The sequence below is a fragment of the Pseudomonas sp. 1D4 genome (assembly GCF_001728925.1).
In the GTDB taxonomy this organism is placed as follows: Bacteria; Pseudomonadota; Gammaproteobacteria; order Pseudomonadales; family Pseudomonadaceae; genus Metapseudomonas; species Metapseudomonas otitidis.
The window spans coordinates 56,744-111,803 of sequence record NZ_LXJQ01000007.1 but is presented as its reverse complement, the minus strand read 5'-3'; the positions used below and the strand labels follow the sequence as shown (position 1 = coordinate 111,803).

General features: G+C 67.1%; 53 protein-coding genes and 1 tRNA gene (1 of these 54 only partly in view). 25 read left to right on the top strand and 29 right to left on the bottom strand.

What is annotated here, in order from left to right:
* The 7 genes from A7D27_RS05810 to bfr form a co-directional block, all read left to right on the top strand.
* Positions 1-185, top strand: the 3' portion of a protein-coding gene (locus tag A7D27_RS05810; protein ID WP_069564353.1) for an iron-containing alcohol dehydrogenase. 97 nt of this gene lie to the left of the window's left edge; the window shows 185 of its 282 coding nt (coding positions 98-282); its start codon lies beyond the left edge, outside the window; the stop codon is at positions 183-185.
* Between the two features lie 201 nt (positions 186-386).
* Positions 387-2,981, top strand: coding sequence for a glycosyltransferase (locus A7D27_RS05805; protein ID WP_069562128.1), 2,595 nt, complete (start codon positions 387-389; stop codon positions 2,979-2,981).
* 90 nt (positions 2,982-3,071) lie between these two features.
* A complete protein-coding gene (dapE, locus tag A7D27_RS05800; RefSeq protein ID WP_069562127.1) occupies positions 3,072-4,211 on the top strand; it encodes a succinyl-diaminopimelate desuccinylase in 1,140 nt (379 codons plus the stop codon).
* A 2-nt stretch (positions 4,212-4,213) separates the two neighbouring features.
* On the top strand, positions 4,214-5,017 hold the full coding sequence (locus A7D27_RS05795; RefSeq protein WP_069564352.1) for a putative RNA methyltransferase: 804 nt from the start codon (positions 4,214-4,216) through the stop codon (positions 5,015-5,017).
* A gap of 97 nt (positions 5,018-5,114) precedes the next feature.
* A complete protein-coding gene (locus tag A7D27_RS05790) occupies positions 5,115-5,486 on the top strand; it encodes a hypothetical protein (RefSeq protein ID WP_069564351.1) in 372 nt (123 codons plus the stop codon).
* 241 nt (positions 5,487-5,727) lie between these two features.
* Positions 5,728-5,946 carry a bacterioferritin-associated ferredoxin gene (locus A7D27_RS05785; RefSeq protein WP_069562124.1) on the top strand — a complete coding sequence of 73 codons (219 nt, stop codon included), beginning with the start codon at positions 5,728-5,730 and terminating at the stop codon, positions 5,944-5,946.
* A 195-nt stretch (positions 5,947-6,141) separates the two neighbouring features.
* Positions 6,142-6,612, top strand: coding sequence for a bacterioferritin (bfr, locus tag A7D27_RS05780; protein WP_044414420.1), 471 nt, complete (start codon positions 6,142-6,144; stop codon positions 6,610-6,612).
* A 57-nt stretch (positions 6,613-6,669) separates the two neighbouring features.
* Here bfr and grxD read toward each other — a convergent pair whose 3' ends face one another.
* From grxD to A7D27_RS05765, 3 genes are all read right to left on the bottom strand, one after another.
* On the bottom strand, positions 6,670-6,996 hold the full coding sequence (gene grxD / locus A7D27_RS05775) for a Grx4 family monothiol glutaredoxin (protein ID WP_044414422.1): 327 nt from the start codon (positions 6,994-6,996) through the stop codon (positions 6,670-6,672).
* A 96-nt stretch (positions 6,997-7,092) separates the two neighbouring features.
* On the bottom strand, positions 7,093-9,201 hold the full coding sequence (locus A7D27_RS05770) for a molybdopterin oxidoreductase family protein (protein WP_069564350.1): 2,109 nt from the start codon (positions 9,199-9,201) through the stop codon (positions 7,093-7,095).
* A gap of 139 nt (positions 9,202-9,340) precedes the next feature.
* Positions 9,341-9,775 carry a lipoprotein gene (locus A7D27_RS05765; protein WP_044414427.1) on the bottom strand — a complete coding sequence of 145 codons (435 nt, stop codon included), beginning with the start codon at positions 9,773-9,775 and terminating at the stop codon, positions 9,341-9,343.
* 331 nt (positions 9,776-10,106) lie between these two features.
* Between A7D27_RS05765 and argF the strand changes: the two genes are divergently transcribed.
* A complete protein-coding gene (argF, locus tag A7D27_RS05760) occupies positions 10,107-11,024 on the top strand; it encodes an ornithine carbamoyltransferase (protein ID WP_069564349.1) in 918 nt (305 codons plus the stop codon).
* Positions 11,021-12,130, top strand: a complete 1,110-nt coding sequence (locus A7D27_RS05755; protein WP_069564348.1) for an ABC transporter ATP-binding protein — start codon at positions 11,021-11,023, stop codon at positions 12,128-12,130. Before argF ends, A7D27_RS05755 begins: the two co-directional genes overlap by 4 nt.
* Positions 12,131-12,154: 24 nt before the next feature.
* Here the strand turns inward: A7D27_RS05755 and A7D27_RS05750 are convergent, their stop codons facing one another.
* From A7D27_RS05750 to ybaK, 3 genes are read right to left on the bottom strand one after another with little or no spacing between them, the layout of a single operon-like run.
* The gene (locus tag A7D27_RS05750; RefSeq protein ID WP_256557147.1) at positions 12,155-12,940 is read right to left on the bottom strand and encodes an ABC transporter substrate-binding protein; all 786 of its coding nucleotides are present in this window, start codon (positions 12,938-12,940) and stop codon (positions 12,155-12,157) included.
* 38 nt (positions 12,941-12,978) lie between these two features.
* On the bottom strand, positions 12,979-14,475 hold the full coding sequence (gene glpK / locus A7D27_RS05745; RefSeq protein ID WP_069564347.1) for a glycerol kinase GlpK: 1,497 nt from the start codon (positions 14,473-14,475) through the stop codon (positions 12,979-12,981).
* Between the two features lie 27 nt (positions 14,476-14,502).
* On the bottom strand, positions 14,503-14,973 hold the full coding sequence (gene ybaK / locus A7D27_RS05740; protein ID WP_069562117.1) for a Cys-tRNA(Pro) deacylase: 471 nt from the start codon (positions 14,971-14,973) through the stop codon (positions 14,503-14,505).
* Positions 14,974-15,078: 105 nt separating this feature from the next.
* On the opposite strand from ybaK, the gene A7D27_RS05735 reads away from it, so the two are divergent.
* Positions 15,079-15,837, top strand: a complete 759-nt coding sequence (locus A7D27_RS05735) for a DeoR/GlpR family DNA-binding transcription regulator (protein WP_069562116.1) — start codon at positions 15,079-15,081, stop codon at positions 15,835-15,837.
* Positions 15,838-15,964: 127 nt separating this feature from the next.
* Positions 15,965-17,491 (top strand): glycerol-3-phosphate dehydrogenase, encoded by a 1,527-nt coding sequence (glpD, locus tag A7D27_RS05730; RefSeq protein WP_069564346.1) that lies wholly within the window; start codon positions 15,965-15,967, stop codon positions 17,489-17,491.
* 879 nt (positions 17,492-18,370) lie between these two features.
* On the opposite strand, the gene A7D27_RS05725 is transcribed toward glpD, so the two are convergent.
* The 5 genes from A7D27_RS05725 to A7D27_RS05705 form a co-directional block, all read right to left on the bottom strand.
* The gene (locus A7D27_RS05725) at positions 18,371-19,366 is read right to left on the bottom strand and encodes an alpha/beta fold hydrolase (RefSeq protein WP_069562114.1); all 996 of its coding nucleotides are present in this window, start codon (positions 19,364-19,366) and stop codon (positions 18,371-18,373) included.
* 131 nt (positions 19,367-19,497) lie between these two features.
* The gene (gene metE / locus A7D27_RS05720; RefSeq protein WP_069564345.1) at positions 19,498-21,783 is read right to left on the bottom strand and encodes a 5-methyltetrahydropteroyltriglutamate--homocysteine S-methyltransferase; all 2,286 of its coding nucleotides are present in this window, start codon (positions 21,781-21,783) and stop codon (positions 19,498-19,500) included.
* A gap of 109 nt (positions 21,784-21,892) precedes the next feature.
* The gene (locus tag A7D27_RS05715; RefSeq protein ID WP_069564344.1) at positions 21,893-22,978 is read right to left on the bottom strand and encodes an extracellular solute-binding protein; all 1,086 of its coding nucleotides are present in this window, start codon (positions 22,976-22,978) and stop codon (positions 21,893-21,895) included.
* Positions 22,979-22,986: 8 nt separating this feature from the next.
* On the bottom strand, positions 22,987-24,096 hold the full coding sequence (gene aguA, locus A7D27_RS05710; protein WP_069564343.1) for an agmatine deiminase: 1,110 nt from the start codon (positions 24,094-24,096) through the stop codon (positions 22,987-22,989).
* A 95-nt stretch (positions 24,097-24,191) separates the two neighbouring features.
* Positions 24,192-25,079: a LysR substrate-binding domain-containing protein gene (locus A7D27_RS05705; RefSeq protein ID WP_069564342.1), complete on the bottom strand. Its 888-nt coding sequence runs from the start codon at positions 25,077-25,079 to the stop codon at positions 24,192-24,194.
* A gap of 147 nt (positions 25,080-25,226) precedes the next feature.
* On the opposite strand from A7D27_RS05705, the gene metR reads away from it, so the two are divergent.
* A complete protein-coding gene (gene metR / locus A7D27_RS05700; RefSeq protein ID WP_069562109.1) occupies positions 25,227-26,144 on the top strand; it encodes a transcriptional regulator MetR in 918 nt (305 codons plus the stop codon).
* A gap of 518 nt (positions 26,145-26,662) precedes the next feature.
* Here the strand turns inward: metR and A7D27_RS05695 are convergent.
* The 6 genes from A7D27_RS05695 to A7D27_RS05670 are packed head-to-tail and all read right to left on the bottom strand — an operon-like array spanning position 26,663 to position 33,492.
* Positions 26,663-27,919: an OprD family porin gene (locus A7D27_RS05695; RefSeq protein ID WP_069564341.1), complete on the bottom strand. Its 1,257-nt coding sequence runs from the start codon at positions 27,917-27,919 to the stop codon at positions 26,663-26,665.
* Between the two features lie 54 nt (positions 27,920-27,973).
* Positions 27,974-28,183: a hypothetical protein gene (locus A7D27_RS05690; RefSeq protein ID WP_069564340.1), complete on the bottom strand. Its 210-nt coding sequence runs from the start codon at positions 28,181-28,183 to the stop codon at positions 27,974-27,976.
* Positions 28,183-29,715 (bottom strand): 3-hydroxyacyl-CoA dehydrogenase, encoded by a 1,533-nt coding sequence (locus tag A7D27_RS05685; RefSeq protein WP_069564339.1) that lies wholly within the window; start codon positions 29,713-29,715, stop codon positions 28,183-28,185. Before A7D27_RS05685 ends, A7D27_RS05690 begins: the two co-directional genes overlap by 1 nt.
* Complete coding sequence (locus A7D27_RS05680; protein ID WP_069564338.1) at positions 29,712-30,509, bottom strand: enoyl-CoA hydratase-related protein; 798 nt, start codon at positions 30,507-30,509, stop codon at positions 29,712-29,714. Before A7D27_RS05680 ends, A7D27_RS05685 begins: the two co-directional genes overlap by 4 nt.
* Before the next feature lie 44 nt (positions 30,510-30,553).
* Complete coding sequence (locus A7D27_RS05675) at positions 30,554-31,750, bottom strand: CaiB/BaiF CoA-transferase family protein (protein ID WP_069564337.1); 1,197 nt, start codon at positions 31,748-31,750, stop codon at positions 30,554-30,556.
* A 17-nt stretch (positions 31,751-31,767) separates the two neighbouring features.
* Entirely contained in the window at positions 31,768-33,492 is a 1,725-nt protein-coding gene (locus A7D27_RS05670) for an acyl-CoA dehydrogenase family protein (protein WP_069564336.1), read from the bottom strand.
* A gap of 110 nt (positions 33,493-33,602) precedes the next feature.
* Between A7D27_RS05670 and A7D27_RS05665 the strand changes: the two genes are divergently transcribed.
* Positions 33,603-34,511: a LysR family transcriptional regulator gene (locus A7D27_RS05665; protein ID WP_069564335.1), complete on the top strand. Its 909-nt coding sequence runs from the start codon at positions 33,603-33,605 to the stop codon at positions 34,509-34,511.
* A 154-nt stretch (positions 34,512-34,665) separates the two neighbouring features.
* Complete coding sequence (locus A7D27_RS05660) at positions 34,666-36,054, top strand: MFS transporter (RefSeq protein ID WP_069564334.1); 1,389 nt, start codon at positions 34,666-34,668, stop codon at positions 36,052-36,054.
* A 618-nt stretch (positions 36,055-36,672) separates the two neighbouring features.
* On the opposite strand, the gene A7D27_RS05655 is transcribed toward A7D27_RS05660, so the two are convergent.
* The 4 genes from A7D27_RS05655 to pcsA all read right to left on the bottom strand — a co-directional run bounded on the left by A7D27_RS05655 (position 36,673) and on the right by pcsA (position 41,298).
* Positions 36,673-37,983: an FAD-binding oxidoreductase gene (locus tag A7D27_RS05655; protein ID WP_069564333.1), complete on the bottom strand. Its 1,311-nt coding sequence runs from the start codon at positions 37,981-37,983 to the stop codon at positions 36,673-36,675.
* Between the two features lie 74 nt (positions 37,984-38,057).
* Positions 38,058-39,422: a glutamine synthetase family protein gene (locus A7D27_RS05650; RefSeq protein ID WP_069564332.1), complete on the bottom strand. Its 1,365-nt coding sequence runs from the start codon at positions 39,420-39,422 to the stop codon at positions 38,058-38,060.
* Positions 39,423-39,890: 468 nt separating this feature from the next.
* Entirely contained in the window at positions 39,891-40,427 is a 537-nt protein-coding gene (locus tag A7D27_RS05645; RefSeq protein ID WP_069564331.1) for a hypothetical protein, read from the bottom strand.
* Positions 40,428-40,575: 148 nt separating this feature from the next.
* Positions 40,576-41,298 carry a phosphatidylcholine synthase gene (gene pcsA, locus A7D27_RS05640; protein ID WP_069563392.1) on the bottom strand — a complete coding sequence of 241 codons (723 nt, stop codon included), beginning with the start codon at positions 41,296-41,298 and terminating at the stop codon, positions 40,576-40,578.
* Between the two features lie 301 nt (positions 41,299-41,599).
* Between pcsA and A7D27_RS05635 the strand changes: the two genes are divergently transcribed.
* From A7D27_RS05635 to A7D27_RS05620, 4 genes are all read left to right on the top strand, one after another.
* Positions 41,600-41,806 (top strand): cysteine-rich CWC family protein, encoded by a 207-nt coding sequence (locus A7D27_RS05635; protein WP_069563391.1) that lies wholly within the window; start codon positions 41,600-41,602, stop codon positions 41,804-41,806.
* Entirely contained in the window at positions 41,806-42,498 is a 693-nt protein-coding gene (locus tag A7D27_RS05630; protein WP_069564330.1) for a 16S rRNA pseudouridine(516) synthase, read from the top strand. Before A7D27_RS05635 ends, A7D27_RS05630 begins: the two co-directional genes overlap by 1 nt.
* A 430-nt stretch (positions 42,499-42,928) precedes the next feature.
* Positions 42,929-43,813, top strand: coding sequence for an alpha/beta fold hydrolase (locus tag A7D27_RS05625; protein WP_069564329.1), 885 nt, complete (start codon positions 42,929-42,931; stop codon positions 43,811-43,813).
* A 121-nt stretch (positions 43,814-43,934) separates the two neighbouring features.
* Positions 43,935-44,008 (top strand) — tRNA-Gly (locus tag A7D27_RS05620).
* 90 nt (positions 44,009-44,098) lie between these two features.
* Here A7D27_RS05620 and A7D27_RS05615 read toward each other — a convergent pair.
* Both A7D27_RS05615 and A7D27_RS27660 read right to left on the bottom strand, forming a co-directional pair.
* Positions 44,099-44,302, bottom strand: coding sequence for a hypothetical protein (locus A7D27_RS05615; protein ID WP_044400124.1), 204 nt, complete (start codon positions 44,300-44,302; stop codon positions 44,099-44,101).
* A gap of 3 nt (positions 44,303-44,305) precedes the next feature.
* The gene (locus A7D27_RS27660) at positions 44,306-44,485 is read right to left on the bottom strand and encodes a hypothetical protein (protein WP_139134056.1); all 180 of its coding nucleotides are present in this window, start codon (positions 44,483-44,485) and stop codon (positions 44,306-44,308) included.
* A 271-nt stretch (positions 44,486-44,756) separates the two neighbouring features.
* On the opposite strand from A7D27_RS27660, the gene A7D27_RS05605 reads away from it, so the two are divergent.
* Entirely contained in the window at positions 44,757-45,014 is a 258-nt protein-coding gene (locus A7D27_RS05605) for a helix-turn-helix transcriptional regulator (protein WP_044400120.1), read from the top strand.
* Positions 45,015-45,186: 172 nt separating this feature from the next.
* Positions 45,187-45,441 carry a DNA-binding protein gene (locus tag A7D27_RS05600; protein ID WP_069564327.1) on the top strand — a complete coding sequence of 85 codons (255 nt, stop codon included), beginning with the start codon at positions 45,187-45,189 and terminating at the stop codon, positions 45,439-45,441.
* A 73-nt stretch (positions 45,442-45,514) separates the two neighbouring features.
* Here the strand turns inward: A7D27_RS05600 and A7D27_RS05595 are convergent, their stop codons facing one another.
* Positions 45,515-45,721, bottom strand: coding sequence for a hypothetical protein (locus tag A7D27_RS05595; protein WP_069564326.1), 207 nt, complete (start codon positions 45,719-45,721; stop codon positions 45,515-45,517).
* A 218-nt stretch (positions 45,722-45,939) separates the two neighbouring features.
* Between A7D27_RS05595 and A7D27_RS05590 the strand changes: the two genes are divergently transcribed.
* The gene (locus tag A7D27_RS05590; RefSeq protein WP_069564325.1) at positions 45,940-46,656 is read left to right on the top strand and encodes a hypothetical protein; all 717 of its coding nucleotides are present in this window, start codon (positions 45,940-45,942) and stop codon (positions 46,654-46,656) included.
* Between the two features lie 21 nt (positions 46,657-46,677).
* Positions 46,678-47,178, top strand: a complete 501-nt coding sequence (locus A7D27_RS27655) for a hypothetical protein (protein WP_139134055.1) — start codon at positions 46,678-46,680, stop codon at positions 47,176-47,178.
* A 376-nt stretch (positions 47,179-47,554) separates the two neighbouring features.
* Here the strand turns inward: A7D27_RS27655 and A7D27_RS05585 are convergent, their stop codons facing one another.
* Positions 47,555-47,845 carry a hypothetical protein gene (locus A7D27_RS05585; protein ID WP_069564324.1) on the bottom strand — a complete coding sequence of 97 codons (291 nt, stop codon included), beginning with the start codon at positions 47,843-47,845 and terminating at the stop codon, positions 47,555-47,557.
* A 183-nt stretch (positions 47,846-48,028) separates the two neighbouring features.
* Here A7D27_RS05585 and A7D27_RS05580 point away from each other — a divergent pair, with 183 nt between their 5' ends.
* The gene (locus tag A7D27_RS05580; protein WP_069564323.1) at positions 48,029-48,487 is read left to right on the top strand and encodes a hypothetical protein; all 459 of its coding nucleotides are present in this window, start codon (positions 48,029-48,031) and stop codon (positions 48,485-48,487) included.
* 18 nt (positions 48,488-48,505) lie between these two features.
* On the opposite strand, the gene A7D27_RS05575 is transcribed toward A7D27_RS05580, so the two are convergent.
* Entirely contained in the window at positions 48,506-49,150 is a 645-nt protein-coding gene (locus tag A7D27_RS05575) for a DUF6348 family protein (protein WP_069563370.1), read from the bottom strand.
* A 147-nt stretch (positions 49,151-49,297) separates the two neighbouring features.
* On the opposite strand from A7D27_RS05575, the gene A7D27_RS05570 reads away from it, so the two are divergent.
* Complete coding sequence (locus tag A7D27_RS05570) at positions 49,298-49,993, top strand: DUF4241 domain-containing protein (protein ID WP_205894828.1); 696 nt, start codon at positions 49,298-49,300, stop codon at positions 49,991-49,993.
* A 156-nt stretch (positions 49,994-50,149) separates the two neighbouring features.
* On the opposite strand, the gene A7D27_RS05565 is transcribed toward A7D27_RS05570, so the two are convergent.
* Positions 50,150-50,575 (bottom strand): MerR family transcriptional regulator, encoded by a 426-nt coding sequence (locus A7D27_RS05565; RefSeq protein WP_069564322.1) that lies wholly within the window; start codon positions 50,573-50,575, stop codon positions 50,150-50,152.
* Between the two features lie 100 nt (positions 50,576-50,675).
* Between A7D27_RS05565 and A7D27_RS05560 the strand changes: the two genes are divergently transcribed.
* Positions 50,676-51,914, top strand: coding sequence for an NADH:flavin oxidoreductase/NADH oxidase family protein (locus tag A7D27_RS05560; protein WP_069564321.1), 1,239 nt, complete (start codon positions 50,676-50,678; stop codon positions 51,912-51,914).
* 174 nt (positions 51,915-52,088) lie between these two features.
* On the opposite strand, the gene A7D27_RS05555 is transcribed toward A7D27_RS05560, so the two are convergent.
* The gene (locus A7D27_RS05555) at positions 52,089-52,676 is read right to left on the bottom strand and encodes a biliverdin-producing heme oxygenase (protein WP_069564320.1); all 588 of its coding nucleotides are present in this window, start codon (positions 52,674-52,676) and stop codon (positions 52,089-52,091) included.
* On the bottom strand, positions 52,673-55,060 hold the full coding sequence (locus A7D27_RS05550; RefSeq protein WP_069564319.1) for a response regulator: 2,388 nt from the start codon (positions 55,058-55,060) through the stop codon (positions 52,673-52,675). The genes A7D27_RS05555 and A7D27_RS05550 overlap by 4 nt, the downstream gene beginning before the upstream one ends.

Sequence of the window (55,060 nt, the reverse complement as noted above, 5' to 3'; positions counted from 1 at the left end):
TCCACGCCACCCGTGGCTTCTTCGAGCGCATGGGCGTGCCCACCCACCTGGCCGACCATGGCCTTGATGCCGATGCCGTTCCCCGTGTCCTGGCCCAACTGGAACGCCATGGCATGACCACCCTTGGCGAGCGTCGCAACCTGGACCTGGCAGCCAGCGAGCGCATCCTGCTGAAGGCGCTCTGACCCCCTTCCCAGCGGCTCCATGCGCATCGTTGCGAAACTTCCGCAGCCGCCGGAGGACAAAGGGTTTGTGCAGCGAAAGGGCGGTGTGTCTAACGTTCGTACACAATCTATACAGTCGCCGGACGCCGGAGTAGCATGCGCGCCGACCAGCGTTCGCTGGCCCTATCACCCCCGTTCCACGCTTCGGAACCCGAAACTCCTATGTCATCGCGTAAATTTGGTCTCAACCTGGTGGTCTTCGTGGCGGTCGCCGCGTTGTTCACCGGACTCTGGGCGCTGTACAACCGTCCGGTCAGCGCACCCGACTGGCCCGAGCAGATCTCCGGCTACTCCTATTCGCCGTTCCGGGTGGATCAGAATCCCCAGCAGAACCAGTACCCCACTGACGAACAGATCCGCGAGGACCTGGAGCTGCTGAGCAAGCAGACCGACAACATCCGTACCTACTCGGTGGACGGCAGCCTGGCCGACATCCCGCGCATCGCCGAAGAGTTCGGCCTGCGGGTGACCCTCGGCGTGTGGATCAGCCCCGATGAAGAGCGCAACGAGCGCGAAATCACCAAGGCCATCGAAATCGCCAACACCTCCCGCAGCGTGGTTCGCGTGGTGGTGGGGAACGAAGCGTTGTTCCGCCGCGAGATCAGCCGCAAGGACCTCTCCGTCTACCTCGACCGCGTACGCGCCGCCGTGAAAGTGCCGGTGACCACCTCCGAGCAATGGCACATCTGGCTGAAGTACCCGGAACTGGCCAAGCACGTCGACCTGATCGCCGCCCACGTACTGCCCTACTGGGAGTTCATCCCCATGCGGGACTCCACCCAGTTCGTGCTGGAGCGCGCCAAGGACCTGAAGAAGACCTTCCCGAAGAAGCCGCTGCTGCTGTCCGAAGTGGGCTGGCCGAGCAACGGCCGCATGCGTGGCGGCGCCGACGCTACCCAGGCCGACCAGGCCATCTACCTGCGCACCCTGGTCAACGCCCTCAACGCACAGGGCTACAACTACTTCGTGATCGAGGCCTTCGACCAGCCGTGGAAGGCCAGTGACGAAGGCTCCGTGGGCGCTTACTGGGGCGTCTACAACCTCGAGCGACAACCCAAGTTCAACTTCGAAGGCCCGGTCATCGCCATCCCGCAATGGCGCATGCTCGCCGTCGCCTCGGTGGTCATGGCCCTGCTGGCCCTGGCCCTGACCCTGATCGACGGCAGTGCCCTGCGCCAGCGCGGTCGCACCTTCCTCACCTTCGTCGCCTTCGCCGGCGGTTCCGCCCTGGTGTGGATCGCCTACGACTACAGCCAGCAGTACAGCACCTGGTTCAGCATGACCGTCGGCGTGCTGCTGGGCATCGGCGCCCTGGGCGTGTTCATCGTGTTGCTCACCGAGGCCCATGAGCTGGCCGAGGCCGTGTGGGTACGCGCCCGTCGCCGGCCGTTCATGCCGGTGCTGGCCGACAGCGCCTACCGTCCCAAGGTCTCCATCCACGTGCCGTGCTACAACGAGCCGCCGGAGATGGTGAAGCAGACCCTCGACGCCCTGGCCAACCTCGACTATCCGGACTTCGAAGTCCTGATCATCGACAACAACACCAAGGACCCGGCCGTGTGGGAGCCGGTGCAGGCCTATTGCGAACAGCTCGGCCCGCGCTTCCGCTTCTTCCACGTGGCGCCGCTCGCCGGCTTCAAGGGTGGCGCGCTGAACTACATCCTGCCGCACACGGCCCCGGACGCCGAGGTGGTCGCGGTGATCGACTCGGACTACTGCGTCAACCGCAACTGGCTGAAGCACATGGTCCCGCACTTCGCCGACCCGTCCATCGCCGTGGTGCAGTCCCCGCAGGACTACCGCGACGGCAACGAGAACACCTTCAAGAAGCTCTGCTACGCCGAGTACAAGGGTTTCTTCCACATCGGCATGGTGACCCGCAACGACCGCAACGCGATCATCCAGCACGGCACAATGACCATGATCCGCCGCAGCGTGATGGACGAGCTGCAGTGGGCCGACTGGACCATCTGCGAGGACGCCGAACTGGGTCTGCGCGTGTTCGAGAAGGGCTACGCCGCCGCCTACGCCCACGACAGCTTCGGCAAGGGCCTGATGCCCGACACCTTCATCGACTACAAGAAGCAGCGTTTCCGCTGGGCCTACGGCGCCATCCAGATCATGAAGGGCCACGCCCGCAGCCTGTTCATGGGCAAGGACTCCGAGCTCAAGCGCGGCCAGCGCTACCACTTCATCGCCGGCTGGCTGCCGTGGATCGCAGATGGCCTGAACATCTTCTTCACCGTCGGTGCCCTGCTCTGGTCGGCCGCGATGATCATCGTGCCGCAACGGGTCGACCCGCCGTTGCTGATCTTCGCCATCCCGCCACTGACGCTGTTCTTCTTCAAGCTCGGCAAGATCGTGTTCCTCTACCAGCGCGCGGTGGGGGTCAACCTGAAGGATGCCTTCTGTGCCGCCATCGCCGGCCTGGCGCTGTCGCACACCATCGCCAAGGCGGTGCTGTACGGGTTCTTCACCAAGACCATCCCGTTTTTCCGCACGCCAAAGATGCGCACCAACCACGGCCTGCTGATGGCCCTGGCCGAAGCCCGCGAGGAAGTGTTCATCATGCTGCTGCTGTGGGGTGCCGCCATCGGCATCGCCATCGTGCAGGGCCTGCCCAGCTCCGACGTGAAGTTCTGGGTCGCCACCCTGCTGGTGCAGTCGCTGCCCTACGCCGCCGCGCTGGTCATGGCACTGCTGTCCTCGGCACCGAAACCGGTGGTGGCCGAGCAGCCCCAACCCGCCGCGGCCTGACCTCCGCGAGCGTCCTAAACGGCGGCCAATGGCCGCCGTTTATGTTTTAAGATGTCGCCCTTTTCCGCCTTGCCGCCCCGGAGCCCTTGCATGACCGCCCTCTCCCCCACCCTGGAACTCGCCTGCGACCTGATCCGCCGCCCGTCGGTCACCCCGGTCGACGAAGGCTGCCAGGAGCTGATGATGCGCCGCCTGGAAGCCGCCGGCTTCCGCATCGAACGCATGCGCATCGAAGAGGTGGAGAATTTCTGGGCGATCCGCGGCAGCGAAGGCCCGGTGCTGTGCTTCGCCGGCCACACCGATGTAGTGCCCACCGGCCCGGTGCAGGCCTGGCAACACCAGCCGTTCGAGGCCCTGGTGGACGAGCACGGCATGCTCTGCGGCCGTGGCGCCGCCGACATGAAGGGCAGCCTGGCCGCCATGGTGGTGGCGGTGGAGCGCTTCGTTGCCGAGCACCCGGAGCACAAGGGCGCCATCGCCTTCCTCATCACCAGCGACGAGGAAGGCCCGGCGCACCATGGCACCAAGGCCGTGGTGGAACGCCTGGCCGCCCGTGGCGAGCGCCTGGACTGGTGCATCGTCGGCGAGCCCTCCAGCACCACCCTGGTGGGCGACGTGGTGAAGAACGGCCGTCGTGGCTCCCTTGGCGCCACCCTCACCGTACGCGGCGTGCAGGGCCACGTGGCCTACCCGCACCTGGCGAAGAACCCGATCCACCTGGCCGCCCCGGCGCTGGCCGAACTGGCGGCGGAGCATTGGGACGACGGCAACGCCTTCTTCCCGCCCACCAGCTTCCAGGTCTCCAACCTCAACGCGGGCACCGGCGCGACCAACGTCATCCCCGGCGAGCTGAAGGCGGTGTTCAACTTCCGCTTCTCCACCGAATCCACCGTCGAAGGCCTGCAGCAGCGGGTCAACGCCATCCTCGACAAGCACGGCCTGGACTACCACGTGGAGTGGGCCCTGTCCGGCCTGCCGTTCCTCACCGAACCCGGCGAACTGCTGGACGCGGTCGCCGCCAGCATCAAGGCGGTGACCGGCCGCGAGACCACACCCTCCACCAGCGGCGGCACCTCCGATGGTCGCTTCATCGCCACCATGGGCACCCAGGTGGTCGAGCTGGGTCCGGTCAACGCCACCATCCACCAGATCAACGAGCGCGTCCTCGCCAGCGACCTGGACCTGCTGACCGACATCTACCAACAGACCCTCGTCCGCCTGCTGGCCTGATCATGCTCACCTGCCCCCTCTGCCAGGGCGCCCTGACGGCGCTCGACAACGGTGTCGTGTGCCCCGCCGGCCACCGCTTCGACCGCGCCCGCCAGGGCTACCTGAACCTGCTGCCGGTGCAGCACAAGAAGAGCCGCGACCCGGGCGACAACGCCGCCATGGTGGAAGCCCGTCGGCGCTTCCTCGATGGCGGCCACTACGCCCCCCTGGCATGCCGCCTGGCGGAACTGGCAGCCGCGCGCCAGCCAGGCCGCTGGCTCGACATCGGCTGTGGCGAGGGCTATTACACCGCCCAGCTCGCCGCAGCCCTGCCGGAAGCCGACGGCTATGCGCTGGACATTTCCCGCGAGGCGGTCAAGCGTGCCTGCCGCCGTACACCCAACCTCACCTGGCTGGTGGCGAGCATGGCCCGCGTGCCACTGGCCGATGCCAGCTGCCAGTTGCTGGCCAGCGTCTTCAGCCCGCTGGACTGGCAGGAAGCGCAGCGCTTGCTGGCCCCGGGCGGGGGCCTGCTGCGCATGGGCCCGACCCGCGGCCATCTGATGCAGCTGCGCGAGCGCATCTATGACGAGGTGCGCGACTACGACGACCAGAAGCACCTGGCATTGATTCCCACCGGCATGGCCCTGGCCCACAGCGAAACCCTGGAGTACACCCTGCACCTGGACAGCGCCGAGGCCCGTGCAGACCTACTGGCGATGACGCCCCACGGCTGGCGTGCCAGCGCCGAGCGCCGCGCTGCGGTAATCGCCGAACCGTTCGACGTGACGGTGTCCATCCGCTACGACTGGATCGTCAAGGCCTAGCCCCGGCGGGCTCGAAATAGCGCCCACTCCCCCTTAAACTTGCAGCCTCACGAGTGACCGCCCCGCGCACCGGCCGGGGCCCCGCCAGGACCTTCCCATGCGCCAACCCGATATCGAGATCTACCTGAAGGACGCCGAACAGGACGCCGTCACCGCCTGGCTGAGCGAAGCCATCGGTCCCTGCAGCAACTGGCAGGCGCGTGGCCAGACCTTCAAATGCCGCGCGGGCGACATCCCGGTGACCTGGCTGCCCAAGGCCGTTGGCAAGTGGCACAGCCTTCTGCTGGAAAGCGACGCCACCCCCTGGGACAGCGATCTGGCCTGCGCCCAGGCGGCCCACCAGGCGCTGGGCGTGGAGATCCGCTGTGCCCCCGGCGGTTGGAACGAAGCCCAGGGCGAGGAAGACGCCGACCGCTGGCTAAAGGTCAACACCGACGGCGTCAGCGAGATCACCTGGCATACGGACTGACCCCTCCCGCTGCAGACGAACCCGGCCCCGGCCGGGTTCTTTCATTCCGGCCCTCTTACGTCGCCTTGTTCATGAAGCCGCTGCAGCTTCACCCCCGAAACAGCCGCAGCACATCGCCGCCGGATTCGACAAACCCCGCGTGAAATGACCTACACACGGAGCAGACGGACGGACTTTGACAATCATTCTCATTCTAATTAGTATCGCCATCCATCGAATCCAACCACAGGTGCCGGTCCCCATGTACGTCTGCCTCTGCCAAGGTGTCACCGACGGTCACATCCGCGAAGCGATCTACGAAGGTTGCTGCAGCTACCGTGAAATCCGCGAGACGCTCGGCGTCGGCACCCAGTGCGGCAAATGTGCCTGCCTGGCCAAGCAGGTGGTACGCGAGACCCTCACCGAGATGCAGTCCAGCCAGGCCGCCCTCGCCTACCCGGCCACTTTCGTACCAGCCTGAGCACCCCCTTATGAAGAACCGGACCTCGAGTCCGGTTTTTTTATGCCCGAAAATCAAGCAGTTAGCGCCAAGACGCGGACTTGAAGCGTTCGTATTCAGATTCAAATTATCTTATATATCAAGTACTTACGTTGACACCCAGGCGAAACTGGTTAAAATTCCGTCACTCAACCCCTTGTGTGGCAGGACCTCCTCATGAAAGGCGACAAGAAAGTCATCCAGCATCTCAACAAGATCCTCGGCAACGAACTGGTGGCCATCAACCAGTACTTCCTGCACGCCCGGATGTACGAGGACTGGGGCCTGAAGAAGCTCGGCGAGCACGAGTACCACGAGTCCATCGACGAGATGAAGCATGCCGACAAGCTCATCAAGCGCATCCTTTTCCTGGAAGGCATCCCGAACCTGCAGGACCTGGGCAAGCTGATGATCGGCGAGAACACCAAGGAAATGCTCAGCAGCGACCTGAAGCTGGAGCACAACGCCCTGCCCGATCTGAAGGCCGCCATCGCCTACTGCGAAAGCGTCGGTGACTACGGCAGCCGCGAACTGCTCGAAGACATCCTCGAGTCCGAGGAAGAGCACATCGACTGGCTGGAAACCCAGCTGGGCCTGATCGAGAAGGTCGGCCTGGAGAACTACCTGCAGTCGCAGATGGACGAGTAAAACACCCGCCCATGAAAAAGCCCCGCGATGCGGGGCTTTTTCATTTCAGCGGGAGACTCAGGCGCCGGCCTTGCTCACCGCATCCTTGATCAGTTGCTGCAGCTCGCCCTTCTCGTACATCTCGACGAGGATGTCGCTGCCGCCGACCAGTTCACCGGCCACCCACAGCTGCGGGAAAGTCGGCCAGTTGGCGTACTTGGGCAGGTTGGCGCGGATTTCCGGGTTCTGCAGGATGTCGACGTAGGCGAACTTCTCGCCGCAGCCCATCAGGACCTGGGCAGCACGGGCGGAGAAACCGCACTGGGGAGCATTGGGAGAGCCTTTCATGTACAGCAGGACGGTGTTGTTGGCGATCTGCTCTTTGATGGTTTCGATGATATCCATGGCTACCTCGGCTGAACTATCCGACTACAGGGTCGGCGCGATGGCGGCATTGTAACGGAAGTCCGAGCATGTCGCTCGGACTTGCACCGCCACTTTTCAGGCGGCCACCACCTCCACCGGAACACCATTCAGCGCAGCATTACCGGACACCGCATCGAGAAACCGCTCGTCGGTCAGGTCATTGGCACTGGCCCCTGGCAACTCGGCGGCGATCGCCATCATCACCCCGGGCCGCCCATGGCCCCAGCCATGGGGCAGGCTCACCACGCCGGGCATCATTTCCAGGCTCGCGGCCACCTCCACCTCGATGCTGCCGACCCGCGAACGCACCCTCACCCGCTGGCCATCGGCCAGACCGCGCCGGGCGAGGTCGTCCGGGTGCATGAGCAACTGGTGGCGCGGCTTGCCCTTCACCAGGCGGCGGTAGTTGTGCATCCAGGAGTTGTTGCTGCGGACATGCCGCCGGCCGATCAGCACCAGCTCACCGGCCACCGGAGCGGGGTGCTCGGCGAACCGGGCCAGGTCCCGCATGAACAGCGCCGGGGCCGCCAACACACAGCGCGCCTCGGTCTTGAGGCGGCCGGCCAGGTTCGGCTTGAGCGGCCCCAGGTCCAGCCCGTGGGGGTGCTCCGCCAGGCGCTCGACGGAAAGCCCCCAACTGGAGCGCTCGCCATAGGGGCCGAAGCGCAGCCCCATGTCGATCATCTGCCGCGGCGGCAGGGTCGGCTTCAGTTCCACACCGGTGCGCGCCGCGAAGGCCCGGGCCAGCCCGACGAAGATCTCCCAGTCATCCAGCGCACCGGCGGGCTTGGCCAGCACCGACTCGTTGAAGCGGGTGACGTTACGCACCGCGAACAGATTGAAGGTGGTGTCGTAGTGATCGTGCTCAAGCGGCGCGGTCGGCGGCAGGATCAGGTCGGCGTAGCGCGTCGTCTCGTTGATGTAGAGGTCTACGCTGACCATGAACTCCAGGCCGTCCAGCGCCTGCTCCAGGCGCCGCCCGTTGGGGGTGGAGAGCACCGGGTTGCCGGCTACCGTGACCAGGGCGCGGATCTGCCCTTCGCCCGGCGTGAGCATCTCCTCGGCCAGCGCCGAAACAGGCAGCTCGCCGCCGTACTCCGGCAGGCCCGCAACCCGACTGTGCCAACGGCCGAAGTGCCCGCCGGAGGTGGTCGACACCAGGTCCACCGCCGGCTCGGTGCAGAGCACGCCGCCAGGCTGATCGAGGTTGCCGGTGACCAGGTTGATCACCTGGATCAGCCACTGGCACAAGCTGCCGAACGCCTGGGTGGACACGCCCATGCGCCCGTAGCACACCGCCCGTTCGGCAGCGGCGAAGTCGCGCGCCAACTGGCGGATCACCGTCGGCTCGATGCCGCAACGCGGCCCCATAGCCTCGGCGGTGAAGGGCGCCACGGCCTGGCGCACGGCGTCGAGACCGTCCACCGGCAGGTGGCTGCCCCGGCCGAGGCCTTCCTCGAACAGGGTGCTGAGCATGCCCAGCAGCAGGGCCGCGTCCTGACCCGGCCGCACGAACAGGTGCTGGTCAGCGATGGCAGCCGTCTCGCTGCGCCGCGGGTCCACCACCACCAGACGCCCGCCCCTGGCCTTGATCGCCTTCAAGCGCTTTTCCACATCCGGCACCGTCATGATGCTGCCGTTGGAGGCCAGCGGATTGCCGCCGAGGATCAGCATGAAATCGGTGTGGTCGATGTCCGGGATCGGGATCAGCAGCCCATGACCGTACATCTGGTGGCTCACCAGGTGGTGGGGCAGCTGGTCCACCGAGGTGGCGGAGAAGCGGCTGCGGGTCTTCAGCAGGCCGAGGAAGTAGTTGCTGTGGGTCATCAGCCCATAGTTGTGCACGCTGGGGTTGCCCTGGTACACGGCGACCGCCTGCTGCCCGTGGCGGGCCTGGATATCGGCCAGTCGCTCGGCCACCAGCGCAAAGGCCTCGTCCCAGCCAATGGGCTGCCACTCGCTGCCGGCACGGCGCATGGGCTGGCGCAGGCGATCGGGGTCGTTCTGGATGTCTTGCAGGGCCACGGCCTTGGGGCAGACATGCCCACGGCTGAAGCTGTCCTGCGGGTCGCCCTTGATGGAGAGGATGTGCCGCGAACCGTCCGCACGCTCCTCGGTTTCGATGGCCAGGCCGCAGATGGCCTCGCACAGGTGGCACGCACGGTAGTGAACGGACTTGGTCATGGCCTTGCCTCATGTTCTTGTTCGAGACGACCGGTCGGGTCGCAATCGCTGAACTATGGAAGCAGGGCTGCCGCTTGACCAGCGGCTTAAGCGATGTGAATCGGCAGGCATCAAGCCTGCCGATTCGGGTGGTGCGGGCTTACTTGATGGAGCGGATGGTGCCCTTGTTGCCCACGACCTTGGCGCTGACTTTCTTGAACACGAAGTAGTCGTCGATGTTCAGCTCGTAGCGCGGGGCGACGATCAGGTCGGCGCCGGAGTTTTTCACGGCCTTGAAGGCAGCAGCGGACTTGACCGCGCCAACCGGATCGGGACCGAACGGCAGGCCGGAGGAAGCGCCGCCGTAGGTGACGCCGTCAGCGAACTGGCTGTCGCCACCGAACTGGATGAAGTTGAACAGGATGTTCACTTCGGACTGCCCGCTGATCGACTCACCGACGGCAACGTCGGCTTTCAGGTCGGTCTGGACTTCGGCTTCCAGGGCGGAAGACGGCTGGCTGATGTGGTAGCTGCTGCAGCCGGTTACCGAAGCAATCAGCGCCATCAGGGCAGCGGGCATCAGGAACTTTTTCATGTGGTACTCCATGTCTGGGAATGTGCCTCGGTCCTGTTCCACGTTTTGATGGACCGAGCCCCGGACCGGGTCCGATCCGGGGAGGCGACACCCTACAGCCCTGGCTTTTTTCCCATCAGTTCATGACTTCCCAAGCTGCCGTCAGGCTCATTCCCGCCGCTTCGACGAAGCATCTGCGGGGGCAATTTGCGCCTATGCGTAATTTCCTTATAAGATCGCGCCTTCCCCATTCCGTCGCCCCCGAGCGGCCCAGCCCGCCGGTCCCGCCTGCTTTTCCTCGAAAAACCCGGCCCGGACTTGCGGCCAGCGGCAACAAAAAAGGTAGTCAGCAATGAGCGCAAGGCATTTTCTCTCCCTGATGGATTGCACCCCCCAGGAGCTGAGCAGCCTGATCCGTCGAGCCATCGAGCTGAAGGACCTGCGCCATAGAGGGGTGCTCTACGAGCCGCTCAAGAGCCGCGTGCTGGGGATGATCTTCGAGAAAGCCTCTACCCGTACCCGGCTGTCCTTCGAGGCCGGCATGATCCAGCTCGGCGGCCAGGCGATCTTCCTGTCCCCGCGTGACACCCAACTGGGCCGTGGCGAGCCGATAAGCGACTGCGCCATCGTCATGTCGCGCATGCTCGATGCGGTGATGATCCGCACCTTCGCCCACAGCAAGCTGGTGGAGTTCGCCGCCCACTCCCGCGTGCCGGTGATCAATGGCCTGTCGGACGACCTGCACCCCTGCCAGTTGCTGGCCGACATGCAGACCTTCCAGGAACACCGCGGCTCGATCCAGGGCAAGACCGTGGCCTGGATCGGCGACGGCAACAACATGTGCAACTCCTACATCGAGGCGGCGATCCAGTTCGACTTCCACCTCAACATCGCCTGCCCCGAGGGCTACGAGCCCAACGCGGCGCTGGTGGCCCAGGCCGGCGAGCGCGTGCGCGTCATGCGCGACCCGCGCGAAGCCGTGCGTGGCGCCCACCTGGTGAGCACCGATGTGTGGACCTCCATGGGCCAGGAAGAGGAAACCGAGCGCCGCCTGGCCCTGTTCGCGCCCTACCAGGTGAACAAGGAAATGCTGGACCTGGCCGATGAAGCGGTTATCTTCATGCACTGCCTGCCGGCACACCGGGGCGAGGAAATCAGCATGGACCTGCTGGACGATCCCCGTTCAGTGGCCTGGGACCAGGCAGAAAACCGCCTGCACGCCCAGAAGGCGCTGCTGGAATTCCTCGTCGAACACGCGTCCAGAGCATGAGCCACGAACTGCTACTCAACCTGCGTGACCTGAGCTGCGGCTACCAGGATCAGCGCGTCGTCCAGAACCTCGACCTCCACCTCAACGCCGGGGACATCGGTTGCCTGCTGGGCCCCTCGGGCTGCGGCAAGACCACCACCCTGCGCGCCATCGCCGGCTTCGAGCCGGTGCTGGAAGGCGAGATCAGTCTCGCCGGCGAGGTCATCTCCCGCGCCGGCTACACCCTCGCTCCCGAGCGGCGGCGCATCGGTATGGTGTTCCAGGACTACGCCCTGTTCCCCCACCTCACCGTGGAGGAGAACGTCGGCTTCGGCATTCGCAAACACCCGCAGCGCGAGCGCATCGTCGGCGAGCTGCTGGAGCTGGTGAACCTCTCGGCCCTGGCCAAGCGCTTCCCCAACGAGCTGTCCGGCGGCCAGCAGCAGCGCGTCTCCCTGGCCCGCGCCCTGGCGCCGGAGCCGGCCCTGCTGCTGCTCGACGAACCCTTCTCCAACCTCGATGGCGAACTGCGCCGGCGTCTCAGCCACGAGGTCCGCGACATCCTAAAGGCCCGTGGCACCAGCGCCATCCTGGTCACCCACGACCAGGAGGAAGCCTTCGCCGTCAGCGACCAGGTCGGCGTGTTCAACAAAGGCCACCTGGAGCAGTGGGACACCCCCTACAACCTCTACCACGAGCCGGCGACCCCCTTCGTCGCCAGCTTCATCGGCCAGGGCTACTTCATCCGTGGCCAGCAGTTGAGCCCCGACACCGTGCAGACGGAGCTGGGCACCATCCGCGGCAACCGCGCCTACACCTGGCCGGAAGGCAGCGCAGTGGACGTACTGCTGCGCCCGGACGACATCGTCCCCGCCAGCGATGCCAGCCTCAAGGCCACCGTCACCGGCAAGACCTTCCTCGGCGCCGCCACGCTCTATCGCCTGCAACTGCCCACCGGCACCCAACTGGAAGCCATCTTCCCGAGCCATGCCGACCACGCACCGGGCCAGGAAGTGGGCATCCGCATCGCCGCCGATCACCTGGTGGTGTTCCCCGCACAGGGCAGCGTCGCCGCCCAACTCCCGGTGCAGGACAGCGGCGTCCGTCGCTACGTCACCGCCAGTTGATCCCGCCGCGCATCGGCGAGCCGCTCAAGGCTCGCTGACGCCATAGCGCCCCATCACCTTGCGCAGCTTGCCGTTCTCCCGGTAACGGGTCAGCCCCTCCTCGAAGATCGCGGCATAGCGGGTGCTGGCGGTCAGCGCCGGGGAAAAGGCCAGGTAGATGGCCACGTCCGGTGAGCGACAGCCCGCCAGGCGCAAGCGCTCGGAGGGCGGCAGAGTGGATTGCAGGTTGTCCATCACCCAGCTGTTCTCGATGGTCGCATCGAGTCGGCCGTGGCGGACCTTCTCCATATTCATGTCCAGCGCCTGATCGCCGGCCACCACCTGCACCCGGTCCCCGACGCTGCGGTGCATACGGATGTAGGTGTCGATTTCCTGGCCGTAGCTGTAGCTGTTGATACTGCCCAGGCGCACCTGCGGCAGCGAAGGTAGCCCCTGGTAGCGCCAGGTCGCGTCCAGCGCCGTGTAGAAGCACATGCGCGAGATACCCGGCGCGGTAGGGGTGTAGACGAAATCCGGCGCGTCCTGGATGCCCGCGCCGATCACCGCGTTGACCTTGCCCGCCCGCGCATCGCTAAGTGCCCGGGCCCAGTTGACCACCCGGTACTCCACCTCGATGCCGGACTCGGCAAAGATCTCCCGCGCCAGTTCGACGAAGATGCCCGGCCGGGGTGAATCAGGCTGGCAATTGATCGGGCACCACAGGTCACCGGCAATGACCAGGGTCTCTGCCTTCGGCGAACCGGAAGCGAACAGCGCGACCATACCGACGAGCAGGGCCGCGGGGGTCAGACGTGCATCCTGTATGGTCAAGGCGAACTCCCTTCATGAGCGGCCGACCAGGCGTGCAACTACCCCTGGGAAGCCTCGCTGCGTACTCGCTGGACGGCATCCAGCCATCCTTCATAAAGCCTGGCCCGGTGGGCATCCGCCATGCGCGGCGCAAAGCGCTGCTGGCGGTGCCAGTGCCGGGCGATTTCGTCCAGGTCCCGGTACAACCCCGCCTTCAGGCCCGCCAGGTAGGCGGCGCCCAGGGCGGTGGTCTCGGTCACCTCGGGGCGCTCGACCGCCACACCGAGGATGTCCGCCAGGAACTGCATGACCCAATTGTTCTCCACCATCCCGCCGTCCACGCGCAGGGCGCTGGGCGCGGCGGCCCCGTCCTGACGCATGGCTTCCAGCAGGTCGCGGGTCTGGTAGCACACCGACTGCAGGCCAGCGGTGACGATCTCCTTGATCCCGGTGTCGCGGGTCAGGCCGAAGATCGCCCCCCGGGCCTTCGGGTCCCAGTAGGGCGCCCCCAGGCCGGTGAAGGCCGGCACCAGGTAAACGCCACAGGCATCCCCGGTCTGCTCCGCCAGCGCCTCGGTATCCCGGGCGTGGCTGATCAACTTGATGCCATCGCGCAACCACTGAACTGCCGCACCGGCAACGAAGATACTGCCTTCTACAGCGTAGGTCACCTTCCCGTCCAAGCGGTAACCCACAGTAGTCAGCAGCCGATTGCGCGAAGTCACCGGCGTATCACCGGTGTTCTGGATCATGAAGCAGCCAGTGCCGTAGGTGCTTTTCACCATGCCCGGCTGGAAGCAGGCCTGGCCGATCAGCGCCGCCTGCTGGTCGCCGGCCATGCCCAGCACCGGAATGGCGCTGCCCAGCAGGCCGGCCTCGGTGATGCCGAACTCGGCAGAGCAGTCCAGCACCTCCGGCAGCAGGCTCGGCGGAATGTCGAACAGCTGCATCAGGTGATCGTCCCAACGCTGCTCATGGATGTTGAACAGCAGCGTGCGCGAGGCGTTGGTGGCGTCGGTGCGGTGCACCTTGCCGCCGGTCAGGCGCCACAGCAGAAAGCAATCCACCGTGCCGAAGCGCAGCTCACCGCGCTCGGCGCGCTCACGAGCCCCCGGCACGTTGTCGAGAATCCAGCGCAGCTTGGTGGCGGAGAAATACGGGTCGATCAGCAGCCCGGTGCGTCGTGACACCTCCTCGTCGTGCCCATCGGCCTTGAGGCTGGAGCAGTAGTCGGCGGTGCGGCGGTCCTGCCAGACGATGGCCGGGTGGATCGGCGTACCGGTCTCGGCGTCCCACACCAGGGTCGTCTCGCGCTGGTTGGTGATGCCGATGGCCGCGATCTGCGACGCCTGCAGCCCGCTCTGGCGGATAGCCTCGCGGCAGACCTTGAGCGTCGTCAGCCAGATTTCCTCGCCGTCGTGCTCCACCCAGCCGTCCTTCGGGAAGTACTGCTTGAACTCCGTCTGGGCGCGAGCAACAGGCAAGCCCTGGGCACTGAATACAATGGCGCGACTGCTGGTCGTGCCCTGGTCGATGGCAAGAAGGTACTGGGCCATTCCGGCTTCCTTGTTGTTATGGAGGGGTCATTCCCGCCCGATGGGGGCGAACTCGGCCTGGGTGTGTTCAGCCAGCACCTGCGCTGCCAATTCCACTTCCAGACCACGCCGGCCGGCGCTGACGTGGATGGTGGGATGGTCCAGCGCAGAGCGGTCGATGAAGGTGCGAAGACGTTTCTTCTGCCCCAGCGGGCTGATGCCGCCCACCAGGTAGCCGGTGGCACGCTGCGCCGCGTCGGCCTGGGCCATGTCGACCTTCTTGGCGCCTGCCGCATGGGCCAGGGCCTTCAGGTCGAGGCTGCCGGCCACCGGCACCACCGCCACCAGCAGCTCGCCCTTCTCGGTAGCCGCCAGCAGGGTCTTGAACACCCGCGCCGGCTCCAGACCGAGCTTTTCCGCTGCCTCCAGGCCATAGGAGGGCGCCTTCGGATCATGGGTATAGCTGAGCACACGGTGCTCGGCCTTGGCCTTCTTGAGCAGGTCGATGGCTGGGGTCATGTTCGAAAGTGAAAACAATGCGACGAAGTGGTCGTACCTTAGCTGAAAAGTCGCCGTTCGACAGCACGCCGCTATAATGCGCGACAAAAATTCGGGACTCCGTTCATGACCCTGGCCCCCCGCCAACAGAACATCCTCGACCTCGCCCGCGAACGCGGCTACGTCAGCATCGACGAATTGGCCCAGGCCTTCGCGGTGACGCCGCAGACCATCCGCCGCGACATCAACCAGCTCGCGGAACAGGGCCTGCTGCGGCGCACCCACGGTGGCGCCGCAACCGATGCCTCGAGCACTCAGAACACCGCCTACGCCATGCGCGCCGGGCAGATGCGCGACGAGAAACAGCGCATCGCCGAAGCCGTGGCGGCGCAGATCCCCGACCACGCCTCGCTGTTCATCAACATCGGCACCACCACCGAAGCCATCGCCCGTGAGCTGATGGGACACAAGGGCCTGAAGGTCATCACCAACAACCTGCACGTTGCCGCCCAGCTCGCCGACCGGCCCGACTTCGAAGTGCTGGTGGCCGGCGGCACAGTACGCAGTGACGGCGGCATCGTCGGCCCCTCGGCGGTGGACTTCATCCGCCAGTTCAAGGTCGACTTCGCCATCGTCGGCATCAGCGGCATCGACGAGGACGGCAGCCTGCTGGACTTCGACTACCAGGAAGTGCGCGTCTCCCAGGCCATCATCGACAACGCCCGCCAGGTATTCCTCGCCGCCGACTCCAGCAAGTTCGGCCGCAACGCCGTGGTGCGCCTGGGCTCCATCGCCCTGGTGAACCGCCTGTTCACCGACCACGCCCCCTCCCCCGCCCTGGCCCGGCTGATGGCCGAGCACAAGGTCAAGCTCGAACCGGTCTGATCGCCGCCTGCCTTTCGTCGCCCATCCCCCCACGACCGCTCGGCGGGGGTGGCGATTCGCCTTCGCTTCGACTAGCATTTTTCGGAAACGAACATTAGAAGTTCACTTTCGATTCAGGTGCCCTGCCATGCCCGCCTCGACGAAGCGTTCCGCGCCCATTTCCGAAGTCTATGACCTGGCCGTGATCGGCGGCGGCATCAACGGAGTCGGCATTGCCGCCGATGCAGCAGGCCGTGGCCTGTCGGTGTTCCTTTGCGAACGCGACGACCTCGCCCAGCACACCTCATCCGCCAGCAGCAAGCTCATCCACGGCGGCCTGCGCTATCTGGAGCACTATGAATTCCGCCTGGTGCGCGAGGCCCTCGCCGAACGCGAAGTGTTGCTGGCCAAGGCGCCGCACATCGTCCGTCCAATGCGTTTCGTACTGCCCCATCGCCCGCACCTGCGCCCGGCGTGGATGATCCGCGCCGGCCTGTTCCTTTACGACCACCTCGGCAAGCGCGAGAAACTGCCCGGCTCCCGTGGCCTGCGCTTCGGCGTCGGCAGCCCGTTGCAGGCCGGTATCACACGCGGTTTCGAATACTCCGATTGCTGGGTCGACGACGCGCGCCTGGTGGTGCTCAACGCCATGAGCGCCCGCGAGCATGGTGCCCACATCCACAGCCGCACCCGCTGTGTCAGCGCCCGGCGCAGCAAGGGCCTGTGGCACATCCACCTGGAGCGCGCCGATGGCACCCTGCTGTCGATCCGCTCCCGGGCCCTGGTCAACGCAGCCGGCCCCTGGGTCGCCCGGCTGCTGAAGGACGACCTCAAGCAGAAGTCGCCCTACGGCATCCGCCTGATCCAGGGCAGTCACATCGTCGTGCCGCAGCTCTACGAAGGCGAACACGCCTACATCCTGCAGAACGAGGACCGCCGCATCGTCTTCGCCATCCCCTACCTGGGGCGCTTCACCCTGATCGGCACCACCGACCGCGAGTACCAGGGCGACCCGGCGAAGGTGGCCATCACCGAGGAAGAAACCCGCTACCTGCTCGACGTGGTCAACCAGCACTTCAAGAAGCAGATCAGCGCCGACGACATCCTGCGCACCTACTCCGGCGTGCGCCCGCTGTGCGACGACGAATCCGACGACCCGTCCGCCGTCACCCGCGACTACACCCTGGCGCTGGATGCCCACCCGGGCGAAGCCCCGCTGCTCTCGGTGTTCGGCGGCAAGCTCACCACCTACCGCAAGCTCGCCGAATCGGCGCTGGCGCAGCTCGCCCCCTTCTTCCCCAGCATGGGCGGCAGCTGGACCGCCGCCGCCACCCTGCCCGGCGGCGAGTCCATGGACAGCCAGGAGGCCCTGGCCGAAGCCCTCTGCGAACGCTACGGCTGGCTGCCCAACAGCCTGGCCCGGCGCTGGGCCGGCACCTACGGCAGCCGCGTGTGGAAACTGCTGGAAGGGGTCGGCAACCTCACCGACCTGGGCGAACACCTGGGCGGCGGCCTCTACACCCGCGAAGTGGACTACCTGTGCCGCGAGGAATGGGCACAAGACGCCGAAGACATCCTCTGGCGCCGCACCAAGCACGGGCTGTTCATGACCCCCGGCCAGCAGGAGCGCCTCGCCCAGTACCTGATCCACCGCGCCCAGGCCGACGCGGCCTGAAGCCTTGCGGGCAGCGCTCGCTCCTACATCCCTGCCATGAATCGATGCGGCTCGCCGAGCGAACCGCATCCTACGGGCCGCTCCGTCCGTAGGATGGGCTGAGCGGTGCGAAGCCCATCGATGGGTCTGCACAGCGCCATGAGTGAACCTGACGTAGCCCGGACTTCAGTCCGGGAAGTTACCCCCGCTCCCGGGCTGAAGCCCGGGCTACGAAGGCCAAAGGCTTCGCGAGCAGCGCTCGCGCCTACATCCCCGCCATGAATCGATGCGGTTCGCCGAGCGAACCGCATCCTACGGGCCGCTCCGTCCGTAGGATGGGCTGAGCGGTGCGAAGCCCATCGCTGGGGCTGCACAGCGCCATGAGTGAACCTGACGTAGCCCGGACTTCAGTCCGGGAAGTTACCCCCGCTCCCGGGCTGAAGCCCGGGCTACGAAGGCCAAAGGCTTTGCGGGCAGCCCTCGCGCCTACATCCCCGCCATGAATCGATGCGGTTCGCCGAGCTCACCGCATCCTACGGGCCGCTCCGTCCGTGGCATGGGCTGAGCGGTGCGAAGCCCATCGCTGGGGCTGCACAGCGCCATGGGTGAACCTGACGTAGCCCGGACTTCAGTCCGGGAAGTCACCGCCGCTCCCGGGCTGAAGCCCGGGCTACGAAGGCCAGATGCGGCTCGCCGAGCGAACCGCATCCTACGGGCCGCTCCGTCCGTAGGATGGGCTGAGCGGTGCGAAGCCCATCGCTGGGGCTGCACAGCGCCATGAGTGAGCCTGACGTAGCCCGGACTTCAGTCCGGGAAGTTACCCCCCGCTCCCGGGCTGAAGCCCGGGCTACGGAGCCAAGAGACTTCGCGAGCAGAGCTCGCTCTACCCAGGCAGCGCCATCACAACTGCGCGAAGTGCCCGTCTGCCGACTGCCGATGAGCCATCAGGTGCGGCAACACCGCAGCCAGCAACGGCTCCTTGAAGGCGTCCTGGAAGCGATGGGCGAGGCCGGGGATCAACCGCAGTTCCGATCCCTTGATATGTGCCGCCACATGCACCCCGTGCATCACCGGCAGCAGCGGGTCGGCTGTGCCGTGTACCACAAGGGTCGGCACGTGCAGGCGGTTGAGCAGTTCCACCCGGCTCGGCTCGGCGAGAATCGCCAGCATCTGCCGCTGCACCCCCTCGGGATTGAACGCCCGGTCATAGGCCCGCGCAGCCTGCTCCAGCAGTTGCGCCCGGTCATCCGCCACCTGCGGGCTGCCCAGGGCGGCCAGCAGGTCGGCCTGCTGCTCCAGAGCCACCTGGCGGGTCGGTGCCTCGCGGCGGGCCAGCAGCGCCAGCAAGGCATCGCTGGGCGCCGGCAGGCCCTGGGCGCTGGAACTGGTCATCACCAGGGTCAGGCTCAGTACCCGCTCGGGGGCCATGTCCGCCAGGTGCTGGGCGATCATCCCGCCCATGCTGGCGCCAAGCACATGGGCTTCGCGCACCTGCAGGGCGTCCATCAGATGCAGCGCATCGCCGGCCATGTCCCGCAGGCTGTACGGCGCCTCCACGGGGAAGCCCAGGCGGTAGCGGATCACCTCATAGGTCAGATTCGCGCTGGGCGCCGACTGGGCCCAGGCAGACAGGCCAACATCACGGTTGTCGTAGCGGATGACGCGAAAACCCTGCTCGCACAGTGCCGCCACCACCTCGTCCGGCCAATGGATGAGCTGGCCGCCCAGCCCCATGATCAGCAGCAGGGCCGGGTCATCGGCGTCACCGATGCTCTGGTAGGCCAGGCGCACATCTCCCAGCGCCACCGTCTCGGTGGGTACGTGGGTGTCGCAGCGCGCAGCGGCAAAGGTAGGCAGGCCGCACAGCAATGCGGCGAGAAGAATGAACAGGCGCATGGTGGAAATCCGGAATGCAGAACCCCAGTGAAGCGCGATTCTGATGAATTCTCGCCATGCGCTCTGCCACAGAACCGTGACAGTTTGATGAAGGGCGCCAAACGGTCATGGCGCCCTTCCCCGCCGGCTCGTCAGGCGAACTCCGCACGCAACTGCCGCGCCGCCGCCACCATGTTCACCAGCGCCACCTCGGCCTCCGGCCAGCCACGGGTCTTCAGACCGCAGTCGGGGTTGACCCACAGACGCTGTGGGTCGATGCGCCGCGCTGCCTTGCGCATCAGCTTGACCATCTCGGCGGTGTCCGGCACCCGGGGCGAGTGGATGTCGTAGACGCCCGGGCCGATCTCGTTGGGGTAGGCGAAAGCTTCGAACGCCCTCAACAGCTCCATGTCCGAACGGGAGGTCTCGATGGTGATGACGTCCGCATCCATCGCCGCGATGGACTCGATCACATCGTTGAACTCGCTGTAGCACATGTGGGTGTGAATCTGTGTGTCGTCGCGCACCCCGCTCGCCGCCAGACGGAACGCCTCGGTGGCCCACTCCAGGTAATGGGCCCAGCCGCTGTGGCGCAGGGGCAGCCCCTCGCGGAAAGCCGCCTCGTCGATCTGCACGATGCGGATGCCCGCCGCCTCCAGGTCCAGCACCTCGTCGCGGATGGCCAGCGCCAACTGGCGCGCCTGCACCTCACGGGACACGTCCTCGCGGGGGAAGGACCACATCAGCATGGTCACCGGGCCGGTGAGCATGCCCTTCATCCACTTGCCGGTCAGGCCCTGGGCATAGCGGATCCACTCCACCGTCATCGGCGCCGGGCGTGACAGGTCGCCAATGATGATCGCCGGCTTGACGCAGCGCGAGCCGTAGCTCTGCACCCAGCCGAAGCGGCTGAACACGTAGCCGTCCAACTGTTCGGCGAAGTACTCCACCATGTCGTTGCGCTCCGCCTCGCCGTGCACCAGCACGTCCAGCCCGAGGCGCTCCTGCACCTCCACCGCATGGCGGATCTCGGCCTGCATCGCCTCGGTGTAGGCGGCGAGCGACAGGCGACCCTGGCGATAGGCCTGGCGCGCCAGGCGAATGGAGGCCGTCTGCGGGAAGGAGCCGATGGTGGTGGTCGGGAACGCCGGCAACCCCAGGCGCTCGCGCTGGTGGACGATGCGCTGGTCGAAGGGCGACCGGCGCTGACTGTCCTGCGGGCGGATCGCCGCCAGGCGCGCCGCCACCTCGGGCTTGTGGATGCGGGTACTGGCCGCACGCGCCGCCAACGCCTCGCGGCTTTCAGCCAGGGCCGCGAGCACCTCGGGGTGCTCCGGCTCGCGCAGGGCGCGGGCCAGCAGCGCCAGCTCGGTGCACTTCTGTACGGCAAAGGCCAGCCAGCTCTTCACCTCGGCGTCCAGGCGGTCCTCGCGGGCCAGGTCCACCGGGCAGTGCAGCAGCGAGCAGGAGGGCCCGACCCACAGCCGATCCCCAAGGCGCTCATGGGCATGGCGCAGCACCTCCAGCGCGCGATCCAGGTCGCAGCGCCACACGTTGCGGCCGTTCACCACGCCAAGGGACAGCACCTTGTAGGCCGGCAATCGGTCAAGGATGGTCGGGTACTGCTCAGGGGCACGTATCAGATCAATGTGCAGGCCGTCCACCGGCAGGCTGGCGGCCAGGCCGAGGTTGTCCTCCAGGCCGCCGAAGTAGGTGGCCACCAGCTTGCGCAGGGGCTCGCGCTGCAGCAGGTTGTAGGCCTGCTCGAAGGCCGTGCGCCAGTCTTGGGGCAGGTCCAGGGCGAGGATCGGCTCGTCGATCTGCACCCACTCCACGCCCTGCTCGGCCAGGCGCTGGAAGATCTCGCCGTACACCGGCAGCAAATGCTCCAGCAGCTCCAGGCGGTCGAAGGCGCCACCCTTCGCCTTGCCCAGCCAGAGGTAGGTCAGCGGGCCGAGCACCACCGGCTTCACCGCATGGCCCAGCGCCAGGGCTTCGTCGACCTCCTCGAAGAGCTGCTCCCAGCCGAGGTGGAAGGTCTGGCCGGCGCTGAATTCGGGGACCAGGTAGTGGTAGTTGCTGTCGAACCACTTGGTCAGCTCCTGGGCGTGTCCGCCGCAGCAGCCGGCCCCCACACCACGGGCCATGGCGAACAGGGTCGCCAGGGTCGCGCAACCATCCGCCGGGCGGAAGCGCTCCGGCACCGCACCGACCATCAGGGAATGGGTGAGCACCTGGTCGTACCAGGCAAAGTCGCCCACCGGTAGCAGCTCGATGCCCGCCTCGGCCTGCAGACGCCAGTGCTCGGCCCGCAGGGTGCGGCCCACGTCGCGCAGGCCGGCTTCGTCCAGCTCGCCCTTCCAATGGGCTTCAAGGGCCTTCTTCAGCTCGCGATCGCAACCGATGCGGGGAAAGCCGAGGGAGTGTACCCGGACCATGTCTGTCTCCTTGTCTGTGAATGCCGGGCATTCTGGGCACCCACAAAACATGAGACAAACTCATAAAATTCTCTTTCAACTCAAATAACGCTCATGCAGACCCGAGCGTTCATGTGCCTGATTTGAAGCGCGTGAAAGCACGGGTCAGGGCACGATTGAAGGCCGAGCCGTTGTCGTTCTTGGTGTACAGCCGGGCGCGCACCTCGGTCGGCGGGTAGGTGCCGGGGTCGGCGAGGATGGCCGGGTCCACCGTGGCCGAAGCCGCCGTCACCGCGTTGGCGTAGCCGATGCTGTTGGTGATCGGGCCGATCACGTCCGGCCGCATGAGGAAGTCCATCAGCGCCAGGCCCTCGCGGGGGTGCGGTGCATCCGCCGGGATGACCATCGCATCGAACCAGATCTGCGCCCCCTCCCGCGGAATCGAATAGCGGATGTGGTAGGGCTTGCCAGCCTGGGTCGCCTGGCTGGCGGCCACTGTTGCATTGCCGTTCCAGGCCATCGCCAGGCAGGTGTTGCCGTTGGCCAGGTCGTTGATGTTGCGGTCATTGGCGAAGTAGCGGATCGAGGGGCGGACCTTTGCCAAGTGCTCGGCAGCTTTTTTAAGGTCGTCCAGGTCCTGGCGGTTGATGTCCAGGCCGAGGTAGCGCATGGCCGCGCCGAACACCTCGTTGGGGTCGTCCAGCAGGCTCACCCCGCAATCGGCGAAACGCGCCACCACTGCCGGGTCCATCAGCATCGCCCAACTGTCCACCGGGGCATCGGCCATGCGCGTGCGGATGGCCTCATCCTGGTAGCCGAAGCCGGTGGTGCCCCAGGCATAGAGCCCGGCATAGCGGTTGCCCGGGTCGAAGGCCGCCATGTGCTGGAGGAACTCATCCCCCAGCCCGGCAAAGTGTGGCAGCGCCCCCTTGTCCAGGGGCTGTACCGCACCACTGCGGATCGCCCGCTGCAGGTGCTGGCCGGCGGTCAGTACCAGGTCGTAGCCGCTGTGACCGGTGAGCAGCTTGGTCTCCATCGACTCCAGGGAGTCGAAGTGATCGGCCACCACGCGGATGCCCGTCTCGGCCTGGAAGCGCGAGAGGGTATCCGGGGCCATATACTCGCCCCAGATGAACAGGTTGACCTGCCGGGGCGCATCCTCGGCCTGGGCCCCCAGGCCCAGGCCGAGCAGGAGTACGGCGACGAGTGGGCGCATGGTGCCTCCTAGCGCTGCCGCGCGGCGTATTGCGGCATGGTGATGCAGGCGACGTTGCCGCCCCCCAGGAGGATCTCGCGGGATGCACCGATGCCGAGGATGCGGTGCTGCGGGAACAGATCCGCCAGTGTGGCCTGGGCGATCTCGTCGCACGGGTCGTCGAACAGCGGCAACACGATGGCCGAATTGCCAGCGTAGTAGTTGATATAGGACGCGCAGATACGGGTGCCGGCTTGGCGCAGGTGGGTACCGTCCACCTGATCCAGGCCCTCGGCCTCCTCCGCCGTCCACTCCAGCACGCGCGGCTGCGGCAGCTTGTGTACCTCCAGCGTGCGGCCACGCGCATCACGGGTGCTGCGCAGGATGTCGTAGGCCTCCTGGTAGATCTCCCACTGCGGGTCGCTGCGGTCGTCGGTCCACTGCATCACCACCACGCCGGGGCGGACGAAGCAGGCCAGGTCGTCGATGTGGCCATCGGTCTCGTCGAACTTGCAGCCACGGGGCAGCCAGATGACCTGGTCGGCGCCCAGGTAGTCGCACAGGCGCCCGGTCATTTCCGTCTTGCCCAGGTGAGCGTTGCGGTTGCGGTTGAGCAGGCATTGCTCGGTCGTCAGCAGGGTGCCCTGGCCGTCGCTCTGGATACCGCCCATCTCGGCGATGAAGGGCGCGCGGTAACGGTCGTAGCCCTCGATCTCGAGAATCTTCTGGGCGATCTGGTCGTCCTTGTCCCAGGGATAGTAGAGGCCGCCGTCGAGGCCGCCATAGGCGTTGAACTCGAAGTCCACGCCGCGCACCTCACCGCTGGCGTCATTGACCAGGAAGGCCGGCCCGCTGTCGCGGAACCAGGTGTCGTTGCAGGTCATCTCCACCACCCGCACATGCTGGGGCAGCAGGCGGCGAGCATTGGCGTACTGAGCCGCCGAGGCACAGACGGTGACCGGCTCGCTGCTGGCGATGGCGGTGACGATATCGACCCAGACCTTCTGCGCCGGCTTGGCACCGTTGCGCCACACATCCGGGCGCTCCGGCCAGCCCAGCCAGCAACGGGCCTTGGTTTCGAACTCGCCGGGCAGGCGGAAGCCGTCGGCCTTGGGCAGAGAGGTCAGAGTGCGTGCCATGTTCAGGTCCTTGTGGGGGATGGGAATGCCCCGACAGTACCCGCGCCGACGCGCTGGCGACCAATGACCTTTTTCAGTCAATTCATGAATTCAATTCACACATCAGCCAATTGATCACTGAACCAATCAACGAATTGCGCCACCGCCGGCTTGTCCAGCCGCAGGCGCTCGCACACCAGCGCGTACTGCCCGAGGGACGGCACCTGGGCCGCGAACGGCCTCACCAGCCGCCCGCTGGCCAGGTCCTCGGCGCTGGTGAGGTTGTCGCCAATCGCCACACCCTGGCCCCGTGCCGCTGCCTCCATGGTCAGCCCCGCGTGGCCCAGGTAAAGGTGCCGGGCCGGGCGCAGGTCGGCGGCGTGGGTGGCCAGCCAGGCGTTCCAGGTCTTGCCGTCCTGGTCGTCGTGCAACAGGCAGTGGCGCGCCAGGTCCCGGGGGTGCTTGAGGGGCGACTGGTTGAACAGGCCCGGGCTGCACACCGGGAAGAACTGCAGGGTCGGCAGCGGCCGCACGAAGTAGCTGCTGGCATCCTCCGGGCCGGTGCCGTAGATGATCGCCAGGTCCATTTCCGCACCGGGCAACTGCGCCTCCAGCGCCTGCTCGTGGAGGTGCAGAGTGATCTGCGGGTGGCGCTCGGTGAAGTCCGCCAGCCGCCCCACCAGCCACTTCTGCGCCAGCTCGGTGGTCACTGCCACCCGCAACTGAGCCTGGGAGCCGGGGTCGCGCAGCTCATCGCAGGCATCGAGGATCAGCTCGAAGGCCTGCTGCAGGCTGTGCAGCAGGCGCCGCGCCGGCGCACTGGGCCGGACCTGCCGCCCTTCGCGCTCGAACAGCGTCACCCCGAGCTGCTCCTCCAACTGGCGGATCTGGTGGCTCACCGCACTGTCGGTAACGCACAGTTCCTGGGCGGCACGGCCGAAATGCGCATGGCGCGCGGCCGCCTCGAAGGTGCGCAGGGCGGTGAGCGAAGGCAGGCGACGCATGGCAGAAGGCTCCCGGAAACGGACGGCGCATGCTGGCGCAAGGCGCAGGCTGCGACAAGGGCGCCGCTCGACACCCGCCGAGCGGATGAAGGAAACTCATGCCCCTTCGCCTCTTCACCAGTTCCACTCATGGACGGGAGCCCACGCATGCTCGAAGTACGCCACCTCAAGACCCTGCATGCCCTGCGCGAGGCCGACAGCCTGGTGGAAGCCGCCGAGCGCCTGCACCTCACCCAGTCCGCCCTCTCCCATCAGTTCAAGGAGCTGGAGGAGCGCCTCGGTCTGCCGCTGTTCATCCGCAAGACCAAACCGGTGCGCTTCACCAGCGCCGGCCTGCGCCTGCTGCAACTGGCCGACAGCGTACTGCCGCAGATGCGCGCCGCCGAACGCGACCTGGCACGCCTGGCCGGCGGCACTGCCGGGCGCCTGCACATGGCCATCGAGTGCCACAGTTGCTTCCAGTGGCTGATGCCCACCATCGACCAGTTCCGCGACGCCTGGCCGGAAGTGGAGCTGGACCTGGCCTCGGGCTTCTCCTTCGCCCCGCTGCCGGCCCTGGCCCGGGGCGACCTGGACCTGGTGGTGACCGCCGACCCCATCGAGCTGCCGGGTATCAGCTACGTGCCGTTATTCACCTACGAAGCGCTGCTGGCCGTGGCCAACCAGCACCCGCTGGCGGGCAAGCCCTACGTGGTGCCCGAGGACCTGGAGAGCGAAATCCTCATCACCTACCCGGTGGAGCGCGACCGCCTCGACGTGTTCACCCGCTTCCTCGAACCAGCCGACGTCGAACCCGCACAGATCCGCACCGCCGAGCTGACGGTGATGATGATGCAACTGGTGGCCAGCGGCCGCGGCGTGTGCTGCCTGCCCAACTGGGCGCTGCACGAATACAGCTCGCGGGGCTACGTCACCGCCAAGCGCCTGGGCGACAAGGGCCTGTACGCCACCCTGCACGCCGCCATCCGCGCCGACATGCTCGACGCCCCCTTCATGCGCGACTTCCTCCTCACTGCCAAGGACACCTCCTTCGCCACCCTCGAAGGCGTCAGCGCCGCACGTTGATGCGCAACCCACCGACACCATCCCTGTAGTGCGTAGGGTGGACCGCGCTTCACCGGTCCACCGTCGGGGCCACCCGCAGCACCGCTGCCGGACGCAGAAAGTGACGTCCACCCAACGCATGCAGTAGCCCGGACTTCAGTCCGGGAAAGCTCCCGCCCCGCTCCCGGGCTGAAGCCCGGGCTACAGTGCCCCTTGCCGAGCGTAGGGTGGACCGCGCTTCACCGGTCCACCGTCGGGCCACCCGCAGCACCGCTGCCGGACGTAAAAAGCGACGTCCACCCAACGCATGCAGTAGCCCGGACTTCAGTCCGGGGAAGGTCACTCCGCTCCCGGGCTGAAGCCCGGGCTACAGCGCCCCTTGAGCGTAGGGTGGACCACGCTTCACCGGTCCACCGTCGGGGCCACCCGCAGCACCGCCGCCGGACGCAAAAAGCGGCGTCCACCCAACGCATGCAGTAGCCCGGACTTCAGTCCGGGAAAGCTCCCCCGCTCCCGGGCTGAAGCCCGGGCTACGTGGGCTAGAACAACGCCAGGCTGTAGCTCAGGATCACCCGGTTCTCGTCCACGCCCCGGCCCACGCTGGTGCGGTAGACGGCGTTGCGCCAGGTCAGCCCCAGGTCCTTGAGCGGGCCGCTCTGCACCACGTACCTGAGGTCCGTGTCGCGCTCCCAGCCATGCACCGAGCGGCCGTCACCCAGCTCGCCGTCCCCGGCCTTGAAGTAGCGGGTCATCAACGCCAGGCCCGGCACGCCCAGGGTGGCGAAATCGAAGTCGTAGCGCAGCTGCCAGGAGCGCTCGCCACGCTCGGCGAAGTCGTAGTACTGGCCGAAGTTGACCAGGTAGGCGTCGGCCCCCTGCACGTAGGGGAAGGCCGTGCGGCCGCTCATGCGCTGCAGACCCAGGCCCAGTGCATGGCCATCGTGACGGCAGTAGGTGAACAGCGCGCCGAGGGCGCGGTTGTCGATCTCGCGGCGCCAGCCGGTGCTGGCATCGCGGCTGTCGAACAGGCGCAGGTCCAGCTCCAGGCGGTCCCCGCCCAGGGGCACGCGGCCCTTGAGGCCGAAGAAATCCTGCCGGTAGAGGTCTTCCAGTTCGGCATGGTGGTAGCTCAGCGTCCAGCCGGGGCGTGCCTCCCAGTCCACCCCGGCCAGGTCCAGGTGCCCGGCGCGCGGCCCGGCGGTGAAGCGCTTGTTGCGGTTGTACAGGGCCAGGTCGCTGCGCCCGCCCTCGTTGCGCTGGCTCACCTCGTCCAGCCGCGCCAGGGTGAAACCCAGGCCCTCCCATTCGCGGGATTCCACCAGCCCGCCGTGGAAGGTCTGCGGGAACAGCCGACCGTTGTTGGGCTGCAGGGTGGGCAGCCTGGGCACCAGGGCGCCGAGCTTCAGCTCGCTGCGCGACACCCGCGCCTTGAAGGTCCCGTCGAGGCGGCCGTAGTCGTCGGCGGCGCGGCCATCGTCCTGCACCGCCAGCAGCCCGGTGCCGGAGCGACCCTTGCCGGAGTCCAGCTTCAGGCCCAGGCGCCCCATGGCGTCGAGGCCGAAACCGACGGTGCCGGCGGTGTAGCCGGAGCGATAGTCGAGGAGGAAGCCATGGGCCCATTCCTCGTGCCGCGAGTCGCCCGCGCCATCACGGAAATCGCGGTTCATGTAGAAGTTGCGCATCTGCAGGGTGGCGCTGGAGGCCTCGATGAAACCATCGGCGGCCAGGGCCCAGGGGGCCGCGCCGCCCAGCAGCAGGGCAGTGAATGCAGCGGGGTGTTTCTTGTTGTTATGCATGGTGCTCTCCAAGGCTCGGGGCGAGCGGCGGGCGCGCCCTCCATCACGAAGCGCTCAAGGGCGCTCCAGGACCACGGCCACGCCCTGGCCCAGCCCCACACCGAGGCTGACCAGGGGGTCGCGCGGGTTCTTGCATTGCAGGGTGCGGCAGACGGTCAGCGCCGGGGGCGCGCCGGGGGCGCCCGGCGAATGGCCGAGGGCGATGGCACCGCCGTGGCGGCCGATCGGAGTGCGCAGGCCCGCATGGCTAGAGGCGTCGAGCATCAGTCTTCTCCCGAATGGGGTGGCTGTCCGGTGTGCAACAGGGACAGGCCCAGCCGCGCGCGGCGGCGCAGCCAGGGGCTGGGGCGGTAGCGCGGGTCACCGCTGAGGGCTTGCAGGCGCTGGAGGATCGACAGCACCCGCGCCGGCCCCAGGCGGTCGCCCCAGGCCAGCGGGCCGTGGGGGTAGCCGAGGCCGAGGCGCACGGCCAGGTCGATATCGGTGGGCGTGGCGATGCCCTGCTGGGCGATGTCGCAGGCCAGGTTGACGATACCGGCCAGGGTGCGCTGGACCACGAAGCCCGCGCTGTCGCGGATCACCGTGACCCTGGCGCCATCGGCCGCGAACAGGGCTCGCGCGGCCTCCAGGCAGCCCGCCCCGGTGGCGGGCGTGGGCATCAGGCAGCGGTGCGAGGCGCGCTCCGCCAGGGCGTCGAAGGCCACCACGCGCGTGGGGTCGAGTTCGAAGTGCAGCGCCGCTTCGGTGGCGTCCAGGCCCAGGGGAGCGAGCAGGCAGAGCGCGTCGGCGGAAGGCCGCTCGCCCTCCTCCAGCTCCGCGCCCAGGCCGCTCAGCCAGGGGCGCAAGAGCGCGGCGTCGAAGCCCTCGTCCAGCCCCAGCCATACCGGCATCCGCGGGCCGCTGGCGCGCGGTTGCGGAACCGGCTCGGCAACCGCCGGATAGCGATGGAAACCACGCCCGCTCTTGCGCCCCAGATAGCCGGCGGTCAGGCGCTGGCGCAGCAGCGGGTGCGGGCGGTAGCGCGGCTCCTCGTAGAACTGCCGGTAGATGGATTCCATCACCGGCACGCTGACATCCAGCCCCACCAGGTCCATCAGCTCGAAAGGCCCCATGGGGAAGCCCGCGCCGTCGCGCAACAAGGCATCCACTTCGGCCGGCGCCGCCACGCCCTCGGCGAGGATGCGCAGCGCCTCGGTGCCATAGGCGCGCCCGGCATGGTTGACCAGGAAGCCCGGCGAGTCCTGCACCCGCACCGCCTGGTGACCGAGCCGCCGCACCAGCGCCAGCAGGCGCTCGACCACGTGCTCGTCGGTGGCGAGCCCCGGGATCACCTCCACCAGGCGCATGCGCGGCACCGGGTTGAAGAAGTGCAGCCCGGCCACCCGCCCCGGCGCCTCGCAGGCCGAGGCGATGGCGGTGATCGACAACGACGAGGTGTTGCTGGCGAGAATCGCCTCGCCCCCCAGCAGCGCCTCCAACTGGCGGAACAGCGCCTGCTTGGCGGGCAACTCCTCGACTATCGCCTCCACCACCAGTTGGCAGCCGGCCAGGCCCTGCAACCCCTCTACCGGCAGCAGGCCGACACGGGCCTGTTCAAGCTGGGCGTCGCTGACTCGGCCCTTGTCCCGTTGCTTCTCCAGCTCGGCAAGGATGCGTTCGCGGGCCTGTGCCGCCGCATCGGGCCGCATGTCGTGCAGCCGCACCTGCAAGCCGGCACAGGCCGCCAACTGGGCGATGCCCTGGCCCATGGCGCCGCAGCCGACCACGCCGAGGCAGGTGATCTCGTTCCCGTTCATCGGCCCTGGTACTCCGGCTCGCGCTTGGCGAGGAAGGCGCGCATGCCCTCCTTCTGGTCCTGGCTGTCGAACAGCAGTTGGAAGGCCTGGCGCTCCAGCAGCAACGCGCTCTCCAGGGGTAGGTCGGCACCGTCGCGCACCACCGCCTTGATCTGCGCCACGGCCAGCGCCGGCAGGCGGGCGATCTCTTCGGCCAGGGCCAGCGCGCGGGGCAGCGCATCGTCCTCCGCCAGCTCGCTGACCAGGCCCATGGCCAGGGCCTCCTCGGCCCCCACCAGGCAGCCGGTCAGCAGCAGACGCAGGGCCCGGTACTTGCCCACTGCACGCACCAGGCGCTGGGTGCCACCGGCACCGGGCATGATGCCGAGGCGCACCTCGGGCTGGCCGAAGCGCGCCGTGGCTCCGGCAACGATCAGGTCGGCGTGCAGCGCCAGCTCGCAGCCGCCGCCCAGGGCCAGGCCGTTGACCGCTGCGATGATTGGCGTGCGGCATTGCGCCAGGGCCTGCCAGTAGCGCTCCACGCGGCGTTGCTGGACCTGCAGCGGGCCGGCCTCCACCAGTTCGCCCAGGTCCGCCCCGGCGGCGAACACCGTGGGGCCACCGCTGATGACGATGACCCGCACCGACGGGTCGTCATCCAGCCCTTGAACCGTTTCGGCGAGCGTGCGCCGCAAGGCCAGGTCCAGGGCGTTGCGCCGCTCCGGGCGATCCAGCGTCAGCAGGGCGATGCCGGCGCCGGGGTGTTCGAGCCGCAGCGGAGGCGGCGGGCAAACGCGTTCTTCATGGACCCTCATGACGATCTCCGATCAGTTCTCTGTGCAGGGGGGAACGGGGGGCGTCAGCCGCGCACGATCCCGCGTTGGATCAGGTCGTCGACCTGCCCGGCATCCAGGCCGAGGCCATCGAGCAGCTCGCGGCTGTGCTGGCCCAGGCCCGGCGGCGGGCTGCGGTACTGCGCCGGGGTGCGCGAAAGCTTCACCGGCGAGGCGATACCGCGGTAATCACCCAGCTCCACCAGCATTGCCCGGTGGCGGGTGTGCGGATGGGCGATCGCCTGATCCACCGTGGTCACCGCGCCGCAGGGCACGCCCAGGCGGATCAGCGCCTCGGCCAGGGGCGGGCCGTCATGGCTGGCCAGATGGCATTCGAGCGCCGCCTTCAGCGCCTGGCGATGCACCGAGCGGCTGCCGTTGTCGGCGAAGCGCGGGTCGTCCAGCAGGGCCTCGGCGCCCAGGTGCTCGCAGAGCCGGGCGAACTGGCGGTCGTTGCCCACGGCGAGGAAGATCGGCTCGCCGCCGGTTCGGTAGCTGTCGTAGGGGGCGATGTTGGGGTGGGCGTTGCCGCTGCGCGGGGTCGCCCGGCCCGAGCCGAAGTAGTTGGGCAGGTGCGGGTGCAGGAGCGACAGGCCGCAGTCATAGAGGGTGATGTCCACGGACTGCCCGCGCCCGCTGCGCTGCCGCTCATGCAGCGCGAGAAGGATGCCGGCCAGGGCGTTGAGCCCGGTGACCATGTCCACCACTGGCAGGCCGACCCGCAGCGGCCCGCCGTCGGCCTCGCCGTTCACGCTCATCAGCCCGGCCATGGCCTGGATCGCCGCGTCGTAGCCGGGCAGCCCGCCGAGCGGGCCGTCGGCGCCGAAGCCGGAGACGGCGCAGTGGATCAGCCGGGGAAAGCGCTCGGCCAGCACCTCGGCATAGCCGATGCCCCAGCGCTCCAGGGTGCCGGGCTTGAAGTTCTCCAGCAGCACGTCAGCGTCTTCCAGCAGGCGCAGCAGCAGCTGGCGACCCTCCGGCTGGGCGAGGTCCACCACCAGCCCCTTCTTGTTGCGGTTGATGCCACGGAAGTAGGAGGCGGTATCGCCCTCGAAGGGCGGGCCCCAGCCCCGGGTCTCGTCGCCGGTCGGGGGTTCCAGCTTGATCACCTCGGCGCCGTGATCGGCCAGGGCCTGGGAGCAGTAGGGGCCGCCCAGGACGCGGCTGAGGTCGAGAACACGGATGCCGTGCAAGGCGCCCCGAGGGGCTGTCGTTGTGGTCATGGTCGGAGGCTCCGCGATCAGTGGGGCAGCAGGCGCAGGGCGTCGTCCAGGCTCAGCGGGCCTTCGGCCAGCAGGGCCGGCAGCAGCGCCTCGCCGGCATCCGCCTCGGCCGCCAAGGGGTCGCGGGGCAGCACGCGATGGCGCAGCACCAGCAGGGCCAGGGCCAGGCGCCGGTGGTTGGGGGCAAGACGCGCGCCTTCCCACGCCAGGGCGATGGCCGTGGCGACGTGGTAGAGCGCGCTGCCGGCCTGGCGCACCTGCTGGTGGCGGCGGGCCTCGGCGACCTCGGCCATCAGCGCGACGGCCTTGTCCAGGCTGCTGCGCAGCAGCGCATCGGCGGCGGCAGGCAGGGCCGCCTCGTCGAGCAGGCCGCGCAGGTGGCGGCCCAGAGGCTCCAGGGCGCCTTCGCGGGTCACGGCGCGGGCGATGTCCAGCGCGACGATGTTGCTGGTGCCCTCCCAGATCGAGCCCAGGTGGGCGTCGCGCACCAGGCGGGCGTCGCTCCATTCCTCGATGTAGCCGACGCCGCCGCGCACCTCCATGGCGTCGCCGGTGGCACGGCGGGCATCGCGGCAGGCGCGGAACTTGATCAGCGGGGTGAGGATGCGCACGCACTGCTGCGCCTCGCGGTCGCCGGCATCGGCACGGGGCAACAGGGTGGCGATCTGCATGAACAGGGAACGCGCCTGCTCGGCGGGCAGCATCAGCTTGAGCAACTGACGCTGCATCAGCGGCATGTCCACCAGGCGCTTGCCGAACGCCTGGCGCTGACGGGCGACGAACAGCGCCTCGTTGAGCCCCCGGCGCATCAGCCCGGCGGCCCGCACGCCGTTGGACAGGCGCGACATGTTGACCATGTCGGCCATCTGCTGAAAGCCGCGCCCCACCTCGCCGATCAGGTAGGCGGTGGCGCCTTCCAGGGTGATCTCGCCGCTGGCCATGGAGCGGGTGCCGAGCTTGTCCTTCAGGCGCACGATGCGGTACGCGTTGCGGCTGCCATCGGGCCGGTGCCTGGGCAGCAGGAACAGGCTGACCCCGGCCATGCCTTCGGGAGCGTCCTCGGGGCGGGCGAGCACCATGGCGAGGTCGGCGTCGGGGTTGGAGCAGAACCATTTGTCGCCGTGCAGGGTCCAGGCCCCGTCCTGCTGCCGCGCCACGGTGCGGGTGCGCGCCACGTCGGAGCCGGCGGCCTGCTCGGTCATGAACATGGCGCCCTGGTAGAGGCTGTCGAAGTCCCGCGAGGTGAGGCTCGGCAGGTAGCGTTCCACCAGCTCCGGGGCGCCGTACTTGCGCAGGGTGCGGGTGAGGGAGTCGGTCATGCTCACCGGGCAGCAGAGGCCGAACTCGGCCTGCACGAACAGGTAGGTCAGCGCGTACTTGACCAGCGGCGGCGGGCCGTCGGCCACGTGGCTCATGGAGGCCAGGCCCAGCTCGGCATAGGCCACCCGCTCCAGGGCCACGTAGTCGGGGTGCTTGAGCACCCGTTGCAGGTCCTCGCCACGGCGGGTGCGGCTGGCCAGCACCGGGGGGTTCTTGTCCGCCGAGAGTGCCAGCGCGTCCAACTCGCCACCGGCGCGAGCGCCCAGCGCCTGCAGGCGCGGCAGCCAGGGCGCCAGCACAGCTTCGGGCAGGTAAAGGGACAGCAGGCGGGCAAGCTCGGGGTCGGCGTCGAACAGGTTCATCCCGCGGCTGTCGGGGATGTTCAGGTCGTCGATGACGGGGCGTTCGATCAGGGCGTTCATGGCGTCACTCCTTCGTGTCGTGCGCCGAGACTAGGAAGCCCTACGATAAGTATCCAATAGAATAAAAGGCCCATACGATAAGAAAATCATATCGTTGAAGGGAGCACCGAATGGACCTCAAGCAGCTTCGCTACTTCATCGCCGTCGCCGAGGAACTGCACTTCGGCCGCGCTGCCGCGCGCCTGTTCATCTCCCAGCCGGCGCTCTCCTTCGACATCAAGAAGCTGGAGGAGCAGTTGGGCGTGCAACTGCTGGTGCGCACCAACAAGTCGGTGAAGCTCACCGCCCCTGGCCAGGTGCTGCTGGACGAGGCCCGCAGCCTGCTGCAACAGGCCGAGCAGGCACGGCGCCTGACGTTGCGCTCGGCCCAGGGCGCACTGGGCCGGCTGCGCGTGGGGTTCGTCAGCTCGATGCTCTACCGCGGCCTGCCGGCAGCGGTGCGCGGCTTCGAGGCGGAGCAACCGGGCATGGAGGTGGTGCTGCAGGAGATGAACAGCGCCGAGCAGGCCCTGGCGCTGCAGCGCGGGCAGATCGACATCGGTTTCGTCCATCGCGGCCCACTGGCGGCGGGGCTGCGCTCCGAGGCCCTGCTGGCCGAACCCTTCCTCTGCTGCCTGCCGCCCGGGCACCGCCTGGCGGGTGCCGAGCGCATCGACCTGGCCGAACTGCGCGACGATCCGTTCATCCTCTTCCCGCGCCCGGCGGCGCCGCATTACCACGATCTGATCATCGCCTGCTGCGTCGGGGCCGGCTTCAGCCCGCAGATCCGCCATGAGGCGCGGCTGTGGCAGACCATCGTCGCCATGGTGGCGCAGGGCATGGGCGTCGCGCTGCTGCCGGCGTCCCTGTGCCGCGCCTGGCCGGGCGTCATCGGCGTCCCGCTGGTGCAGGAAGGCGCGCTGTCGGAAATCCACGCCCTGTGCAGCGAGGAGAACGCCCCCGAGGCGGCGCACGCCTTCCTCGCACGCCTGCAACGGCAACTGGCGCGCGACGATACGGATTCCGTTATCGCGCCATAAGAACAAACGACTATTGATTTGCCGACCGCCCTCCTAGACTCCGGCTCGACTCGAGTCTCAAGCCACGCGCCAGCCCGCCCCGCCACACCCCTTGTCTGCATCGGCGGGGTGGCCGCTGGTTCGCCAGATAAAAACAACAAGAGAGGTGGAGTCCATGAACCACGCCCTGCACCCGGACGAACGGGAACAGCATCGCAAGGCCCGCAAGGCGGGCATCGCTTCCTTCATTGGCACCACCATCGAGTGGTACGACTTCTACATCTACGGCCTGGCCGCCGCGCTGGTGTTCGGCAAGGTGTTCTTCCCCGCCGACATGGACCCGGGCGTCGCCACCCTGCTGTCCTTCGCCACGCTCTGGTCCGGCTTCATCGCCCGGCCCCTGGGCGGCATCATCTTCGGTCACCTGGGCGACCGCATCGGGCGCAAGACCACCCTGGTGATCACCCTCATCATGATGGGCCTGGCCACCACCGGCATCGGCCTGCTGCCCACCTATGCGCAGATCGGCGTCTGGGCACCGGTGGCGCTGGTGTGCCTGCGGGTGATCCAGGGCATCGCCGTCGGCGGCGAATGGGGCGGCGCCATCCTCATCGCCAGCGAGAGCGCGCCCAAGGGCAAGGGCATCCTCTACGCCGCCTTCGCCCAGCAGGGCTCGCCCACCGGCAATCTGCTGGCGACCCTGGCCTTCTTCGCCCTGAGCAGCCTGCCGATGCCGGACTTCCTGCAATGGGGCTGGCGCATTCCCTTCCTGCTTTCGGCGGCGCTGGTGATCGTCGGCATGGTGATCCGCCTGACCCTGGAGGAGTCGACGGACATGCAGCGGCTGATGCGCGAGAACAAGACCGCCAAGCTGCCGATCCTCGAAGTGCTGCGCAAGCACTGGCTGGTGGTGCTGCTCGGCGCGGGGACGCTGCCGGTGATCCACGTCACCTACTTCAAGAGCACCTTCGCCCTGTCCTGGGCCACCAAGACCCTGGGCTACAGCCAGAGCACCTTCCTCAGCATCATCGTCATCGCGCTGGTGGTGCAGTTCATCAGCCAGCCCTTCGGCGCGCTGCTGACCACCCGCATCGACATGCGCAAGGCGGTGGCGATCATGGTGCTGCCGGAGTTCATCCTGATGCCGGCGATGTTCTTCGCCGTGGAGACCAACGTGTACTGGATCGCCGCCGTCGGCATGTGCCTGGCGACCATCCCCCACGCCATGTTCTACGGCGCCATCGGCGGCATCCTGGCCCGCGCCTTCCCCACCCGGGTGCGCTACTCCGGCCTCTCGCTGGCCTACCAGTTGTGCTCCCTGCTGGTGGGTGGCGGCACCCCGCTGCTGGCCCAGTGGATCCTCAACTCCACCGGCAGCATCGTCGGCGTGGCCATCGCCTCGGCGCTCTATGCGGTGGTGTCGCTGGTCTGCACCCTGGCCCTGCTGCGCATCACCGGGCACCGCGCCAGCGAACGCTCCACAGCGGAGCGGGACGACGGCGAACCGGATGCCCAAGCCGAGCCCCGCAGCGGCGCCCGCATCGGCCAGACCAACCCGGCCTGACCCCCCCCACGACCCGCGTGCACGCCACGCGGGTTGCACCTGGCACGCCCCCGGTAGGGGCGACTTCAGTCGCCAAGCGGTGCGCAGCGCTGCCAAGGACTTCGCGAGCAGAGCTCGCTTACAGGCAGTCGCTACCTCGATCACCTGCTGAAGCCCGGGCTACGGTGGCTTTGGACAGGCACAGGGTGGACCGCGCGTCACCGGTCCACCGTCGGGGCCAATCGCAGTTGCTTTCGCGAATGGATACACCAAGGAGACAAGCCGTAGCCCGGACTTCAGTCCGGGGAAGTCCCCGCGCACATGCCATAGGGCAGGCATTTCGCGAGCAGAGCTCGCTTACAAGCAGTCGCTACCTCGATCAGTGATCTCCCGGGCTGAAGCCCGGGCTACGGTGGCTTTGGACAGGCACAGGGTGGACCACGCTTCACCGGCCCACCGTCGGGGTCAATCGCAGTTGCTTTCGCGAATGGATACACCAAGGAGGCAAGCCGTAGCCCGGACTTCAGTCCGGGGAAGTCCTCGCGCACATGCCATAGGGCAGGCATTTCGCGAGCAGAACTCGCTCCTGCAAGCAGTCGCTGCCTCTATCAGTTGGGCTGAAGCACGGGCTACGGGGCTTTAGCGGAGCTTTTCCAGCATCTGGTAGTACCACATGCCCACCGCCAGCATGGGGTTGCCGAACATGTCGCCCATGGGGACCTTGATGTGGGAGCAGCCGGCGAAGGTGTCGAAGCGCCCCAGGGTGCCGGTCATGGCCTCGGCCATGATCTCGCCCATGATGTGAGTGGTGGCCACGCCATGGCCGGAGTAGCCCTGGCAGTACCAGACGTTGGGCGAGAGCTTGCCCAACTGCGGGATGCGGTTGATGACGATGCCCATGGCGCAGCTCCACTGGAACTCGATCTCCACGCCCTTGAGCCGGGGGAAGGTGCGCTCGATGGCCGGGCGCAGCTCGGCGGCGATATCCCGCGAGTCGCGCCCGGAGTAGTTGGCGCCGCCGCCCAGCAGCAGGCGTTTGTCGGCAGTGAGGCGGTAGTAGTCGAGCACGAAGCGGCAGTCGTAGACGGCCAGGTCCTGCGGGTTGATCTGGTCGGCGACCTCGCCCAGCGGGCGGGTGGTGACGATGCCGCCCATGGCCGGGAAGATCATGCCTTTGAGCTTCTTGCGCTCCAGCTTGTGGTAGACGTCGCCGGCCAGCAGCACCTGCCCGGCGTTGACCCGGCCCTGAGCGGTGACCACCGCCGGGCGCGGCCCGTGGACGATCTCCAGCACTTCGGAGTGCTCGAAGAGCATCGCCCCCAGGCTCTCAGCCGCGCGGGCCTCGCCCAGGCACAGGTTGAGCGGGTGCAGGTGCATGTTGCGGGTGTTCTTCAGCGCGCCCAGGTACAGGTCACTCTCCAGGTGGTTGCGCATGCCGGCGGCGTCCAGCAGGGTCACCTCCCCTTCCATGCCACGGGCCAGGGCTTCCTCGTAGGAGGCCTTCAGCTCGTCCATGTGCGCGGGCTTCATCGCCGCGTGCAGGTGACCGTGCTTGAGGTCGCACTGGATGCCATAGCGGGCGACGCGCTGCTTGATGATCTCGTGGCCGCGCCAGCGCAGGTTCCAGATGAAGTCATCCACCTCCTTGCCCAGGCGCTGGCGCATCTGCTTGCGCATGGCCTCGTCGCCGGAAAGGCTGCCGGTGACCTGGCCGCCGTTGCGGCCGGTGGCGCCCCAGCCGATCTTCTTGGCTTCCACCAGGGCCACCTTGAGCCCGCGCTCGGCCAGCTCGACGGCGGTGGCGACGCCGGTGAAACCGCCGCCGATGATGACCACGTCCGCCTCGACCGTGCCGGTCAGGGTGGGGTAGTCGGTCTCCTGGTTGAGGGTGGCGGTGTAGTAGGAGCGGCAGCGTTCGGCGCTGGCGGCGTTCTTCAGTGCAGCATTCATCGGGTCATTCCTTCAGTGCCCCTGTGGGGGCATCCAACGGGTGCAGGCCGCCCGGCGGCCCGCGCATAAAAGGGTCAGGCCTGGTCCATGTACCAGCGCCAGTCCTGCTCGCTGACTTCGGCCATGAACTGGCGGTACTCGGCGCGCTTCACGGCCAGGTACACGCCGAGGAAGGCCTCGCCGAACGCCTCGCGGGCCCAGGTGGACGCTTCCAGGGCGCGCAGGGCGGTGAGCCAGTCGGTGGGCAGGCGCTCGGTGGCCTGGGCATAGCCGTTGCCCTGGACCGGCTCGCCGGGGTCGATCTCGTCGCGCAGGCCGCGGTGGATGCCGGCGAGGATGGCGGCGGCCGCCAGGTAAGGGTTGGCGTCGGCGCCGCAGATGCGGTGCTCCACGTGCCGGCTGGCCGCCGGGCCGCCCGGTACGCGCAGGCTCACGGTGCGGTTGTCCACACCCCAGGTGGGTGCCAGCGGGGCGTAGCTGTTGGCCTGGAAGCGGCGGTAGGAGTTGGCGTTGGGGCAGAACAGCAGCAGCGAATCCAGCAGCGAGTCGAGCATGCCGCCCACGGCCAGGCGCAGCAGCGGGGTGCCGGCCGGGTCTTCGCTGGCGAACAGGTTGCGGCCCTTCGCGTCAGCCAGGCTGACGTGCATGTGCATGCCGGTGCCGGCCAGGTGATCGAAGGGCTTGGCCATGAAGCAGGCACGCATGCCGTGGGCATTGGCCACGCCCTTGACCAGGCGCTTGTAGCGCACGGCCTGGTCCATGGCGGTGAGCGCGTCACCGTGCTCCAGGGTGATCTCCACCTGACCCGGGGCGTACTCGGAGATGGCGGTGCGCGCCGGGATGCCCTGGGCCTTGCAGGCGGCGTAGAGGTCGGCGAGGAACGGCTCGATCTGCTCCAGCTCGCGCAGACCGTAGACCTGGGTGGTGCGCGGGCGGCGGCCGTCGGTGTCCAGCGCCGGTTGCGGGCGGCCCTGGGCGTCGTTCTTCTGGTCCAGCAGGTAGAACTCCAGTTCGCAGGCCATCACCGGGTGGTAGCCGTCGGCCTTGAGCTGGTCGATCACCTGCACCAGCAGGTGGCGCGGGTCGGCGATGGCCGCCGGCATGCCCTCTTCCGGGTGCATGCACACCTGCAGCGCGGCGGTGGGCATGCGCCGCCAGGGCAGGCGCACCAGGCTGCCGGGCAGCGGGTAGGCGCGGCAGTCGATGTCGCCCACATCCCAGACCAGGCCGGAGTCCTCCACATCCTCGCCGTTGAGGGTGAGCCCCAGGATGGTGCTCGGCAGCGGACGGCCGCTCTGGTAGACGGCGAGCAGTTCCTCGCGGTGCAGCAGCTTGCCGCGCGGCACGCCGTTGGCGTCGAGGATGAACAGCTCGAAGGTGTCGATGTCCGGGTTCTGGTCCAGGAAGTTCTGGGCTTCCTGCGCTCTGGCAAATGTCATGTGGCTCCCTCTGCGCCCTGAGGCGCGCGAAATGGTCCCGTCCCTGGCCATGCAAAGGCTGTGCAGGCGGGCGAGGTCAACGATAGTGACGGTGCGGCGCGTGGGCCGCGATCAGGCAGGTGCGCTATCCGGCGGGCGCGCGTGGCGGCAGTGCCAGAGCGCCCAGAAGGCCAGTTCGAGAGGGAGGGAGACGCGGGTCAGGGCCGGCCACCGGCTACACCGCCAGCGCACGCTGCCCAGGTGGGGCGGCGTGTGCGATACGGGAGCGGTTGTGCGGGTCGAACCCATCGGGAAGGTGCCGAAAACAAGGATGCCCCGGAGACTCGCACGCCCCCATGGGTGCTTAAAATCCAGTTTTTCCTATCTTTGGTTCAGGCGGCGCTAAACAATTTGCCGCCGGTGGGAGCGGGCTCCATGGCGAAGTGCCCGGGCACCGGGCCTTCGCGAATGACTCCGCCCCCGCACGCCTCAGGCGTCGTCCTGGGCGCCCTGCATGGCCTCGTAGACGGCCACGGCCTCGATGCCCAGCTCTTCGGCCAGTTCCAGCACGCGCGGCAGGTCCTGGGTGTAGACCAGCACGGCCTGCAGCACGCCCTCTTCCATCGGGTCGCTGAAGCCCACCAGCACGTAGCCGCCCTTCTCCGGGTAGAGCGCGCTGAGCTGCACCTGGATGCTGCGCACGGCGCGCAGCGGCTCGACCCTCTTCAGCTGCTTGGGCTGGATGTTGAAGGTCACGCTCGGGCCGAAGGAGGCGATGATCTGGCTCAGCAGCTCCGGGTAGTCATCCGCGTGGAACAGCACGGTCTCCGGCAGGCTGCCCACCACCACCCACTCGCCGAGGGGGATGGTGAAGGTGTCGTCGTAGTTGATGTCGGGGTTGGCCGCGAGGAAGGCTTCCGGGTCGGCATAAGCCTGGGCCGCTTCGTCGGCGATCTGCTCGATCTCTTGCTCGGTCATGCAACCCGAGCTGATTTTGGTGATGAGTTCGACGAGCTGCGCTTTCATGGCAAGGAAGTCCTGGGGTGGATAACGAGGAGTGAAGGATATAGGCAAGCCGCCGCGCCGTCAGCCGAACCGGCCCTCGCGCTGCCGGGCCGCCGATGCCCCACGAAAAAGCCCGTCACAAGGACGGGCTCTTTCACCACCAACCGGCTCAGGCGCGGAGCTTGCCGGTCCAGTCCATCAGGCTGCGCCACAGGCACACGCCCACGAAGTAGGCCGAGGACAGGCCCCACAGCACCAGCATCATCGGCTTCATGCCCGGGTACTGGATGACCAGGAACATGCTGCTCAGCATCCACACGAAGGTCACGGTGATGTTCAGCGGCATCAGGCGCTTCACCCGGAAGGGGTGCAGGAACTTCAGCTTGGTCAGGGTCAGCGCGGCCAGCACACAGATGATGCCGAAGCTCACTGCCGGCGGCAGGTCCAGCAGGTAGAGGTACAGCGCCACCACGTTCCAGGCCGCGGGGAAGCCGACGAAGTAGTTGTCGCTGCTCTTCATGTTCAGGTTGCAGAAGCAGAACAGCGACGACACCAGGATCAGGCTCACCGTGGGCAGCACGGTGTAGTCCGGCAGCGGCACGTAGCGGTAGATGAAGATGGCGGGGATGAACACGTAGGTGAGGTAGTCGATCACCAGGTCCAGCGTCGAACCGTCGAAGTTCGGCAGCATGGTGCTGGTCTGGACCTTGCGCGCGAAACTGCCGTCCAGGCCGTCCACCAGCAACGCCGCGCCGAGCCACAACAGGCAGTCACGGGGTTGGTTGTCGAAGAGTGCCAGGATGGCCATCAGGGCCAGCACCACACCGGTGGCAGTGACGCCGTGGGCCGACCAGGCCTTGGCTTTATTGACCGCGTTGATTTGAGTGGACACGTTCGTCTCTATTCCGCTGAGTGGTGACGATATTGGGTAGACAACTGTTTTTTCCTACACGTTCATCGATCGGGTCCGAGCGACGACGGGCACAATGCCGAAGATTCTACTCGTTGCGCCAGTCATTCGATGCAGCTTCCTTCACGTTGGGCACGCTCCGCCGCCCAGCGGCTTGCCCCTGTGCCCCCGCAGCGCCCCGGCCAGAGGCCCGGCAGGCGCCTGACCGACCGTCGGCCCGCTGCGGCTTGCATCCCCGCCCACCCCGCTGCACCCTAGCGCGCCGAAACCCGACGCCCGTCCCATGAGCCAGCCCCTCGACCCGAACCGTTGCCCGCTCTGCGGCCAGCCCAACCAGTGCAGCCTCGCCCGTGGTGACGCCCAGCCGTGCTGGTGCTTCAGCGTCGAGATCGACCCCGAGGCCCTGCGCCAGGTGCCGCTGGAAGCCCGCGACCGCGCCTGCCTGTGCCCACGCTGCGCCCGCCTGCGCGCTGACGACGAGCCGGCCTGATGCGCCTCGACCGCCTGCTGGGCAACCTCCCCGACCTCAACCGCCAGGATGCCCGCCTCGCCCTGGCCGCCGGCCGCGTGCAGGTCAACGGCGCCCCCGAGCGCGACGCCCGGCGCGAAGTGCGTGTGTTCGACCGCGTCACCCTCGACGCCCGCGAGATCCAGCCCGGCAAGCCCGCCCGCTACTTCATGCTGCACAAGCCGGCCGGCTGGGTGAGCGCCACCTGCCACGACGAACACCCCACCGTGCTCGACCTGCTGGACGAGCCCGACAAGCACGAACTGCACCTGGGCGGCCGCCTCGACCTCACCACCACCGGGTTGCTGCTGATCACCAACGACGGCCTCTGGTCGCGCCGCGTGACCCAGCCCGAAACCAAGCAACCCAAGGTCTACCGCGTGGAGACCGAAGACGAGATCGACCCCGCCTGCATCGCCGCCTTCGCCGCCGGCCTCTACTTCGCCTACGAAGACCTCGTCACCCGCCCCGCCCAGCTGGAAATCCTCGCCCCGCGCCAGGCCCGCCTCACCCTCCACGAAGGGCGCTACCACCAGGTCAAGCGCATGTTCGGCCACTTCCGCAACAAGGTCGTCGGCCTGCACCGCGAGCGCATGGGCGACCTGCCGCTGGACCCGGCCCTGGGCCCCGGCCAGTACCGCGCCCTCACGCCGGACGAGATCGCCCTGTTCTGAAGCCCGACCAGCGGCTGCCCGATCCCCCGAACCTTTCGCCCCCGCCCCCACTCACAGCTCCGTGGCCAGGCAGCCGACCAACTGCAGGATTTTTTTCGGCCAGAGGCTTGCGGGCGGAAAACGCGGCTGCTTAACTCCCAACCAAGGTCAGAGTGTGACCAATGAGTCACAACGACCTTCCAAGCGACCCGCTGTACCGGCGCACGCGCCCTGCCCTGTTCCACCTGCCTGGTCAAAGGACCCACTCCAACGCCCCCTCAGCGGCGCTGGAACGGCCACCCTTTTTCGCTGTAAATCATTGAAAAATAAATAATTCTAAAAATCCTCGCCTGACATTCCCCTGTCATCTCCAGGCGTTTATCTGACTGCCATGCGCCGCGAACGATGCCCCCATCGCCCGCTCGTCCAACCTGCGCCCGGAGGAAACGACATGAGGCCTCAAACCCAAGTCGTCACAGTCAACAGGAAGTACAAGGTTCACACGGAGCTCTACGCCAACCCGCAGGCCAGCCGGACCATCATCCTGGTCAACGGCTCCCTCGCCACCACGGCCTCGTTCGCGCAGACGGTCAAGTACCTGCACCCGCAGTTCAACGTCGTGCTCTACGACCAGCCCTACGCCGGCCAGTCCAAGCCCCACAACGACCACGGCATCCCCGTTACCAAGGAAGCCGAGGCCGAGATCCTCCTGGCGCTCATCGAACACCACCAGGTGGACTACGTGTCCTCCTTCTCCTGGGGCGGCGTCGCCACCCTGCTCGCCCTCTCGCAGAACCCGGCGCGCATCCGCAAGGCGGTGATCAACTCCTTCTCGCCGGTGCTCAACGAACCGATGCTCGACTACCTGCGCAACGGCATGACCCACCTCCAGGCCCTGGACCGGGAGAACGTCGCGCAGTTGGTCAACGCCACCATCGGCCGCTACCTGCCGGCGCTGTTCAAGCGCTTCAACCACAAGCACGTCGCCAACCTCGACGACCACGAATACCTGCAGATGCACTTCCACATCCGCCAGGTGCTCAACCTCGACGCCCACTGCTACGTCGACTGCCTGCAAGCCGTGGACATCCCCCTGCTGTTCATCAACGGCGAGCACGACCTCTACACCTCCCCCGAGGACGCCCGCGGCTTCGCCCGCCACGTGCGCGACTGCCAGTTCGCCACCATCCGCAACGCCGGCCACTTCATCGACCTGGAGCACAAGGCCGGCTGGCAGCAGACCCAGGACGTCCTGCTGGGCTTCCTCAACACCCCCACCCGCAGCCAGCAGCCCCGCGTCCTCCACGGCCTGGGCCCGCAAGCCATGGCCGTATGACGCGCCCCACCCGGCCGCCAGCGCCCAGTGCAGGCGGCCGGCAGGGTGCGTTTCATCACGGAAGGTTCAGGGGCGGGGCTTCATTTCGGCCACGACTTCTGGTAAAAAGTCGGCCTCGCAAGCGGGCGTCGTATAATGGCATTACCTGAGCTTCCCAAGCTCATGACGAGGGTTCGATTCCCTTCGCCCGCTCCAGATTCAAAAACGCTAAGCCCCTGAAGAACCTCGGTTTTCAGGGGCTTAGTCGTTTTTGGGGGTTGGGAAGTGTCACCCGCCCTCCCCTGCCTACGGATCGGGCTCCCGCTCCAGCATCTGCTGAGTCAGCAGCGCCACGTTGACCATCACGTACTTGCCCACCTTGCGGGACGGTAGGTAGCCGTTGCGAATCCAGCCCCACACCACGTCGTGTTCGTCGCCCATGCGAATCCAGTTGGCGAACTGGCGCCATGGCATCAGCGGTGGCGGCGCCAGGAAGTCATCACGGTCCATGGCTTAGCTATCCTTCACGGATTCTGAACGGTGGCGGGTCCAGAAGTCGGCACGGGCGCGATGGAGCGCGGCGCGCAGGCCGTAGTACAGGGCGTTGTCCCCCAGTTTGTTGAGGCGGCTGACCTGCAGGTCGTCCACGAAGCCGGCGACGTGGAACAGCAGCACCAGCTGGCGGAACCTCATGGCAGACGCGTTGGGATCGCGATGCAGGTCGAAGCGGATGATCCGGAGCAGTCGGAACAGCAGGCTGGTAGCGGCGCGGTGCGGGCTCCGGGCTTTACGGCATGACATAAGAACAAGGTAGTTTTCTTCCATCTCCCTGGCCTTTGTTGCACTATGTTGGTCTTTATTGGGAAATGATGATTTGCATTTAATGCAAATCACATAATGCAAGAATAACCACCATTGCAGATAGTTAGTAGCACTATTTGCTAATTACTAAGAACAAATTGGAATGATCAGAGAGCGGCTTATAGCCATATGGGACGCGAAGAGCTTCACAGCCAAGAAGCTGCAGGAGCTGAGCGGGATCGACCGCGAAAAGTGGTACGCCCTACGAAATGGAAAGCGCCGTGCGAACGAAGACGACATCGAAGCAATGGCCAACATCACGCCGGAGTACGCGCTGTGGCTTGTGAGCGGGAAGATCGCTCCTGAGTGCGGCCAGACCAGCCCCGAGTACGACCAGGCGAATGCCACGGATACGGAATAGGCCCTCTATAGATAGAAGCGGCCCGCCAGTTCCCCGGCGAGCCGCCTGTAACACCTAGCCCTCAGCCCCCAGCATCACGGAGGAAACGTCAGTTCCTCCATGATGAGCATCCCACCCGGCGCCCTCACCGCCCCTCCAGAACCTCCAGCACGTCCAAAGGCGGATTGAGAATATGAGAGAGCGAATCGTCGCGATACTTGAGCATAAGAAGCTCACGGCCAAGAAACTGGAAGAGCTGAGCGGCATCGACCGCGAGAAGTGGTATGCGCTCAGAAAGGGAGGAAGGAGGGTCAACGAGGACGACATCAAGGTCATCGTCGAACTGGCCCCGGAGTACGCGCTGTGGCTCGTGAGCGGAAAGATCGCCCCCGAGTGCGGCCAGACCAGCCCCGAGTACGACCAGGCGAAAGCCCCGGATACGGAATAGGCCCTCTATATAGAGAAGCGGCCCGCCAGTTCCCCGGCGAGCCGCTCGTAACACCCAGCCCTCCCCCCCAGCATCACGGAGGAAACGTCAGCTCCTCCACGATGAGCATCCCACCCGGCGCCCTTACCGCCAGCTTTACCGCCCCCTCCAGAACCTCCAGCACTTCCACTTCGATCCCCTGGGTCAGCAGCAGCTCCATCAGCCGCTCATCTGGCTCGCCATCAAGGATGTTGATCGACACCACATCACCCACGCGGCAGACACCTTCATGTAATTGCATTTGTGACACACCTCACATTTTCACGAGGTGAAGAACAGCACAGGGAACGGGTTAGCGCGAGGGTGGCCAGATGGATTCAGACGTCTCCTAGGAATCTTCGGCATCCCAGCTACACCTGCATGCGTAGGCCCCCTACCAACAGGCATGGGCACCGGCGTTGATAACGGCGCCCTGGCTGAATAGGATTCAGCGGCTTGCCGATCAAAGGAGTGATGGCCATGAAAGCCGACTGGGATGACGCCCCCCGCCATGTAAGGCGGAACGGGAAAAACGCATGGCTTCGCTGGATGGTGCCAGGGCTCGCAGGCTGTGCCCTGGTGTTTGGCTTGCTCAACCTGGCTGGCACCCACTTCGCCTTCCCCCGCTTCAACGATCAACCCGCCGAGCCGCCAGCCGAGTACGTACATACCGACCCGTACGGCAACGGGGCTGAACGCCAACCGCAAACCGCCACTGCCGAAGAGCAGTTCTGGGCCGATCAACGCCGCAAGGAAGAACAGCGCCGGGCACAGGCCCAAGCCCAGCAGCGGCAGACCGACTTCAACGACCACAACTACACGCCCCGGCAGCCCGACAACGTGGTGAGCATGGAAGGCGTGCGGCAGTCGCTCGCCTATCAACAGCCCAACCAGCAAACGACCACCCGCCGCCGATCCGTAGAAAAGGATGCGCACTGGATAGAAAAGTGGAGCGGTGGCGGCAGCTACTACGCAACCTGGACCATCGTGAACAACTACATCGACAACCGCAGCGTGTGCGACAACCACAAACGCGGCTCGATCGATTACCGGGAGTGCCGCAAAGGCGCGAAGCAGTTCTTCAAAGCCGAGTGCAGGGGCTGGGGAGAGCGCTGGCAGCAAGACCGTGAGCCGAGCAGCGACCTTATGAAGCAGCGCTACTGCTCTGCCGCCAGCAGCTTTAGCCCGATGATGTAGCCGTATTTCTCGGAGAACACCATGAGCGGAATACTTTTAATTGCTGTCCTTGTTACGTGGCTACTAATCTGCAGGGCTATTAGCAAGAAACTCACAAGAAACATAAAATCCCAAACCCGGAAAACCACAAGCAAGCTGGCGATATTTTCAATACTGTTCCTAGCACCTTTCAGTGATGAGTTGATCGGAGCCTTTCAGTTCAGCTCGCTTTGCGATAAGTACGCCGTCGTGGAAATTGATGAGCAGAATGCAAAGAATCGTCAAGTAAGATTTGAACCAAGAGGCTCAGATACTTACGCCGAAGGCACAGCTTTGAAAATCCGCATTGACCCTTATGTATTTCGGGACATCGAAACAAATAAGGTAATTATTCGCTACCACATTCTTCAGGCAAAGGGTGGATGGTTCATTCGCCTGCTCGGAATTTCGGAGACAAGTGCACCGCTTTTGTTTAACTCAGCGTGTGCACCAGAAAATGCTCACGGCTTCCAAAAAATCTTCAACATCAAGGTAGTAAATTAATCGAGGCCTGATCATGACGCGGAGTTGCCCCTATCCCTCCGCAAAAAGGCTCACAAGAAGCAGGAAAACAGCTGTTCCTCCATCTCACCAACAATGTCCTTCACCGTCTTCACGCCATGCTCGCTAACGGAAGAATTGCCGACTTGATCCACTGCAAGTCGTGCTGAAAGCTGCCCTTTGTGGTGAGGCCAACAGCCACGTATCGAATTCAATACTGTTAGGGCCGCGCGGCCAGTCATCACAAGCCAAAACCAGCCAACCCATTTCACGATTCCTGCTGATTGCATCAGGCCAGTGGAAATGAGCGCACTTCAACGCGTATAGCGCTTGTGGCCATTCAATTACGCCTCATTCCCCCTGCTGACACGGCATCCAGCTACAACCCCTTGCACCCCTCCAACTCCGCCTGCGTCTCCAGCCGCGTTTCAATGCCCAGGCGGTACTTGCAGTACGCACGCACCGTGTCCCGCTCTTCGGCGGTCAGTTGCTCCAGGGGTTTGTCGTCTCGGTCACTGGCGAAGATGTTGGGGAATTCCAGCGTGAGAGACGGGTACTGCTTGATGAAGAACACCATTCGGTTGTCTTCCGCCCAGCGTGTCTCGTAGTAGCCGGTGTAGAGGTAGGCCACGCAAAGCAGGGGCATCAGCAGGAGGATGGCTTTCTTCATGGTTTCGGTCGCAAGGCAACATCCCGTGTGGGTGGCGGATAGTGCATGGCGAGCGCTGGTATGCCAACCCAGGCCCCCCCTTGCCGCCCCCCCCCGGCACACACCTGCCGCCATCCGGCGCCTGCAGGGCGCGGCATGGAATCTGCTAATTACGGGCCTCGACCAACCTGAAGGAGCAGAACCATGAGGATCGATACCCAGTTGATGCAGGGGGCCGGCGCCTCCAGCACGCAGAAAACAGGCCGGGGTACGGCGCAGGGCACGGGGGATTTCGCCGGGGAGTACGCCGCAGCGCTGGCCGGGACGAACGCAGGACAGCCGCCCAAGGCCGACTTCAGCCACATGAACCGTGGCGAGCTGATGGAGTGGATCAACGCCCAGGTCAAGGCGACGGGCACGCTGGATGGCACCGAGTCGCTGGTGTCCATGACCCTCAACGGTGTGTCGGCGGTGGATGGCAGCGTTGATAACAGCCGCAGCTTCGATTACCTGAAGCTGCTGCGTGACGGCATCGACGGGGCGCAGCAGCGCAACGACATGAAGGAAGCCGAGCGCCTGCGCTCTACCCTGGACCTGCTCGGCCGCTACCAGGAAGACGGCGCCTCCAACAAAAAACCGCGTGATGCGGAGCTTCTTGCTTGAGGGGACGCCCCGTCCCGATCAGGCCGGAACGGGCTTGATCACCAGGAAATTCCGCGCGCTGTAATACGCCTCGGAGTCCTGCCAGGCCAGCCCCGCGAAGCTGTCCATGCCCGCCTGCCAGGGCTCGTTGTCGAACAGCGCCTCCACCGTGCGCTGGTTGTCGAAGGCGCAGAAGAAGTGGCGGAACCAGTGGAGGCGCCCGTCCAGCGGCAGGGCGCGGATCTGCGCCTCGATGCTGGGGAACAGGTTCTCCGGCAGCGTCGGCACCTTGCCATCGGCACCGCGCGTGCAGAAGTTGCCCAGGTGAGCCTCGAAGCGCTGCTCGCCCACCTGCCAGGTCTCTACCGTCACCTGGTCCTCATCGACACGGCCCCAGAGTGCCGAGAGCAGCACGTGGAAGCTGTTGCGGCAGAAGTTCTCCCAGGCATCGCGCAGGCCGGCCTCGCCCTCACCCACGCCGGCGAAGGCCTCCTGGAACTGGCGGTTGTCATCCTCCAGCAGCACGTCCACATCCAGCCGGCCGGTCTTGCCGCGGGGATACCAGGTGGCGCGGATCGCCGGCAGCCGGCCACCCGGCGCGACCCACCCCTCGTGCACGACGAACTCGACGCCGTGGGCTTCGAACAGTGCAGCCAGAAGCTGCGAAACAGAGACCGGTTCCATCTTCGATCCTCATGCAATGATGGCGCGCCCGACACGGGCCGAAACGGCGCGTAGAGTACCGCGCTTCAGCATCACGAGCCGGTCGTTCGTCAATGAATGCGACCGGACTTCAGCAGTCCCGCCCCACCGCCTGGAGCCATGCAGCCGATGAAACGCACCCTCGCCGCCCTCACCCTGCTGCTGGCCCTGCCCACGCTCCACGCCGAGGAGGTTGCCCCCATGAACCACCCGCCCTTCGATGCCGCCTTCGCCGAGGGCTACCAGGTCAAGGTGGAGGGGATCGACTACCGCTTCTACACCCAGCCCGTTGGCGAGCTGGAGCTGCCCACCGGGCAACTGGTGGCCTGCGACCCGCTGGTGAGCTGTGACGCGCCCTTCACCCAGGCGGTGCCCAAGGGCCGCTTCCCGCTGCAGTTGGCCATCGCGCGGATCGGCGAGGACGAGCGCATCGCCTTCGCCCGCATCGTCTTCGCGCCCGGCACGGCAACCCGCTGGGAGATGGCCCTGGTGGACGGCCAGGACCCGAGCACCCTGGGCCCGGACGAATTCTTCGGCTACGGGGTGGACAGCGGCACCGGCGGCTTCATGGACGCCGCCGCCCTGCGCCGCTACGAAACGCAGCGCGAACAGGAGGGCGAAGCCTTCGACGAGCGCCTGCTGGCCGAGCTGGACAAAACCTACCGGCACACCCGCAGTTGGACGCTGCTGCCGACCGAGGCCGGCAACGTGACGTTGTTCTCCAGCGGCTATGGCGACGGCACCTATCCCAGCTACTTCGGCTACGACGCCAGTGGCCGGCTGGTGGCCGTGGTGACCGACTTCCTGCTGGTGCCCTGGCACTGAGGCCGGGGCCGATTCAGTCGCCCAGGGGCTCCAGGTTGGCGTCGATCCAATGGCTCGGCACCACACAGAGGCTGCCGCTCCCGGCAGGCTGGAGCGCCGGATGCCTGCAGATCGGGCCATGCGCCTGCCCAGGCCGAGCCTGTGGATAACGCCAACTCAGCGCTCTGGCAGCGCCTGCCCGCTGCCGCGCAGGCGCCCCAGTACACGCTCGGCATTCTCCTGGCAGCCCATGCCCTCGGGCTTGTCCTCGATGCTGTCGATCACCTGCAACAGCCGCTCGCGGGCCACCACCAGGCGCGCCTGCATGGCCTCGATCTCCGCCACCTTGCGCCGCAGGCCCTCCAGCATCCGCTCGTGGTTGCCCTGTACCTGGCCGGGGCTGGGCAGCAGGTGGCGCATCTCCTCCAGGCTGAAGCCGGCCTGCTGGCCACAGGCGATCAGCTCCAGCACCGAGAGGGCTTGCTCGGGGTAGTCCCGGTAGCCATTGCCCAGGCGCTGGGCGGCGATCAGGCCGCTGGCCTCGTAGAAGCGGATGCGCGAGGCGGTCAGGCCGCTGCGTCGCGCCAGTTCACCGATTTTCATGGCTGGGGTTCTCCACCTATTGACCTTGAAGCTGACTTTAACCTTAGGCTCTGCCGCAGCTCTTCTACCTTCCGTCGACGCCCACCCGAGGACACCCACCATGCTGCCCTTCCAGCCGCTCAACCTGCCCAATGGCACCACCCTGCCCAACCGCATCGCCAAGGCCTCCATGGAGGAGAACCTCGCCGATCCCCGCCAGGCGCCGTCCGATGCGCTGATGCGCCTCTACGCGGCCTGGGCCGAAGGCGGTGCGGGGTTGCTGCTCAGCGGCAACGTGATGGTGGACGCCCGCGCCATGACCGGCCCTGGCGGCGTGGTGCTGGAGGATGACCGCCAACTGCCGCGCTTCAGCCAATGGGCAAAAGTGGGCAAGGCCCATGGCGCGCAGTTCTGGCTGCAACTGAACCACCCCGGCCGGCAGATGCAGGCCAACCTCGGCCAGGCGACCGTCGCCCCATCAGCGGTCGCCCTGGAGATGGGCAGCCTGTCGCGGATGTTCCCCACCCCGCGTGCGCTGGAGGAACAGGACATCGCCGCCCTGATCGAACGCTTCGCCCACAGCGCCGTGCTGGCCGAGCAGGCCGGCTTCGACGGCGTGCAGATCCACGCCGCCCACGGCTACCTGCTCAGCCAGTTCCTCTCGCCGCTGACCAACCGCCGCCAGGACCGCTGGGGCGGTTCCCTGGAGAACCGCGCGCGCCTGCTGCTGGAGGTGGTGAAGGCGGTGCGGGCGCGGGTATCCCCCCGCTTCGGCGTGGGGGTGAAGCTGAACTCGGCGGACTTCCAGCGCGGCGGCTTCGAACCGCAAGACGCCCGCCAGGTGCTGCTGTGGCTGAACGACCTGCCGGTGGACCTGGTGGAACTCTCCGGCGGCAGCTACGAGGCGCCGGCCATGCAGGGCGACGCCCGGGATGGTCGCACCCTCGCGCGGGAGGCGTACTTCCTGGAGTTCGCCCGCGAACTGGCCACCGAAGCGCGCATGCCGGTGATGGTCACCGGCGGCATCCGCCGGCTGCCGGTGGTGGAGCAGGTGCTGGCCAGCGGCGTGAGCCTGGCCGGCATCGCCACCGCCCTGGCCCTGGACCCGGCCCTGCCGCGCCGCTGGCGTGAGGGCGACAACGCCGCCAGTGCCGAGCTGCCGCCCATCCGCTGGCGCAACAAATCCCTCGCTGCACTGGCCTACATGTCGGCCGTGAAATACCAGATGCGCCGCCTCGGCGACGGCCAATCCCCCCGCCCCGGCGTCTCCCCTCTGCGCGCCTTGCTCAAGGAGCAATGGCACACCCTCCACCGCACCCGCCATTACCGCCGGCTCATGGCCGAGCGTAGCGAGGGGTAGGCATGGAGACGGCTGCGGGGGATGGCGCGGGTTGATGCGGTTCGCCGAGCTCACCGCATCCTACGGGTGCCCGATGTGCGTCGAGACGGTGGACCGGTGAAGCGTGGAGTGTCCGGCAAGGCGCGGCGGTAAACGTAGGATGGGCTGAGCTGTGCGAAGCCCATCGTGGCGGGCTCATGCGGGGACTCGATGCGGTTCGCCGAGCTCACCGCATCCTACGGACTGTTCGGCAGGGGGCTCTGCGGCATTCAGGAAGTGGCGAAAGCCGAGGATCACGCCCTGTTCCAGGTCGGCTTGGGGCAGGTCGTGGGCGTGGGCTTCCAGCTGGCGGAGGAAGTCGGGCCAGAGGGGTTGGCCCTGTCCGTGGCCGAGGTAGCGCACGGGCAGGTTGGCCTGGGCGCCGGTGACCTGTCGGGCCAGCAGACGACCGCCCAGGCGCGAGCCTTCCAGCACGTAGGCCAGGCCCCAGAGCAGGCCCGGTCTGGCGTCCAGGCTGGGGGCGGCTGTCGGTGGCGGCGGCAACCCCAGGTCGGCCAGGTCCGCCAGCAGGGCGTGGCGGCGACGACGTGCCGGCCAGTCGGGTACCAAGTGGGCGATGCCGGCCTGCTCCAGGGCCTGTTCCAGCCCCGGCAAGGCGCGGGCATGGGCGCGCAGGAAGGCGCGGTAGCCGTCCGCCTGGCCCAGGTCGAAGCGGGAGAAGGCGGCATCAACGGCCTCGTGCCACGGGGCACCGGCCTGGCGCAGGTGCTCGCGCACCCTCATGGGCGCTCCTCCAGGGCGGCACGCAGCTTGGCGGCGATGTCCGCCTCGCGGAAGGGCTTCTGCACCACCACCTGGTCGGGCAGGTCGAGCCCGCCCAGTTCGGCATAGCCGGTGATGAAGATAACGGGCAGATCGGGCCGCTGCTGCTGTACCAGGCTGGCCAGCTCGGCGCCGTTCATGCCGGGCATGGCGTAGTCGGTGAGCAGCAGGTCGACACCCTGTTCCAGGCGCTGCAACGCCTCGCTGCCACTGCCGGCCTCCAGCACTCGGTAGCCCAGCGCGTTCAGCAGCGCGGCAGTCACCTCGCGCACGCGGGGGTCGTCGTCCACCAGCAGGATGGTCCGTGCGGTGCTGCTCGGCCCCGGCGCCGGCAAGGCCGCCGGACGCTCGGCGCAGGCCTCGCCGGAGTCGTCGTGGATGCACGGCAGGTAGACCTTGACCCGCGTGCCGCGCCCCGGCTCGGTGTGGATGCTGACGCCGCCGCCGGACTGCTTGGCGAAGCCGAACACCTGGGCCAGGCCGAGCCCGGAGCCCTTGCCCACCTCCTTGGTGGTGAAGAACGGCTCGAAGGCCTTGGCCAGCACCTCCTCGGTCATGCCCACGCCGGTGTCCTCGATGCTCAGCACCACATAGGGGCCCGGCTCCGGGTCTTCGGGGCGCTGCGCGGCGGCCTGCACCACCTCGTTGGCGGTCACCAGGCGCAGGGTGCCGCCCTGGGGCATGGCGTCGCGGGCGTTGATGGCGAGGTTGAGGATGATCATCTCGGTCTGGGTCGGGTCTACCAGCGCCCGCCAGAGGTCGGGGGCGGTGTGGGTTTCCACCCAGATGCCGCCGCCGAGGGTGCGCTGCAGCAGCTCCAGCAGGCCCTGCAGGGTGTCGTTGAGGTTGACCGGTACCGGCTCCAGGCGCTGCCGGCGCGAGAACGCCAGCAACTGCCCGGTGAGCTTGGCACCGCGCTCGCCGGCCTCGCGGATGTTGTGCAGGCGGCCGAGGATGCGCTCGTGGTTGCCACGCTCGACGTCGCGCTCGAGGAAGGTGGCGCTGGTGAGGATGACGGTGAGCAGGTTGTTGAAGTCGTGGGCGACCCCGGCGGTGAGCTGGCCGATGGCTTCCAGGCGCTGCATCTGCTGCAGGGTCGCCTCGATGCGTTCGCGCTCGCGGATCTGCTCGCGCAGGCGCTGGTTGGTGGCGGCCAGTTCGTCGAGCACCGCGCGCTCGCCAGTGATGTCGCGCACGGCGGCGTACATCAGCCCCTCGTCGGGGACGATGGTCCAGGACAGCCAGCGGTAGTCGCCGTCGGGGTGGCGCATGCGGTTGACGAAGCGGGTGGAGACGTTGCCGTCGGCCACGCTCTCGGTCTCGCGCAGGGTCGCCTCGATGTCGTCGGGGTGGATCAGTTGCCACAACTGCACCCGGTTGAGCTGCGTGCGGGTGAGGCCGAGGGTGTCTTCCCAGGCGGGGTTGAGGGCGATGGGCGTCATGTCGAAGCGCATCACTGCCAACAACTCGCGGGAGAGCTCCCAGGTGCGGTCGCGCTCGCGGGTGCGCCGTTCGACGCGCTCGCCGAGCATTTCGTTGAGCCGCTGCAGGGCCTCGGTGGCGTACTTCTGCTCGCTGATGTCCTGCAGCACGCCGATGAAGCGCACACAGCGCCCCGCCTCGAAGAAGGCCCGGCCACTGGTGAGCACCCAGCGCTCGCGCCCGCCCGGCAACTGCACGCGGTACTCGGCCTGGTACTCGTTGCCGCTGTCCACGGCCAGCGCCTCCTGGACCTTGCGCTCCAGCAGGGGGCGGTCCTTGGGGTGGCAGCGGTCGAAGAAGGTGACCAGGTCCACCTCGGCGTCCCGGGGCAGTTCGTAGAGGGCCTTGCAGCGTTCGTCCCAGAGCAGCCGGTCGGTCTGCGGGTCGTAGTCCCACATGCCCATGCGCGCGGCGTCGATGGCCAGGCGCGCGCGCACTTCCACCTCCATCAGCGCCTCTTCGGCGCGGCGCCGCCGCTCACGCTCGCGCACCTCGGCCAGGGCCCGGCCGACGGCCTTGGGCAGCAGGCTGAGGTTCTGCTTGAGCACGTAGTCGACGGCGCCCTGGCGCATCATCTCCACCGCGTGTTCTTCGCCGAACACGCCGGAGAGAAAGATGAAGGGCGTCTTCGGCGCCAGGCGCCGGGCCACTTCCAGGGCCTGGGCGCCGGACGAGCCGGGCAGGATGAAATCGCAGAGGATCAGGTCGAAGGGGGCGGCTGCCAGGGCCTGCTCGACCCCGGCGTGGTGGTAGACCAGGGTCGAGTCGACCTCGAGGCCGCTGCGTTCCAGGGTCAGCAGGGCCAGTTCGGCGTCCCGCGGGCTGTCTTCGACCAGCAGCAGTTTCAGTGGCGTTTGCGGCAT

What these genes read in the sequence shown, in the direction of transcription:
- A7D27_RS05805 (WP_069562128.1), top strand. Translation starts at nt 387, where the DNA reads ATGTCATCGCGTAAATTTGGTCTCAACCTGGTGGTCTTCGTGGCGGTC.
- dapE (WP_069562127.1), top strand. Translation starts at nt 3,072, where the DNA reads ATGACCGCCCTCTCCCCCACCCTGGAACTCGCCTGCGACCTGATCCGC.
- A7D27_RS05795 (WP_069564352.1), top strand. Translation starts at nt 4,214, where the DNA reads ATGCTCACCTGCCCCCTCTGCCAGGGCGCCCTGACGGCGCTCGACAAC.
- A7D27_RS05790 (WP_069564351.1), top strand. Translation starts at nt 5,115, where the DNA reads ATGCGCCAACCCGATATCGAGATCTACCTGAAGGACGCCGAACAGGAC.
- A7D27_RS05785 (WP_069562124.1), top strand. Translation starts at nt 5,728, where the DNA reads ATGTACGTCTGCCTCTGCCAAGGTGTCACCGACGGTCACATCCGCGAA.
- bfr (WP_044414420.1), top strand. Translation starts at nt 6,142, where the DNA reads ATGAAAGGCGACAAGAAAGTCATCCAGCATCTCAACAAGATCCTCGGC.
- grxD (WP_044414422.1), bottom strand. Translation starts at nt 6,996, where the DNA reads ATGGATATCATCGAAACCATCAAAGAGCAGATCGCCAACAACACCGTC.
- A7D27_RS05770 (WP_069564350.1), bottom strand. Translation starts at nt 9,201, where the DNA reads ATGACCAAGTCCGTTCACTACCGTGCGTGCCACCTGTGCGAGGCCATC.
- A7D27_RS05765 (WP_044414427.1), bottom strand. Translation starts at nt 9,775, where the DNA reads ATGAAAAAGTTCCTGATGCCCGCTGCCCTGATGGCGCTGATTGCTTCG.
- argF (WP_069564349.1), top strand. Translation starts at nt 10,107, where the DNA reads ATGAGCGCAAGGCATTTTCTCTCCCTGATGGATTGCACCCCCCAGGAG.
- A7D27_RS05755 (WP_069564348.1), top strand. Translation starts at nt 11,021, where the DNA reads ATGAGCCACGAACTGCTACTCAACCTGCGTGACCTGAGCTGCGGCTAC.
- glpK (WP_069564347.1), bottom strand. Translation starts at nt 14,475, where the DNA reads ATGGCCCAGTACCTTCTTGCCATCGACCAGGGCACGACCAGCAGTCGC.
- ybaK (WP_069562117.1), bottom strand. Translation starts at nt 14,973, where the DNA reads ATGACCCCAGCCATCGACCTGCTCAAGAAGGCCAAGGCCGAGCACCGT.
- A7D27_RS05735 (WP_069562116.1), top strand. Translation starts at nt 15,079, where the DNA reads ATGACCCTGGCCCCCCGCCAACAGAACATCCTCGACCTCGCCCGCGAA.
- glpD (WP_069564346.1), top strand. Translation starts at nt 15,965, where the DNA reads ATGCCCGCCTCGACGAAGCGTTCCGCGCCCATTTCCGAAGTCTATGAC.
- A7D27_RS05725 (WP_069562114.1), bottom strand. Translation starts at nt 19,366, where the DNA reads ATGCGCCTGTTCATTCTTCTCGCCGCATTGCTGTGCGGCCTGCCTACC.
- metE (WP_069564345.1), bottom strand. Translation starts at nt 21,783, where the DNA reads ATGGTCCGGGTACACTCCCTCGGCTTTCCCCGCATCGGTTGCGATCGC.
- A7D27_RS05715 (WP_069564344.1), bottom strand. Translation starts at nt 22,978, where the DNA reads ATGCGCCCACTCGTCGCCGTACTCCTGCTCGGCCTGGGCCTGGGGGCC.
- aguA (WP_069564343.1), bottom strand. Translation starts at nt 24,096, where the DNA reads ATGGCACGCACTCTGACCTCTCTGCCCAAGGCCGACGGCTTCCGCCTG.
- A7D27_RS05705 (WP_069564342.1), bottom strand. Translation starts at nt 25,079, where the DNA reads ATGCGTCGCCTGCCTTCGCTCACCGCCCTGCGCACCTTCGAGGCGGCC.
- metR (WP_069562109.1), top strand. Translation starts at nt 25,227, where the DNA reads ATGCTCGAAGTACGCCACCTCAAGACCCTGCATGCCCTGCGCGAGGCC.
- A7D27_RS05695 (WP_069564341.1), bottom strand. Translation starts at nt 27,919, where the DNA reads ATGCATAACAACAAGAAACACCCCGCTGCATTCACTGCCCTGCTGCTG.
- A7D27_RS05690 (WP_069564340.1), bottom strand. Translation starts at nt 28,183, where the DNA reads ATGCTCGACGCCTCTAGCCATGCGGGCCTGCGCACTCCGATCGGCCGC.
- A7D27_RS05685 (WP_069564339.1), bottom strand. Translation starts at nt 29,715, where the DNA reads ATGAACGGGAACGAGATCACCTGCCTCGGCGTGGTCGGCTGCGGCGCC.
- A7D27_RS05680 (WP_069564338.1), bottom strand. Translation starts at nt 30,509, where the DNA reads ATGAGGGTCCATGAAGAACGCGTTTGCCCGCCGCCTCCGCTGCGGCTC.
- A7D27_RS05675 (WP_069564337.1), bottom strand. Translation starts at nt 31,750, where the DNA reads ATGACCACAACGACAGCCCCTCGGGGCGCCTTGCACGGCATCCGTGTT.
- A7D27_RS05670 (WP_069564336.1), bottom strand. Translation starts at nt 33,492, where the DNA reads ATGAACGCCCTGATCGAACGCCCCGTCATCGACGACCTGAACATCCCC.
- A7D27_RS05665 (WP_069564335.1), top strand. Translation starts at nt 33,603, where the DNA reads ATGGACCTCAAGCAGCTTCGCTACTTCATCGCCGTCGCCGAGGAACTG.
- A7D27_RS05660 (WP_069564334.1), top strand. Translation starts at nt 34,666, where the DNA reads ATGAACCACGCCCTGCACCCGGACGAACGGGAACAGCATCGCAAGGCC.
- A7D27_RS05655 (WP_069564333.1), bottom strand. Translation starts at nt 37,983, where the DNA reads ATGAATGCTGCACTGAAGAACGCCGCCAGCGCCGAACGCTGCCGCTCC.
- A7D27_RS05650 (WP_069564332.1), bottom strand. Translation starts at nt 39,422, where the DNA reads ATGACATTTGCCAGAGCGCAGGAAGCCCAGAACTTCCTGGACCAGAAC.
- A7D27_RS05645 (WP_069564331.1), bottom strand. Translation starts at nt 40,427, where the DNA reads ATGAAAGCGCAGCTCGTCGAACTCATCACCAAAATCAGCTCGGGTTGC.
- A7D27_RS05635 (WP_069563391.1), top strand. Translation starts at nt 41,600, where the DNA reads ATGAGCCAGCCCCTCGACCCGAACCGTTGCCCGCTCTGCGGCCAGCCC.
- A7D27_RS05630 (WP_069564330.1), top strand. Translation starts at nt 41,806, where the DNA reads ATGCGCCTCGACCGCCTGCTGGGCAACCTCCCCGACCTCAACCGCCAG.
- A7D27_RS05625 (WP_069564329.1), top strand. Translation starts at nt 42,929, where the DNA reads ATGAGGCCTCAAACCCAAGTCGTCACAGTCAACAGGAAGTACAAGGTT.
- A7D27_RS05615 (WP_044400124.1), bottom strand. Translation starts at nt 44,302, where the DNA reads ATGGACCGTGATGACTTCCTGGCGCCGCCACCGCTGATGCCATGGCGC.
- A7D27_RS27660 (WP_139134056.1), bottom strand. Translation starts at nt 44,485, where the DNA reads ATGAGGTTCCGCCAGCTGGTGCTGCTGTTCCACGTCGCCGGCTTCGTG.
- A7D27_RS05605 (WP_044400120.1), top strand. Translation starts at nt 44,757, where the DNA reads ATGATCAGAGAGCGGCTTATAGCCATATGGGACGCGAAGAGCTTCACA.
- A7D27_RS05600 (WP_069564327.1), top strand. Translation starts at nt 45,187, where the DNA reads ATGAGAGAGCGAATCGTCGCGATACTTGAGCATAAGAAGCTCACGGCC.
- A7D27_RS05595 (WP_069564326.1), bottom strand. Translation starts at nt 45,721, where the DNA reads ATGCAATTACATGAAGGTGTCTGCCGCGTGGGTGATGTGGTGTCGATC.
- A7D27_RS05590 (WP_069564325.1), top strand. Translation starts at nt 45,940, where the DNA reads ATGAAAGCCGACTGGGATGACGCCCCCCGCCATGTAAGGCGGAACGGG.
- A7D27_RS27655 (WP_139134055.1), top strand. Translation starts at nt 46,678, where the DNA reads ATGAGCGGAATACTTTTAATTGCTGTCCTTGTTACGTGGCTACTAATC.
- A7D27_RS05585 (WP_069564324.1), bottom strand. Translation starts at nt 47,845, where the DNA reads ATGAAGAAAGCCATCCTCCTGCTGATGCCCCTGCTTTGCGTGGCCTAC.
- A7D27_RS05580 (WP_069564323.1), top strand. Translation starts at nt 48,029, where the DNA reads ATGAGGATCGATACCCAGTTGATGCAGGGGGCCGGCGCCTCCAGCACG.
- A7D27_RS05575 (WP_069563370.1), bottom strand. Translation starts at nt 49,150, where the DNA reads ATGGAACCGGTCTCTGTTTCGCAGCTTCTGGCTGCACTGTTCGAAGCC.
- A7D27_RS05570 (WP_205894828.1), top strand. Translation starts at nt 49,298, where the DNA reads ATGAAACGCACCCTCGCCGCCCTCACCCTGCTGCTGGCCCTGCCCACG.
- A7D27_RS05565 (WP_069564322.1), bottom strand. Translation starts at nt 50,575, where the DNA reads ATGAAAATCGGTGAACTGGCGCGACGCAGCGGCCTGACCGCCTCGCGC.
- A7D27_RS05560 (WP_069564321.1), top strand. Translation starts at nt 50,676, where the DNA reads ATGCTGCCCTTCCAGCCGCTCAACCTGCCCAATGGCACCACCCTGCCC.
- A7D27_RS05555 (WP_069564320.1), bottom strand. Translation starts at nt 52,676, where the DNA reads ATGAGGGTGCGCGAGCACCTGCGCCAGGCCGGTGCCCCGTGGCACGAG.
- A7D27_RS05550 (WP_069564319.1), bottom strand. Translation starts at nt 55,060, where the DNA reads ATGCCGCAAACGCCACTGAAACTGCTGCTGGTCGAAGACAGCCCGCGG.